The following is a 57,671-nucleotide window of genomic DNA, read 5'->3' as shown; positions in this document are numbered from 1 at the left end:
ACCCTTCCCTTACAATTGGGTGTACCTCACATGAAGAAAAACTGCTACAAGTATGTGCAAACCCTATAATGGTAACTTGGAAATTGCGAGCTGCCGCTATGCTGTAGCAAAGCTATCACAAGTCATTCATACCAGTAAGGGCAAATGACCGAGTTACAAAATAGAGTGCTTAAAGTTATATCTACGTCTATCTTTAGGAAGATAAAGTTATAACAATTAGTTAAGATAACTCACTTTATGCAACAGTGAATTTACTCTCTCTAAAAAATATTTGTATTGGCATAAACTCTTGCAAGATCGAACTCTGATTGTAGGAGTGGCATCAATACTGTAAGGGATAGTTCCAACCATGAAATTACGTAGGTTGAGTTGAGGAACGAAACCCAACATTGACAAGCATTTGTCGTGTTTCATATTGATAAGTAAATTTACCAGTCATCAGGTTGTTGGCAAAAATCTGCAAGATAGAAAAGATATAAACTTGCAGCTAAAAATAGCTTTCAAAGTTTTTTTGGAAAATGTGCGGACTCAGGTGTTAGTTTCTTTGGGGCTGTGGGTACTCTCATAACGGGAGGGTTGCTGATAGTTAAGTATTGACCACAGCAGATACGGAAAACATGGCTAGTGCAGGGGAAAAGTACTTAGTTGCTCGTCAAAAGCAGATTAATCGCCGAAAAAGGATTATAACTTGGATTTCTATTGTATCGTTTGCAGGTTCTGGGGTAGCTGCAGTAGTTCCCACATTGCAACAGGTTGTTCAAAGTGGAACACCACAAGCAGAATCACCAGACAATTCATTGAAACAACAGGCGCGGGGTTTTGAGTTAGTTTTACAACGAGAACCAGAAAACCAAGTGGCGCTGGAAGGTTTGATGTTGTTACGTATTAAGTTGAAGGACAATAAAGGCGCTATTCCACTATTGGAGAAGCTAGTAAAGTTGCGTCCCGAACGGCAAGAATACAAAGTCCTATTGGAGCAGTTGAAGACGAACGCGGGTCAGCAGAAACAGCAAACTAGTAAGTAGTCTAAGCCTATTTGATACTCATTCATTAGGTAATTTGATAGAAAAGTCTCTAAAAAACTTTTTGTATAAGTAATAAGTTGTTACAATAAGCGGTCGAACAATGTTCAATGATAAGTCTATTTTGATAACGGGTGGTACGGGCTCATTTGGCAAGCAACTAGTCAAAACTTTGCTAAATCGATACCAACCTCGGAAAATAATCGTTTACTCACGGGATGAACTGAAACAGTATGAGATGGCACAGGAGTTCAACTCGCCCGTAATGCGTTACTTTATTGGTGATGTACGCGATCGCGATCGCCTGCGTTTGGCTTTTCGGGGTGTGGATTGTGTCGTCCATGCTGCTGCCCTCAAGCAGATTCCTGCGGCTGAATACAATCCCATGGAATGTATAAAGACAAATATTCACGGCGCAAATAACGTCATAGATGTAGCAATTGAGCAGGAAGTCGAGAAAGTCATTGCCCTATCAACAGATAAAGCAGTCAATCCGATTAATCTTTATGGAGCGACCAAGCTAGCTGCCGATAAACTCTTTGTCGCTGCTAATAATATTGTTGGAGAACTCAGAACTCGATTTTCTGTCGTGCGCTATGGTAATGTCGTCGGGTCTAGAGGGTCAGTGGTTCCGCTGTTTCAAAAATTGATTCGGGAAAAAGCACTAGAGATACCCGTTACCGATCCGCGAATGACTCGCTTTTGGATTACACTCCCACAAGCGGTAGAAATGGTGCTAAAGAGTTTTGAAAGGATGCAAGGGGGAGAAATCTATATACCCAAACTTCCCTCAATGAAAATGATAGACCTTGCTGAAGCCCTAGCGCCGGGAGTGCCAATAAAGATTGTTGGTATTAGACCGGGGGAAAAACTGCATGAAGCCATGTTTTCTGCTGAATCTTCTCACTTAGCAATAGAGTTTGAAGATCACTACGTCATTAAACCGACTATTCAGTATAGCCAAGTTTTAGATTATACTTGTAATGCTTTAGGTGAAAAAGGAACTCCTGCACCTGAAGGGTTTGAGTATAGTTCCGACACAAATACAGAATGGCTGACAGGTTTCCAACTGCTAGATATGTTGAAGCAATGAGTCACTATATTCCCTACGGGCGACAAAGTATAAGTCAAGAAGATATCGATGCTGTTGTTAAAGTTTTGCGATCGGACTGGATTACGCAAGGACCAACTATAGAACGGTTTGAGCAAGCTGTCGCCGACTATTGTGGTGCAAAATATGCCGTAGCAGTATCCAGTGCAACAGCAGCATTACACATTGCTTGTCTTTCTATGGGTTTAGAACAAGGGGATATTTTATGGACATCACCAAACACATTTGTGGCTTCAGCAAACTGTGGGTTATACTGTGGTGCCAAGGTTGATTTTGTAGATATCAATCCCCGTACCTACAACCTCAATGTAAGTGAGTTAGAGCGGAAGTTGGCTTGGGCTGAGAAGCAAGGGTGCTTGCCCAAAGTCTTAGTACCCGTGCATTTTGCAGGACAATCCTGTGAAATGGAACAAATTTCTGCTTTGTCACAACGCTACGGTTTCAAAATCATCGAAGATGCTTCTCATGCTATTGGGGGAAGTTATCAAAGACAACCTATTGGCTGTTGCCAATTTTCTGATGTAACAGTTTTTAGTTTTCATCCAGTTAAAATCATTACAACTGGTGAAGGCGGTATGGTGCTGACAAATCAGGAGGATTTGTATCAGAAGCTAATCGGGCTTCGGAGTCACGGCATCACCCGAAATGTAGATTTAATGCAAGGGGAACCTCACGGTTCTTGGTACTACGAGCAGTTGGATTTGGGCTTTAACTATCGCATGACTGACATCCAAGCAGCCTTGGGCATTAGCCAGTTGCAACGGTTAGACGAATTTATCAAACGTCGCTGTTTTTTGGCTGAGCGTTACAATCAAATGCTGCGAGGATTGCCGCTTGTATTGCCGTGGCAACATCCCGATACTGAGTCAAGCTGGCATTTATATGTGATTAGGCTCAAACTAAATAAGATTGCTAAAACTCACCACCAGGTCTTTGAAGAGCTTCGTAAAGCAGGTATCGGTGTAAATTTACACTATATTCCAGTTCATACTCAGCCTTACTACCAAAAATTAGGATTTAAGTGGGGAGATTATATACAAGCTGAGTATTACTATCAGGAGACAATTAGTATTCCCATATATTATGCTTTGACAGAAGAATTGCAAGATTTTGTAGGGAATATGATAAAAAGCTTGCTTCAATAGATAGGACTTATCAAATTAAGTATTGAATCATGGGAAAAGAAAGCAATGATATTAATGTTTTATGTATAGGTGCTGGAACAGAACAGCTACCAGCCATTGAGATTGCCCAACAAATGGGACTAAGAGTTATCGCAGTAGATGGCAACTCTAAAGCAATAGGATTACAAGTAGCAGATCGAGGCATAATTATGGATCTGCGAGATAAGAAGAAAGTTATTCAACTAGCACAAGAAGCCAACATTCGCTGTGTGTTGCCTGTTCCTTTAGGCGCAATTTTGACAACGGTTGGAGCCGTTAATGATGCACTAGGCTTAAGAGGAATTTCTGAAGATGCAGCCAAGAACTGCACGGACAAATTACTCACGCGTAAAATCTTAGCAGATGCTGGATTACCTACACCAAATTTTGCCCTGGCTACTGATGCAGAATCACTTTTAAAGGCAGCAGAACAAGTTGATTACCCAGTAGTTGTTAAACCTCGTTATGGTAGTGGAAGCCTAGGAGTATTTGCGGCTAGAGATAAAACTGAATTTTTACATTGGTTACCGTGGCATTTTGAGCAAAGACAAAAAAGCAAACAATTAGAACAATCGATAGTTGAAAGTTTTGTCATTGGTCAAGAAATAGGAGTAGATAGTTTTGTTAATGGCAACAATCATTCAATAATACTTATACGAGACAAGGAAATAACAGAACTTCCATTTCGATTACCTTATGCTTATCTAACTCCCACAAATCTTACTAATTTTGTTCATGCTAAAATTAACAAAATCATGACTACTGCTTGCAAAGCATTGGGATTGCAAGATTGTTTAGTTCATGCGGACATTATAGTTGATAAAACAGGTCAATTAGTCATTTTAGACATTTCTGGACGACCATCCGGTTTTAACATCAATGCAAAGATGATTCCTGCTGCGACAGGGATAAAAACTATCTACGAAGTCATTCAATTCTATCTTGGAGATAAAGCAGATTTCCGTTCCAAACATCATCAAGGATCTGTTTTGCGAATGCTTTCCGCACCAACAGGACGTTTTTTAGCAATTGAAGGAATAGAGAAAGTTCGTGAAATGCCAGGAATTGTTGCTGTTGAAACCTTTCTTGAACCAGATGATGTTATCCAAGAACGTCGAACTGGCGCACTAGGTTATCGCGTTGGTTACCTCTTAACCCATGCTCAAACAAGAGAAGAAGCAGATCGCCTTTGGTACACAGCAGCTAATGAAATTAAATTTTACGTAGAGGAATAGTAAATTATGAGCCAAATGTATTCTAAACTCACTCTATCGCAAATTAATGCTGAAAATAAGTCTTTTGCTACAAAGGAACTGAAGCAGCATAAATTATATTATCCAAATGAATATGTAGTGCGTTTTCTTTCAAGTCTTAAGACGGATAAAACCGCTCTTAAAGAAGGTCTAGATATTGGATTTGGCTCCGGGCAGCATTTAAATTTACTTATGGATTTTGGTTATAGAGCTAGTGGAGTAGAACTTGTTCCCGAAGCAGGGGATCTCGTGAGGGAATTATACGGAGAAAATCCACTTCTTGGTGATATTATTATTGATGATTTTCGTAATGTAAATTTTTGTAAAAACAAATTCGATGTTATTATTTGCTGGGGAACTTTGTTTCTCTATCCACTTGAAGAAATTTCTAATATTTTAAAGCTAATATTTAACACTTTACGTCCTAATGGAAGGATTTGTGTTAATTTTCGTACTAAAGATAACTGGTTTTATGGGTTGGGAAACCAATTAGAAAATGAGCATTTTTTCTTGGATGAACGAGCTGGTGCATATGCAGGATCTCATTACACATTTCTTGATGAAAAAAATGTCAGGGAACTAATTCATGAAGCAGGATTTCAATTAGAAAATTTAGAACGATGGGATTGGTGTAAAAACAATATGAAGGAAAAGCATAGTTGGTGGATAGTTTGGGGAAAGCGTCTTGATTAATTTTCAGTAGAGGTAATAGACTGCATTTATCTTAAGAAGCTTAAAGCTTTTGATATTCTCAATCTTTTAATTATAAAGTTAACATTTATTGTTAGAGGAATGGGTGTCTATTCCAAAAAAATGATTTTCAAAATACATCTGGGATAGAAAATTATCTGCAGTTAGAGATTTAGTCAAAACATTTGGAATTAGTTACTGAAGAAGCATTGAATTTTGACGATTATGAAGGCTAGAAAACTTTAAAAATGATGGCAAAAAAATACTCAAATCTGGAAGATTTTTTTGGCATTTTCTTTCAAGTTTTTATAGTTTTCTTTGCAATCAAAGTATTAACAAAATTAATCAACAATTCAAGCGGCAAGCATACTACAGTTTTGATAAAGGATAATATCGTGCCTAATTTTATGATTGGGAAAATTCAAGTAGGAAGTGATGCTCCTCCTTTAGTTGTAGCAGAAATTGGTGCCAACCATGATGGCGATGTTAAAAAAGCAGAATTATTGCTTCATCAAATAGCGGCAACGGGAGCAAAAGCTGTTAAATTCCAAACCTATACACCAGAAGAACTGATATCTGACTATGAACGAGTTATCAGTTGGGGATCTTCAGGAAAAGAACGTAAGGAACGTATAGGCGATTTATTTCAACGCCTAACTTTACCGCGTGAGGCTCATGCGGATCTTTTCCAACTCGCTCGTGAGTTAGGATTGGAAATTTTTTCAACTCCTTTTAGTGAGGAAGGGGTGGATTTCTTGATGGGACTAGATGTACCCTGCTTTAAAGTTGCTGCTTCTGATGTAAATCATCTACCAATGCTACGTCGTATTGCCCAAACAGGAAAGCCTGTTTTGCTATCACTCGGTAAGTGTACTTTGGCAGAAGCTGATACTGCCATAACAACTTTATTTGAAAATGGTTGTAGTAATTTATGCATCATGCATTGTGTTGCCCAATATCCCGCACCGATAGAGGAGATGAACCTACGAGTCATCCCTACCCTTGCTACTCTTTATCCCGAATGTGTAATTGGGTTTTCTGACCATAGTTTGGAAATGACAGCATCAATTGCTGCAGTTACCTTAGGTGCTAGGGTAGTAGAAAAACACGTTACGCTTAATCAGGATGATGTTGGACCAGATCATTGGTTTAGTCTGGATATGGCGCAACTGAAACAGCTAATTTGTGTAACAAAAGATACTTATACTGCTCTAGGTCATCCTCGAAAGCGTATTCTTGCTTGTGAAGAAACGGAGCGCAAAACCTCAATACGTTCTTTGGTATTGCGTCATAAGGTAGTAGCAGGTCATCGTTTACAAATTGAAGATATCAAAGTTGTCCGCCCTGGTGGAGGAATTGCGCCACAATTTCTAGATGCTGTCTTAGGAATGAAAGTTACTGTCGATTTAGCAGAAAATACTGTGTTGCAATGGAAAATGTTCAAATGAATCGAGTTGTAGCTGGAATTCAGGCTCGTATGGGTTCTACTCGTCTTCCTGGTAAATCACTTATGGATCTTGGTGGAAAACCAATTGTTCATTGGGTAATAGACAGAGTAAAAAGAGCCAGCCAAATAGATGAAGTTTGGATTTTGACTACAACAAATCCTGAAGATGACGCTCTCGTAGAAGCCGTTGAGAGAAAAGCTAGTGTACTGCGGGGAGACCCTCAAGACGTTCGCTCTCGCTACGAACAACTCATTCAAAAAACTGAAGCTTCTTTGATTTTTAGGATTACAGCAGATTGTCCTTTGGTTGATTGGACTTTATTGGATAGTTTAGTTGAGATAAAACAACGAAAAAATACAGACTACAGCCATATTCTGGCTCAGCCTTATTATTCAACGAGTTATCCTAATGGATTTAATGCTGAATTGTTCACAAAAGGTGCTTTCAATAAGATGACCCAGTTAGGCAAGACTGCTGCAGATAAAGAACACGTAACACTGCCAGTAGATAATTTTCCAGAAAAGTTTAAAATTGCCCGACTGGCTCCAGTTCAAGAGTTATCACGACCTCATTGGAAACTGAGTGTAGATACTAATAAAGAACTGAATTTAGTTCGTTTAATTGTAGGCTGTCTCGGTACCAATGCTGAAAATGCCTGTGCAAAGGATATTGTAGCTGTTCTAGATGCACACCCTGAGTGGCAACGTGATTATGAGGAAAACCTTAAATGAGCTTTTCAGTTGTGCTACAAGCTGCTGGTGGCAGTGCAATAGGAGTTGGTCACCTGTCTCGAACAGCAACTCTGGCTAATGCTTTAAGTAAGACGGAATTTTGGGAAAAAGTAGTGTTGTTGTGGGAAACCACTCCAGAGCTTGCTGCACGCTTTCGACCTGCTAAATGTGAGGTCATGGTTGTTCCTGATTCTCAAGCTGCACTCACTGAGCGATCGCGTATTTGTCAACAGAAAGGGGTTTGTGTTTTGGTAACTGATTTACTGAACGTGCAACCTGAAGATGTGGTAACAGCGAAAAGCCAAGGATATCAAGGTTTTGTCCACATAAATGATAGTGGAATAGGACGCTTTGTTGCTGATATGTTAATTGATGCCGATGCGTTTAAATCCCCAGAAGACTTACCAATTTCTTTTACAGGGGTGGGATTGATAGGAGCCCCGTACCTAATTATCCGCGAATCAATCGCTCAATTACGTCCTCTTGCACCTTGGCAAGGAGAAAGAGTGAGTAAAGTACTAATCACTTTGGGTGGAGCCGATCCTGAAAATCTTACTCTCCAACTAGTTCGTAGTTTATTGCATCAAGACATCAATTCATCCTTCTGTGTTACTACTGTCATAGGTCCGGCTTTTAATCCATCACAAGTTAGTCAATTGGAGCTTATTGCTAACATCAATAAAGATTTAAGAATATTAAAATCTCCCAATTCTCTAGCACAGCTAATGCTAGATCATGACCTAATTGTTACTTTAGGAGGCATCACTTCATACGAAGCAATGTGTTTGGGAAAACCTTGTGCGGTAGTTGCCTGGGGTCCCATGAAATATTATGTAGAACAGCTTAGTTTGATAGGTTTATTGAAGGATTTAGGTGAAGTTAAAAATGCGGCAATGCACCTCTTTAAATTCATTCAAAATATTGATTTACTTCATAAAATAGCAAGAGCGGGATGGCAAAATGTTGATGGTAAAGGAGTAGATCGAATTGTAGATAAAATCTCTAAACTAGCAGAGCAAATTGCTTCTAAAAATAAACAATAAATTAAACATTAAATAATTATTTTAAATATTATTATTTAAAATAATTGCTTTTAATGTTGTAAAAATATGAAACAAACACAGAAAATTAATCCGAAGACATCAAAAGACTTAATAGGTCACACAACTAACACTAAATAGTACTATCATGCTAACACTCAAAGAAACTCTCTCTAATCAAAATAACCTTTACCATCTCTGTTTAAACAGCCATTTCCAAACCCACGAATTTTTTTTCGGAAATGCTTTTTATGGAAATGATTTTATTTTAAAACAATATGCAGGATTGCCAGAAACTTATCCTTTAAAAGCTGTAATACCACATGGTGTGTATCTTGGTGATTCCATCTGGGAAGCAGAAATTTATTCTCCCCTGCCTGTAATATTTGCTTACCCTTCTTACCATGAAAAAACATATATTAATTTAATTCAAAAAAATACAATAAATAAAGTAGTTATTCCATCAGCGTCTCCATTTTTATATTTAGTTGAATTATTAAAAGAGTATCCAAAACCTGAAAGAAAGGGAACAATTTTTTTCCCAGCGCACTCTACTCATCATGTTATAGTACAAGCTGATTGGGAGAGGCTTGCAGAAGAATTACTCAATCTGAGTGAGGAATATCAACCAGTTACAGTTTCTATTTATTGGAAAGATTTTGAACTTGGAAGACATATTCCCTTTCAGAAGCGAGGAATGCGAATAGTTTCTGCTGGTCATATGTTTGATAAAAATTTTTTACTTCGCTTTTATCATCTCTGTTCTACACACCGTTATTCAGCTAGTAACGAAATAGGCTCAAATCTGTTTTTTTCTATAAAAGCAGGTTGCTCTTACTTTTATATGGATAAATTTCAATATTACTATACCGCTGAAAGTGAAGAGATTTTAAAACGTGATGTACATCCGACAATAAGCGGTAGAGATGAAGTGTTGAAATCACTGTTCAAGAATCCCAAACCATGCATGACAATCGAACAACTGAAAACAGTAGACTCCTATCTAGGGGCTGAGTATTTGAAATCTCCTGAAGAATTGCGTCAGCAGCTTCTTTATGCAGAAGAATTATTTAAAAAAATAGAGAGTTCAAAACAGCTTTTCTCTGTAAATGGTAGCAGCAATAAATTCTATCCCAAAATTATTGTCGATGGTGTCTGCTTTCAGCTAGCTCAAACTAGTATTACTAAAACTTGGAAATACCTGCTTCAAGAATGGGCAAATTGTGAATTTGCTAAATATCTCACTGTAATTGACCGAGATGGAACTGCCCCTAAAATACCTGGTATTAAATATTACAATTTACCTGACTGTGATTACGATAATACTAATACTGAGCGGCAAATGCTGCAGCAGATCTGCGATGAAGAAGGAGCAGATGTATTTATTTCTACTTACTACACCACTCCGATAACAACTCCTTGGGTGTTAATGGTTTATGATATGATACCAGAGATGATGGGATGGGATTTAAATCATCCTATCTGGAAAGAAAAGCATTACAGTATTCAACACGCAACAGCCTATATAGCTTTTTCAAAAAATACTGCAGATGACTTACTTAAAATTTTCCCCAGTATTCTATTAGAAAATGTAATAATTGCTGAAAATGGTATTGATTTGACCAGATTTTCAGTAGCTTTTCAAGAAGAAATCAATAGTTTTAAAACGAAATACGGAATTTCTAAGCCTTACTTTCTTGTGGAGGCAAGTGGTAGTGATTACAAGAATAACCTTTTGTTCTTCCAAGCTTTTGGGCAGCTTGTTAGTAGTTCTGGATTTGAAATTGTATGCACTGGTAACAACTCGGTATTAGAACCTAAGTTTAGAACATACACTTCAGGTAGTATTGTTCACATATTGGCTCTGGAAGATAAAGAGTTAAAAGTTGCTTATTCTGGTGCTCTGGCACTGGTTCATTTATCAAAGAACGAAGCCTTAAATTTACCTGTACTAGAGGCAATAGCTTGTGGTTGTCCGGTAATTGCTGGTAACAATTCTTCAGCAATAGAAGTCGTAGGAGACGCAGCAATATATGTAAATATTGATGATGTAAATGACTTGATAAATGCTCTTTGTGATATCCAAAAGCCTGGAGTTCGTCGTTCATTAATTGCTGCAGGTTTAAAACAAGCTAAAAATTTCTCTCTGTCAAAAATGGCAAAAACAGTAAGTTCTACCTTGATAAATGCTACACTCTTGCCTTTAAAGCTTAAGGAAATAAATCTCATTATTTTCCCAGATTGGTGCCAATCAGAGGATGCAATCAGTTTGGATTTAGAACGAGTGATTCAATCACTGATGACTCATCCTGATTGTTCTCATATAACCCTACTTATAGACACTAGTAATATTTCTATTGATGATGCAGAATTGTTGTTATCTAGTGTAACTATGAATTTTCTAATGCAAGATTTAGATGTTACTGAAGAACTAGAATTTTCTCTTATAGGAGAATTATCTGCAATTCAATGGAATGCTCTCCAGGCTCATATTCAAGGGAGAATCATTTTGGAAAATGATAATGAAGATGCGATCGCGCAACGAGGAGCAGACAAAATTCCGGCATATAACTTAAATTAACTTGAGTCTTCATTAATACCGTAGTCGGGTGGGCATTGCCCACCCCATTACTTTTCACGTAAGAACCAGGGATTTAGACCGAAGTACTAGTTTAGACATAGCTATTTCTAGTCGATCCACTGTATTGGTTAAACTGAAATTAGATAATGCTTTTTGCTGTCCCTGTCGAGTCATTGTCTCCCATTCTTCAGGATGTTTGAGTAAGTAACACAGCCCATCCGCAAGGTCGAGGGAATTCTCAGACTCAAAAATTAACCCTGTTTTACCATGTTCTACTGCCTCTGGCGAACCTCCCGTGTTGCTAGCAATAATAGTCAAACCTGCGGACATTGCCTCGACTAAGCTAATACTGAAAGGTTCTTGAAACCGGGAAGGTAACACCAAAACATTTTGCGTGCGGTACAGTTCCTTGAGTTCTTGACGTGAAAGAACTCCAGCAAATCGAATTTGATTTTGCAAACCTTCCGACTCAACAAATTGCTTCACTTCCTCTGCAAACTCAGGTATTAAAGTACCTCCTGCAAAAGTTGCTGAAAACTCAACACCTTCGGCTTGTAGCAAACAAAGAGCTTCTATAAGAACATCAGCACCTTTGTAAGGCATCAGTAAACTGGCATATACGATGTTTAGGCGATCGCGAGGAGGAAGTTCTGCCTGATAGAAGTCAGCAACAGCAGCGCCTGGATAAATAGTTTGAGCAGTCTCAACTGGATAGCCCTTTTGCTGTAACCCGTCTCGAATCCAATTGCTACAAGTAACGTACTCGTGTAACGGAGTTTTGGGAGCAACAGCAGGTATATAACCAGGATGTTCATTCATGATGTAATGAGCCACTGGTACGTTATCTGCTAAAACCTTTTCCAAAAGTTCCACTCCCAAAAAATCAATGTTACCCGATAGACAAACATCTGGTTGAAACTCTTTTAACACCAAAGCTAAGGTCTTGCGGTTATTAAAAGTTCTGATTGCCATTTCCTCAATAGACAACCTTTGGGGTCCAATATTCGTCCATTCTCCCCATAACTCCAAACAGCGTCGGATTTCGGGTTCTGACTCCAAAGTTGTGCAGTTAGAATGATATTCTTCCGTATTACCCGTCAACACCAGGACATCGTGACCGCGAAGATGTAACTGTCGCGCACAGTCTGCTATTTGACGCTCATATCCCCCAATGACTTGTGGGGGATAAAGATTTGTAATAATTAAAATTCTCAGCTTATTCAAAACTACCAACCTTATATAAATTAAATGCTTTCAATATAGTTTGCCCACATCTGCTTGTAAGCTCTCTCCATCTCCCGAGTAAATTGCTTGCTATTCCACAAAGGCGCTGTTTGCCTTGACTGTCGCAATTTCCATGAAATTTGCTGTCTTAATACGGGGTCTTTACCCAAGCGAACGCCCCATTCTACATATTCTTCATCAGTCCAGGCAATGCCTTCTTGAATACCAGCATTTACCATCATGGTGTAACTATTGCGGGCAGCAAATTGGTTTCCAACTTTTGTGACTAAAGGAATACCCATCCACAGAGTTTCTAAAGTTGTGGTAGCACCGTTATAGGGGTAAGTATCCAGCACGATATCAGCGATACCCAAATTAGCGCGATGAACTGCTTCTAAAGCAACTTCAGGGAGAAATCTCAGCCTCGCGCAATCTACCCCTTCTTCCTCTGCAATTCTTTCAAAAAAGGCTTTGATTGATTCTTGGTTAGCGGAACCCTTAATTAAAAAGTAGCTATTGGCCACTTCTTTCAAAATTCGCATTTGCAAGCGCACTGTGTCAGGATGGCGCTTGTATCCTCCCTGAGAACTGAGATAAACTACAGCATCGCTAGGAATATCCAACTCATCACGGCGTAATGTAGGTACACCTACTTCAAATCCATCCACAGCAATGTATGTTTGGGGTAAGCGCCAAATTTTTTCACTGTAGTAATCACCAGCTTCTTCTGGTAGAACATAGGGGTCAGCAATAAAGTAATCAATTGTAGGTACCCCTGATGCATCCCAACCCAACCAACTGACTTGCACTGGAGCAAGTTTTAACGCCATGACCTCGCAACAAATATTTAGTGTTAGGCTATCAAGATCCACTAGAATATCAATTTCATCTTGATAAATTCTTTCTGCAATTTCAAAAGTATCTATTCCTAGCTTATGCGCTTTATCAACATTATTAATATACCATTCATGTAATAAATCATCAGTGGTTTGCTGAGAACTGACTTGATAGGAGTTGGCAGCAACAAAATAACCATAAATTTGATATTGCTCTCGGTTATGATATTGAAATAACCATCGTGCCAACCAACCCACGGAATGCCTTCTCATCGATTGAGACAAGTAGCCAATTTTTAAAGGTCTAGTCGTATTAGGAATGCTGGGAGCTACGTGCGATCGCTGGCGATATCGCTCTACATATTCTTTTCCATAATTTTCAATATTAAATTGGCACAATTGAGCTATTTGATTGTGAATTTGTCTATTAGTATGCGCTAAGTCTTGAAAGTAAGGGAAAAAATAAGTTGAGTTATATAATCTTACAACTGTAGCTTTGTCCAGCAGTGTAGGTTTTTCTTCTAAGAGTTTCTCTATAAGAGACTCCTGTTCCTTTAATACCAAACAAGCTTCTTCCCAGCGCCCACCTGCATGCATTAACCCACGCAGTATCAAATTATTAGCAAATACTCTATCTGCAAGTGTCTTTGTCAGGGCATAGCATCTTCTCGCCATTTCTATGCCTTCGTCGTAATTACCAATATTTTGATAGAGGCTAGAAAGATGCCGTAATAATTCTGGATTGGAAGGATTTACACGAAGACATAACTCTGCTAGGCGAGTTGCTTGTATTGGTTGTTGTAGCGAAGAGGCAATTTTTATTGCTGCGAAAAGCAGTACGAATAAACAATCAGGTAAATTCTTAATAAAGGGTATACAGGCTTCTGCAAATTTTACAGTTAAATCGTGAATTGGAGCAGAATCTATCACTCCTTCCAGAATTTGCAGTAACCACTGAGCATCAACATCTGAAGGTTGTTGCGAACCCAGAAGTTCAATGATTCCCAAAGAAGCTAACTCATCTCCAGTAAAAGTGTCCAGTTTAATTGCTAATTGAATTAGGTGCAAAAGATTATTTAAATCCGTGGGCTGAAATTCCTGTATTTGATGCCTAATTATCCAAGCAGTTGAATAATCTTCTTGCTCCAAACACCGTTCGGCTTCTGCTTGTAGTACCTGCAAGAGTTCTACATTACACTCATCGGTTTGTTCTGGTGTATCCTCCATTATTGCCATTAACCAAGTTGCTTGTGCTTCTGTTTCTTGCCCTTGCAACAACAACGTTAATCCTAAGTACCAATAGTGTAGTTTTTGTTCTGGGTCAATGGTGATTGCTTGTTCATAGAGGCTTGTAGCCTTGTAATAGTCCTTCTGAATTAAGCATTGATAAGCTTGCTGAGAAGAAAGAGTATAATTAACAACAGAGTCATGAAAAATCATAAAATAAAGCTTAATAAATACTGTAATAAATTAACCTTGAAATCATATCTTGAACCATCTTCTTATAGCAAAAATTAAAGCCCAAAAAGCTTATCTTTTCGTAGGTGATCGCTACCCACCAGCCCTTATTAAGAAGGTGCAAGATGTCAGTTAACAAAAATTGAGTGAGTAGTTCACCCTACTCACTCTTGCTGTAAATTTATTCCCAATACATTTCCATATGTTTTAATGGGATTGCGTCGCTACTGCCTACTTAACTATTTTCATACTAGCAGGACAGCCACCAGTTGCGTTACCGTCGCCTACAGGATCACCCGTAGCCGGAGGGTTTAGAGCTGGAGAAAGAGCCTCACACATACTGGCTCTAGTAAGTGATTCTGCAACACCATCTACGGTTTGGACTTCTGTAAACACAACACCAGCATAGGATTTTAGTTTAGCAGCCCGTGCCCTACCTTTGTTAGTGACCAAGGACCCTATCGTCGTAGCGTTCCCAGTAATATCAAAGATGTAGTTTTCACTTTGACTCTTAATACCAAGTGCCAAGTTGATAAGTTGTGTGGTGAATTTATTACTGTTTTCCAAATAGTATGCCTGTTGTGCCCGGTTCATAGCACCAACGTTTTGCTTTGCTTCTGACTGTCTGGCTTTGTTAACTTGGTTGAGGAGTGAAGGCAATGCAATAGCGGCTAACACACCAATAATAATGACTACGACTAATAGTTCAATGAGTGTAAAACCTTCTTCTCTTTTATTTTTGCGACCGTGAAGGTGTTGTAGGAATTTGACTTGCAATTCTGGCTGAAGCATAGGGGTTCTCCTGAAAATTGGGGGTTCTTAAAGTTGATTCCTTTCTTCTACAAAGAACTTACCCATATCCGATCGCTTTCATATCACTATGCACCAAAATTTTCTTTTATGTGTCAAGTTAAAAGCTCTAACATAACACAACCAAGTGTCTCTAGCCATAGTAGTAGCTGCTGTAGGATGTGAAAGGCTTCCTCTTCATCGGTAGGTTTTAGCAAAAAAGGATAAAAGATCAAGGATGAACAATAGATTGATATATAGAAGTCCCTCAATTTCTTGGTGGGGTTTACTTTATACAACCTACTGAATCCTTCATACTTCATGTTTGATTGATGCTTCCTACTGTCCAAAACAGTTTGCAAGCTTATTCAACCTTCAGTTTTCCCAATTTTCTAAGTTACTAACGTCTGGCTAATAAATTTTTCTTATGGCGATGCACGATTCTAGAAGTTACGGCAGTAAGGACTTTGCGATCGCCGCACCCCTACCTCGCTGGTGTGAGAACCGTTATAAGCCCGTGCTCCCGCTTCTATACCAACTATCGGAAAAAACTGGGCTTTCGTGCCACGAAGACAATTTGTTATGTTATACTAAGTCGTAGTCGTTATGAGTTTATATATTGTCATGACCAACCCAACAGTAGAAAACGTAGTCATTATTGGTTCTGGTCCTGCTGGCTACACCGCAGCTATCTATGCCGGACGCGCAAACCTCAAACCTGTTGTTTTTGAGGGCTTCCAAGCAGGGGGATTGCCTGGTGGTCAATTGATGACAACGACTGAAGTCGAAAACTTTCCTGGATTTCCTCAAGGCATTACCGGACCCGAGTTGATGGATCGGATGAAAGCTCAAGCGGAACGCTGGGGGGCTGAGTTATATACAGAAGATGTTATTGAAGTTGATTTAAGCCACCGTCCTTTTACAGTCCGCTCTGAAGAAAGAGAATTTAAAACCCACAGTATTATCATTGCTACTGGCGCAACTGCAAAACGGCTGGGGCTACCCTGTGAAGCCCAGTTTTGGAGCCGGGGGATTTCTGCTTGTGCCATCTGCGACGGTGCTACACCTATTTTCCACGGGGCTGAATTAGCTGTGGTGGGTGGGGGTGACTCCGCTGCGGAAGAAGCTATTTACTTAACTAAATACGGCTCTAAAGTGAATTTGCTGGTACGTTCTGACAAGATGCGGGCTTCTAAAGCTAATTATGACCAAGGAGATAAGTTTCTCTTCTATCGGTCAATTCCTGAATTTAAAGAATATATTTTAATAGACCAATACCGATATCATGTGATGCAGTACGTGAAAACTGCTGAGGGGAAATGGCTGTTAACTGAATATGAATTAGAAAACTCTATCTTAAAAAGCGAGTCGATTGAATTTGAAATTGCGTTGAGCGATATTTACGACCAAGTAAATTTTGCAGACAATAATGAAGATGAATGATTGGAGTTTTTGGCTCCAAATTCATCTCAGTGTTGCGATTCGTATAAGGTTGGATAAGTAAGTCGGCGTGAATAAACAGAAATACATTACAAAATGTAAATGTATCTGAAACCCTTACTAATGACTAAGGACAAATCACTAAGGACGACCCTTACCAGTAACGTTTTTTCTTACCGACCTACTTACAGCATCGCGATTCTTTGAAAACTCCGATCGCTTGGGTCAAGAAAGTTGAGCCTCTCGCCGAGTCTTGAGATATTCAAACACGGACTTATCGCCGATATCTGGAGGAATGGCTTGCACAACCTTCCGCACGGCAAAGACCACGAATAAAGTTGCCCAAATACCTAATAAAACTTTTTCCCCCTGAATTGGTAACACCCCAAATAAATGTCCTAGCAGGAGCAATGGCACTATTGGTGTTAGTATTTTAGTCTCAAAACGATTAAAGCAAAAAGCTTCTTTAAAATAAATTCCTGTCAACGCTGCAAAGGTAAAGCCAACACCCAGTAAAGTCAATGGTTGAACGTAAACAGTCACTGCTAAAGGATCGAGACTGTAGAGTGTTACTACGATCGCGGCGACGCTACCAATGACCCAAAAAAGTTGCAAAAGTCGGTGTAGCGCCGCCATATATATATGTATTGTGAGCAAGCTAACACCTAAAGCAAGGCTAAAACAGGCATATAAAGGTGTTAGTGCTTTGAAACTTTCCAAATTATTGTTAAGCAAAACCAAAGCGCTGCCTAAAGCAAAGCTGAGTGCGGCTACCATCAGCCCAGCACGGTAGATAATGACACCAGTGCGATCGCTCTGAGTAATTGTAAATTCCCCAAACTGACCTTGATAAACTTCTGGCGTAGATAACGTTTGCTGAGTCATAGAAAAACGGTGAGTAATGATGAGTGAGGAGTCAGCATGATTAAGGTTCATACTTCCTATGTTAAGAGCAAAGCCACTACTCAGGCTTACTGTCGGTTCGCTGACTCAACAAAAACTTTTACCGCATCGCCTAAGTGCATCTGCAACTGTGACTGGGCATTTCCCTGGTTGATGGAAATTTCTACCCAGCCGTGGCTACCAACTAACGCGATGGCATCCCCAACCTTTACATCACTGTAAGTTTCGCATTGGGGAATGGTCAACCCAGCTAATGTGACATACCAATTTTTGCCCTTCACGTCACTCTCTGGAATGTTGGTTACCAAGTTACCGAAGCGGTCTATGTATTGAATGCAACCTGCGATCTGAGTTTCTGTTACGGTGCATCTGGCAATGTCCAATTGCGTTAAAGTATTTGGGTCAATTGGATTTCCTAGCTCTTGAATGGGGACACCAAGAGTAAGATAAGCTGCTATTGGTGCAAAGATATCCCTACCGTGGAAAGTACTGCTAGGTTGAGGGGTTCTCCAGTACTTGGAGTGTGTTAGTTCTACTGCTGCAATAACTGGGCTTTGACTGAGGACTCCGCTAAATATACCGTTATCCGGTCCTACCAAATAACCTTGGGCAAATTCTACTGCGATCGCCCGTCTTGTGCTGCCCACACCCGGATCTACCACGGCTAGATGCACTGTCCCGTTTGGAAAATAGGTGTAAGCATCCATGAGGCAGAATCGAGCCGCCGCAATATTTTGTGGTGGAATCTCATGTGTCAAGTCTACTATCGTAAGTTTTGGGTTGATTTGGGCAATGACTCCTTTCATTACGCCAACATAAACATCACGAGTTCCAAAATCGGTTAGCAAAGTGAGCATGAGGATGTAAAGTTTCCGACGACTGGATATTGCCCCTCAATAACATATATTAAGTTTGTTTTTTCTGTAGCAAAAGTTACGTTTTTCTGTTATGTTAGGAAAGTCAGACATTTGATGGAGAAATTCAAGAGGCAAATTGTTAAAATGACCAGGAATAGATTGGAAGCTGTCAAACAAGCACGAGAAGCACACAAATTAAATATTCAAAGAACTTTAGAGCATCGCTTAAAAATAGCTAGAGAAAAAGGCGATGAAAATCTAATTCGCCAGTTAGAAGCTGAAATGAAATATTTCAGTTAATTAAAAATTTTTATTGTTCTAGTTCATAGTTTTGTTGTGTGTTGCCCGCTTTGGCGGGTTTTCGTGTTTTTACAACATTTTTTAGATACATTAAGCACAACAGTAGTAAGTGTACAATGCCTTGCACCCTTACTACTGTTGTCAATATTTTATTTGAACTGACGCTCTACCCTCTGTCTTCTGCTTTTTAGCTAGACTTGAGACTAAGTGAGTATAAAAGCAGATTGACTTTCAAATATCTCAAATAGGCTATCTAGTTGGGTCAGTTCAAAAATTATTTTGATCGCGGGTGGAACAGAGCAAAGACTTAAGCGCCGTCCCAAACGCTGAGCTAACTTTAAAGCAGAGACTAATGCCAGGACTCCAGCACTGTCCATAGATTCTACTTTCTCTAAATCTAGAAGCAAGACAGAACACTCATATTGTGTTAGTGCTGTTGTCAGTTGACGTTCAAATTCTAATGCATTTGCACTATTAAGAGAACCATCTGGTCTAATGACTGTTATGTTTGGATTGACAAGCACGCTTTGCATAATTTAGCCCTAATGAGTCAACTTATCAAAGTCTTTCAAAATCTGTTAGTAGGGGCGGTTTTTTCTGTCAACCTTTCATATTTGATGGCTGCGTCTTTAAACCCGACCATATCTGGTTAATGCTTTGCTTAGTTATAAGTAATAACGACTAACCACAAACTACTAACTATTAACAGCCTTTATGAAAACTGTGTAACTTGTAGGCGCAATAGTTTAGTAAGCACCTGTTTTGTCCAGAACAACCTTTACCGTTTTTAGCAAAATCTTCAGATCCAACAAGAGAGACCAGTTCTCAATGTAGGAAATATCCAATTTTACTGCATCTTCAAAGTTATCGATGTTGGAACGACCGGAAACTTGCCACAATCCTGTGATTCCAGGTAAGACTTCTTGTCTGAGAAAATGTTTGGGTTGGAATTTTTCTACATCTCTAATAGGTAGAGGACGTGGACCTACCAAACTCATTTCTCCTAACACAACGTTGAACAATTGTGGTAACTCATCCAAACTGTAACGGCGTAAAAACTTGCCAATTCGGGTAATACGAGGGTCATTTTTAACTTTAAAGAGAACCCCATCTTTAACTTCGTTCTTTGCTTCTAGGGCAGCTTGTAACTTTTCCGCGTTGACAACCATTGTACGGAATTTCCATATCTTGAATTTCTGTCCGTGCAGACCAATTCTGTCCTGTTTGAAGAAGATTGGTCCTGGAGAATCAAGCTGAATGAGTATGGCAATGGTCAGGTACAGAGGTGAAAACAGGAGTATTAAAATAACTGAGCAGCAAAGGTCGAAACATCTTTTTACCCAGAAATCACTACCAGTGATAAGTGGTGCGGGAATGGTCACAAAGGGAACTTCGCCAATCATCCAAAAGTAAGATTTGGCAGGGAGAACTCCAGCCTCTGCTGGAATAATTCGGAGAGTGATACCAGCAGTGTAGAAATGCCAGCAGACGTACAGACGTTTTTTAATTGAATCCCAAGAGACAAAGGCTTCTTCAACACCTAAACTGCGAAGATATTCAAATGTTGCATCACGGTTGCTTCTGTCCAAGCAACTTGGGTCAGCAACTCCAACTAAGTTGTAACAATCTTCTTTCTGTACAAGACGAATATTCTTCTCTTTTTCCTCTGTATCGGTAATTAGAAAGACTCTATGACGGACAACTCCTCTTCTACGTAGGTGATTGGTGGTAACATCAGCAACTAAACGACCAGCACAAAGAAATGTTACTGAAAATACCCAAAATAGTAAGAAAGTTGACCGGGAAACATAGGAATTTGGTTCGTAAAGAAAGGCAATGAGTAGGAGAAATACTTCTGCTAGAGAAATTGCCTTGATCAGACGGGCATAATTCCGGCGTTTATATCCGGATTGGTATAGCCCTTGGGCAGCAATGATACCTATTTCAACAATGAGAGTCAGTATTACGAAAGAAGGTTTCTCTGTCCAAGGAGAGTTCAATGGAGTGCCATAAAATACTGCCAACTGCCAAGCCACAGCTAGCAATACAGCATCTAGCATTACAAGCGTTAAGACTCGCAGAAATTTACTTGCAAACCCTCTTTGTATGCTTGCGCGTTTAGCTGACCTCAAATCTGGTTTAAATCCGACAACTGACAATTTATAAGTCATTGTGACTGCACCTGTTACATCTCTAATGTTTTTTGTACTTTTTGTTTGGTAGATAAAAGTTCGTCGAAATTAGTTCAAAATGGTTTTGTTCATGGTTAGTGGTTAGTGGTTATGGTTATTGGTTGATTATTTAACTACTAACTACTACCTATTAACTACTAACTGCCTTAATTTGAATAATCAGGCGAACTCGACTTCAATGGGGTATTAAGCGGTTTTAATATGCAAAACTGTATTTATCTCTTTGGAGCTTGGTCAAAGGCTCTTGCCATTGCGTTCCAAGCTAACTTGCGTTTTAGGTTGGAATCAAGTGGTAAGGGACGCACTGGTTGCCCATCGGAACGGGGATTGAAGGATGACAGCCAGGTGTATCGATCGCTCAATCCCCATGTCAGTACCGCAATGACTGCTTTTTCATCTAGCACCACTGAAAGATAGTCTTCATATTTACTAGCGACCATGCGATCGCGAACTGTAGGATCTGCTGGCAACTGTTTGTCTATCACATCTAGTTCAGTTACGAGAATTTTCAAACCCAGACTTGCTACATCAGAGAGAAAAGCTCGCAGTTTTTTAGGGTTGAAGGCACTTTCATGAGCCATGAGGTGAGATTGGATACCCAAGCCGTGAATCGGCACACCTCTTTTCTTCAAACGTTCTAGAAGTTTTAAAGTTGCTATTCTTTTAGCTGCATGCTTGGGGATATCATACTCTAATCCAGCATCGTTATACACTAACATTGCTTTGGGGTCAGCCTCAGCCGCCACCTGAAAGGCAAGTTCAATATAATCTGAACCTAAAAAGTCTAACCACGGAGAGTTCTGCAAACCATCAGATCTACCTACTTCTGGTTCAATCGCTTCATTAACCACATCCCACGAATGCATTCGACCTGCATAGTGCTTGCAAACAGCTGTGATATGCTCTATTAAAATTTTTTCAGCATTTTGGCGGTTAACGAACTCTTTGAACCATCCCGGCAAAGCATGGTTCCATACTAGTGTATGTCCACGAAATAGCATACCATGAGTTCGAGCAAATTCAGCTAACCAATCTGCTCTGGCAAAGTTAAATTTATCAGGAGCCGGACGTAGTTCATGCCATTTGAGAGCGTTTTCCGGCACTATCATCCCACAATCGCGAACAAAACTAGCCTGAAAACCCGTGTTGGATTGAAAAAATTCTGGCTCAACAGCTGCTCCATAAATAATTCCTTTAGCCGCTGCACGCTGCTTGAGGGCAGCTTGTCCAACCACTTTAAAGTCTCTTTTTGGATTGTAAAGAGCTTGAACTTGATAGTTCATGTGAGCGGTTCCTGCTTTCACAGCAATTGCCCCTGCCAGCCCTGACAATCCAAGGAGTACAAAATGACGCCTGCTTAGTGGAAATTTTGGAATCATGTAAAGCGCGAAGATAAACGTTTAATGTTTTTTACTGTAAACCCCGCTGGCTCCCATCCTTTAAAACTCGTTCAAACAAGGTAAATCAGTAGGGGTTGTTATGCTGAAGTGAGATTCCCCTTGAGTAAGTCTATAAATTTCTGGCGCATGAGCCGGTAGAAAAATAATAAATTCCCTCCTAAATATCGTCTCCAAAGGCGACGTGGTTCGGTGATTAGCCTTGTCAACCACTCAAATCCAGAATCCGTTAGCCATTGTGGACCGCGATAAACAGTATTTGTATAAAAATCAAGGCAAGCACCAAGAGGTAAGAAAACTTTGGCATCCACTCGCTCGAAGTTATCTACAATCCAACGTTCCTGTAATGGCATTCCAAAACCTATGTACAGGATTCCTGGCTTAAACTCGTTAATCTTCTGAATCACGGCATCGTTTTCAGAACCAAACTTATTAAAATAGCCATGATGTCCTTGTACTTTTAAGTTTGGTGCAAGGGCAGTTAACTTAGCGATCGCCTTATCCACTACACCCGGTTTACTAGCCAGCAGAAATAAGGAAACATTATTTCTTTCACAAGCTAAAGCCAAACTTTCTATATAGTCGGGACAAGTCATGCGATGTTTGGCTTCCACAGAATAGCCAAAAAGTTTTGATGCTAGAAGCACACCAAACCCATCGCAGAAAACCAAATCAGCATTGTTCAAGAAGTGGCGGTACCAGGGAAGGTCATAAGCAAAATTTATTGCCCGGATATTAACATTACCTACAATTTTTTTCTGTTGAGTTTTCGCGGCTTCTACAACATATGAAATCAATTCACAAGCCGTAAGCTTGTGAAACCGGGTTTTTAGTATTGTTACTTCTTCAAATTCTGGGGTAGTTACACTCATGGTTGACCTCTCTAGGCGAATCAGAAACGTTGAATTTTAAATTTGTACCTAAAAGCGGCTTCTCACAATCCTGAATCAAGGGTTTCACAATCTAAAATCGCGCTACTTGTAATGGTGGAGAATACTCCAAGGGCAGTGGCTTTTAAATCTAAATCCCAACTGTATAACCGTATTTGTTCAATAGACAGCTGGGATTCAGCCAAGTATATCCCGATCGTCTGAATGGAGTTTTTCTCGCAGTTCTCCCACCTGTAAATTCCCTAGAGGCAATTGTTGGCTGTTTCTAGTAAATACTAGGTTCGATCGAACAATGGCATCCTCAAATCGATTTTTGGATTGAGCAATGCCTTCATCTAACTTGGCAATCCTCTCAACTTGCCAAGACAGTTCCACTGGAGGGAATTAGATTGAAAGAGCATTAGAGTCCGCCTCCATGCTTCAACCTGACACAACTATCAGTTATGATGCATTTTTGACATTAGAGCCAGTATGCGACCCCGACGAGCGCCATTGTGTCAAGGTTTTTATCTAAAACAGTTACTTAGTAATAACCTCGATTTGATAATCACGAAAATCTTTTCTCTTAAGTCACTAGAAAATCAGTATATATCGATACCGTTGTTTGTGAATTTTTGTTTTTCATCATTTAATACACCAATGAATGAAATACTGTATTAATTTGTCTTCGATATGTGAGCATAACCTAATTGTAATCTCATTGCAATTAAATTTTGCATCAAGCTTTTTAATTACAACTTCACAATATCTTTGAAAAATTGAGTATGAATAAATGCTATTTTAATTGTTTTTTTGTTTGTATAGACTGTTCCTAATTCCAATTATATACCCATAGTAATAAAAGTGATAAAAGTAATAAAAGTAATATTTATAGAATAGCTTTAACTAAGTTTGAGCCAATAACCAGGGCTATTGTTTTCTTCTTGTTTATGGTAAAAATAAATTGTCAGTCTTGTCACTATAGGGTGAAATAATTATTCAAATCTAAACATGACACCCTGGGAAAATAATGAAAAATCAAATTTAGATAAAAATAGGAATTGTGTTTTCTCGTAGAAGTTTGTTAAAATAACCCTTATACCGATTAGCTTCTCGTACTGTTATCTATTTATGTCGGCTAATTTGAATATCTATGCAAGGGTGGTAGTTCTTGCAACTGCCCATACAAACAAAACAAAGTTGGGCTGTGTTTAGCATGGTCATTTCAAGATATGCTAGCAAAACAATATTTCCTATTAATATTACCTCAGCTATATTACTTATCTCACTAATGCCACTTATCTTATATATCACACTTAACTCACCTAAAATGTGTTGTGTATTTCACCTGATGCTATAACTGTAGCGTGCTTCCTGGTTTCATCAGTTATACAGAGATGCACATCAGGATTTTAGTTGACAGTCCCCTCGGGGAGTTGACAGTTTTTTAGAAGATTGATAACATTTGCTATGCGTAGCCTTGTTATGTTCTGGCAAACAAACAAGCACTTAAAAGTCAATGTTTTTTCTACAAAAGAAGTATTACTTCCTTTTTTTATCTCACCTGAAAGCCTACTTTGATTTTTCGTGGTGAGCCAGTCACTCGAGCGGGTCTGCACAGCCAAAAAGTAAAATACCCCTTGAGGAAAAACCCAAGGGGAAAATTAACAGAGGTAGCTAGGATTTAGCTTAATGGTTTTGGGCTCCGCTCTTGGTGAAGCCCAACGTCATATGGCTTGTCAAGTAACCAGGGATTCGTGTAAAGCTGAAAACGCTGTTGGAGAATAAGATACAAGAATGGAACAGCATCAAACAAATATCTCTTCCAGAGTCGTCTAGGTTCGCATGAGAGCCTGTAAAGCCACTCCAAGCCTACCTTGCTCATCCATTTAGGTGCTCTCTCTACAACTCCCGCCTCAAAATTGATAGTTGCACCAATAGCAAAAAATGTTTTGATATTCTTGAGTTGATTTCTGTATTTAACAATCCACATTTCCTGCTTAGGAGCACCCACACCTACAGCTAAAACTGTAGCTCCTGATGAGTTAATCATCGAAACAATCTTTTGACACTCTTCTTCATTTTTCTCAAAACCAAAGCTGGGTGAATAAGTTGCAACGACCATATTTCGACCAACTTTTGAATTGATTTTTTGCTGAGCTTTGTGTGCTACATTTCCAAATCCACCTAGTAAGAATATCTTGATTTTTTCATCATTTTTGTAATAATGATAAAAAGCGGGAAACAAATCGGAACCAGGTATTTTTTCCTTGATAGAATTTCCCAAGAATTTAGAGGCATACATCAATATCTGGCTATCACAAACTCTATAGTCTGCCTCTTGATAAATACGATAGAACTCCCGATCGCTCTGTAACTTTATCAGGTGATCTACGTTAGGAGTAAACACAACACCACCGAATCGAAGTTTTTCTAATAACTCCACTAATGTGATGTTATGTATGCTTACATTAAGCAAGTAAACTTGTTTCTGAACCACTGGGAAGATTGAAAAATAAAGGATTATTTTGCTTAAAGGAAGAAACTGAACTTAGGGAACAACACAGTTGAGTAAAAGATAATTGAGAACATAAGAACCCGGTTACTAGCCAGGGGAGTTCTGAATTATATTGGGTTGTAAGGTGGAAATTTTACTTTGTAAATCGTCGGAATTAGCGTTTTTTTAACTAAGTATGTCAGTGAAATTAAAAGCATTTCTGTTAAGGAATGAAAAAAGACTATAACTCTTAAAAATGACCTTAACTTGTTAACTTTATTTGCACCGACCTACTTACTTATTTATTGACTGCCGTAATAAATCCCCCTACCATTAGTACCAATAAAAACTAGACCGAACTCCTGTCTGCTCGCTTCCATAGTATTTGGATTATTGCCAATAGGTTTAGTGCGATCGCCTATTTTCTTCCATGTTTTTCCCCTATCTAAAGAACGGAAGATACCCCCGCCCATGTTATCGATTTCCCCGTATAAATAGAGTGCAGGAACACGACTTCCAGGCTGAGGTTTACCCAGAGCAAATAGATATGCTCGTTTTACCCCTTGAATACGGGAAAAAGTTTGACCGGCATTAGTTGAGTGGTACAGTCCTTGATTGTCCATACTGAGCCACAATTCACCTTTCACGCCAGGAACTGATTTCAAAGAGTGCCAATCCGCGTGGGGAATGGATGCAGAGATGATCTCAAAAGATGCGCCTCCATCAGTGCTACGGTAAAGCTTGCCATTGGCATAGTAATAAAACGTATTGCCATCTACTTTGTCTGCTACAAGAGGTTGCAACCAATTCCAAGGTCCTGTGAAACCGTTAGGCAATCCAGAAACCTGTTCCCAAGAATTGCCACCATCAGTTGTCCGCAAGGGTTGACCTTCACTGACTGTGACGATCGTGAGATTTGGGTTAGTTGCAGACATAGCTACCCGTGTCGGTATAGTGTCTTTTGGAAAAGAGCCAAACTGCTTCCATGTCAAACCTCCATCAAGGGAAGTGGCTCCCGAGTAAGTATTGTTGTATCTATTTCCACCAACTCGTACCATTGCTTTTGGATTTGTTTCAGAATAGGCGATGCTGTAAGTATCCTGAAATGCCGGACCTTTGCCACCAAAATTTCTGGATGGGTAAGCATCTAGTCCTTGGTTGTGATAGAAACCGTCTACATCTGCTACCCCACTCAGTAACAAAGGACCGGAGGGAGGTGATACCAAAGTGAAAGTGACAACTTCTTCATGTCCTTGCTGATAATTTGTCCAGGTAACTGGTTTGGCATTGATATTGTCTGTCCGCCAAATACCGTACCAATCAGTCAACCAAGCTCTACCAGCAACTTTGGCGTCAAATTCAATTGCAGCCACTGAACCGTGAGACACCATATCATCATTCCACCAAGGAACTGTATTGTTGGCTTGACGTTTCTGTTCTTTCCAGGTTATTCCTCCATCTAATGAATGATAAATTTGCGTGTTCTTGGGAACAAATGTGGCAACCAGGATTTCTTTGGCACTAGTAGGATTAATACTAATGGCATTGAAAGCTAGTTTGCTATTGAAGGGTGTGATGTTAGTCCAAGCGCCGTTAGTATACTGACTCACACCAGAACTGTGGGTGACATACAAAACATCTTCTGAAGCGATCGCAATGCGATGGACTTTTGATGGGCTATTTGCTAACTTAGTCCATGTAATACCAGTATCAGTTGATTTATAGATTCCATCTTCATAGGCAACAGCATAAACTGTGCCAGATTCAAATTTGCTAAAGACGATAGCAGTAATACCAATACCCTGTTTTAACTTTCCAGGAAAAGATTGTACTTTTGCCCAAGTCTTACCACCATCCAAAGACTTCCAAAGCCCATCTAATCGCGAACCAAAAAAGAGCACTTGAGAATTAAATGGATTAACAACCAGTCTTTCTCCCGCCCATCGAATATCTTCATTTCCGCCCATTTTCAAGTCCAGATTCAGCTTCGTCCAAGTTTTACCCTTATCTGTAGATTTGAAGATAGTGCCTTTATACTGCCACCAGTCGCTAGTATACTTGCCCCCGGCAATATAGACTACATTTGGGTTATTAGGATCGAGTGCTAAAGCTTCTCCCCCATAATAATTGTTTTGAGCAAGTGAAAATTGTTCGGTCAGTGGTATCCAACTCTTGGATGCAGAATTCCAACGATAAAAACCACCAACGTCAGTTTTGATATACACCAAATCGCGTTCCTGCGGGTGTGTGTAAATACCAGTCACATAACCACCACCGCCCAAAGATACATTTGTAGTACCTAAAAGCGCGTCTTGTTTGTAAGCTTTGGAATCAGCTATACTGACTTTTGGAGATATGAGGTTGCCGACAACGGTGTGGGTTTTAAGTTGTTGAAGCGACACCGCAACCATTAAGGTTATGGCTGCGAGAATGCCTACTTGAGCTAATCTGCGATTTTGCCAAATTCGGAAACGCATTTTCAGAACAATAAGAAACTGTATAGTTAACTTCCATTGCTTTTATGAGCAACCACTCTCAAGATTGTGCTTCCATAGTTTGCTCTTGAAGAATGCGCTGTCTTTGTAGTGCTCCTGTTATTTTTCGAGCTAATTCCTCAATCCGTTTACACAAAGGTACAGGTAGAAGCCAAATCATATAAGCAGCTGCCCCAGTGATTAATGTACGTCGAGGTTCTTCTATCAAGATGCGCCAGTAGGTAAATATGGCTTGGTGCCACAATTGTAGAGATTCTGTACCTGCATGTAAAGTCACTGCTCGACGAGCTAAATACCTGAAATGGTAAGCCATAGCAGGCTTCTCCCACTGTACGACCTGTTCTGGAGCATAAGAACGAACTTTTTCAATCAACTTTTTCCAAGACTCCAACTTTTTATGAAGGTTAGCTGATAATCCGCTAGAATTTACCCGATAAAGCGTTAAAGCTTGAGCAATTCCCTCAATCTTCCAATTGGTTAGAATTGCTATTCGCAGCCAGCATTCAACATCTTCCGACTCACGGAAGTGTTCATCAAAATAAAACTCTTCTATTGAACCATAAAGATTATCTAGAAATTTAATTTCCTCAAAGACTTGTCGCCGAAATACAGCTGCTGAACCATTCCCAATCGGGGTACGGCATAGTAAATCTAATGGAGTGATATCCTTCAGCTTGGACATCTGATACATACCCCAAGGATTGCCTTTTTCGTCAATAAATGCAGAACGGCTAAAACTCACACCTATTTCCGGACAAGATTCTAAATGAGCGATATGTTTTTCTATTTTGTTTGATAACCACAAATCATCTGCATCTAAAAAAGCCAAATATTCACCACGAGCATGACGGATACCCGTGTTTCGCGCTCCAGCTAATCCTCGATTCTTCTGACGAATTATCTGAATTCTAGAATCTGTAAATTGTTGACATATTTCTACGCTTTTGTCTGGAGATTCATCATCGATAATTAATATTTCCAGGTTTTTGTAACTCTGCTCTAGCACGGATTGTATGGTAGATTTTATAAATTTTTCAGCCCCATACATTGGAATAATAACAGAAACTAATTTTGGAAAATCTATAACCATTTTAAGTCGCCAAAGAGAATTTGTTTACAAAACTTGAATTAAGTGATACTCGGGAGAATACTGTTCCTTAAATAAATCGGTTGCTGAAAACAAAAAACACTGTTGCGTCTCATCGACTAAGCTGATTTTGCAAAACTGGATACTTTCGGATAGCCTTTTTAATTTGAGAGACAAATACCTCTATGCGAGAATAAAGAACTTGTGGTATTAGCCAGAGTAAATAAGCAGCTATCAAGGTTAAGAGAGTGCGTCGAGGTTGCTCAACAAGAATACGCCAGTCTGTCTTAATAGCGCGATGTATCATCTGAATAGCTAATAAATTGTCTTTCCGACGTACTGCACTTCTAGCTAAATATCGTAGACTGTAAGCTCTGACAAGATTTTCTGATTTAGAGATTATTTGTGGAGCATAAGAACGGATTTTTTCAATCAATTTTTCTGTGTAATCCAATTGCTTTAACAGATTTGCAGAAAGCCCTCCTGAATTCACGCGATAAAGTGTTAATCTTTCGGGTATACCTTCTATAAGCCATTTCGTTTGGATAGCAATACGAATCCAGCATTCAATGTCTTCTGCTTGACGAAATTGCTCATCAAAATAGAAAATTTCAACAGTACCGTAAAGGTTATCTTCATATTGAATTTCTTCTAATACTTTGCGGCGAATCACTGCAGATGACCCATTTCCAACTACATTTTCGCGCAATAAATCGGATAATTCGATTCCTTTGAGCTTGGGATTTTGATAGGTACCTAAAGAATGACCTAGTTCATTAATGAAAGCTGAACAACTATAGCTAATTCCGACTTTAGGATTATTTTCTAAATGTTCAATGTGCTTTTCTATTTTTTGTGCCAACCATAAATCATCTCCATCTAAAAAAGCTATATAGTCTCCTGTAGCATGGCGAATTCCAGTGTTTCTAGCTCCTGCTAAACCGCGATTTTTCTGGCAAATAATTTTAATTCTAGAATCGGTAAACTGCTGGCAAATTCCTAAACTCCCATCTGGTGAATCATCGTTTACAACAATAATTTCTAAATTTTTGTATGTTTGAGACAAAACCGATTGAATAGTATCACCTATGTATTTTTCAACTCCATATACTGGAATAATGACAGAAACTGTTTTCATATCCATTAACTAATTCAACCGTCTAATTTTCAAGTATCCAAACATCAAGTAAATCTAAAATTTGTCTATCCCGTTGAATATCAAATTTTCTAGCAAAGTGAAAATCTCCTCCAATTAATCTTGAGTAATCTTCAGTATCAAGTATATTGGGATGACCCAAACGGCTATGACTCCAATTAACATAGCGCTTACTATTGTTACAAATATTAAATAATTGACTATTTAGTAAAATAGTTTGCAAAAAAGATTCTTCAGGAAGACAAGTCCGTTTGTAGTAATCTACTAAATCGGGATTTTTGCGACAAAAATCATAGATATATTGAACGCACTTGTAGGAAATTGTGTGGTAATAACCTCCCGTATAACATTGAAATTTTTCATTAAACGGAGAGGGAAGATGAAGGACTCCTAAAGATAACCCGTAGGAAGAATTTATCCTGATAAAAGACTGAGAATTATTAATTATCGTTCTAGGAATCTTTATTACAGCCCTTTGCCAGCGTGACAATAATTTGTCCGATCGCCAGTATTTATAAAGATAGCGTTCCCTAGATTCCTGACTACTTAATGGATTCTTTACAGAAGACATATTATAGTATTCTAAAAAGCAATCATATTGAGTTTCAGCTAAAAATTTCTCTATCTTAGGTAGTGGTTGAGTAGGATAATCTTGACCGGAAATGTTAACAAGCCAATCAAATTCAAATTGCTTGTGAAAAAGCCAATCAATTGCATCCAAGTATCCTTTTAAAATAGAAAAATCTCCTCGGCTCCTGTCACAATCGACAATTTCTATATTTGAGAAGCTACGGAACTGTTCCACGTCTAATGGACTGCAATTAAAGTTATGGCTAAGTAATATATAAGACTGGGGACTCGATTTTTTGATAATTTGAACTAACCTAGTTATTTGTTCTGGATTAGTATGAGATTGAATAAAATACAAAACTTTCACAATAGCTCCTCTCTCTTCCTCAATATTGAATTTAAAGAAATGATTAAATAGGGCTTTCTTTGCGATGAGACTGCATTGAAGGCATTGATACTTGTACAAACTGCTTTTTAAAAGCACCAGCCACAGCCATAAACGGCAGAAAAGACAAAGTGCTAAGAACTTTTAAAGATAAACAGCACTTAAGTGCTTCTCGAATTTGATTTCTCGCAGTTGCTATATCACCTCTACTTAAGGCTCTACGAGCAATTAGCAATCCCCAAAGGGCAGACTTTTCACGAGCTTTCATTGAGAAATCTCGAATAAGTTCTTTGGGTAAATATGACTGAGAAATTTCAATTGATTTACGCAATTCAACAAGGTTTTGACCGGTCTTAAAAGAGGTGCGACTGTCTGCATTAGAATGTTCGCGATAATATGCTAGCGTTTGAGGCTCGTACCACACGGGGTAAAATGCTGCTATTCTTTTCCACATTTCCCAGTCGTTACAGTGGGGTAATTCTGGATAGAAGCCGCCCAACCTTTCATAAACACTACGTTTAACGACGATAGCTGGAGGTTGTAGCTGCTGTTCTACAGCAATACGTTCTAACCATTTAGAGATAATACCTGGAGCCTCTTTTTGAAGCCGGGATAAGTAGCGCTGGTTATTGTTTTCATCTACATGAGCATAACGACAAAACGCTGCTCCAATAGCTGTTTCTTGCTCGAAAGCTTTTTCCAGGTGGTTGTAAAATCCCGGCAAGACCAGATCGTCATCATGTAGAATGTGAACTAAATGACCGCGAGCTCGCCTGAGACAGGTATTTAGGTTACCAACTAAGCCTAAGTTGTAAGGTTGTTTAAAAAAAGAAACTCGATTTTTGCCTACTTTCTCAACAATTCTTTGTACCTCGTCAGAAATCGAACAATTATCAATAACCTCTATCTGCATTTCATCAGGACTATAGGCTTGTTGAAGAACGCTGTGCAGCGTTTGCTCTAGGTATTCTGTACGATTGTAAGTTGGAATCATAACAGACCACTTTGGTCTGTGAATACCCTGGAGAACTGGCTCGATTGTTGGTGTTGATTCTTTAAAAAAGACATGTGATTGCACGTTCAGGCTCCATGTTTTTCTCTCATGAAAATCTTTGCAATTGAGGTTTTAGATACACTATTAAAAAATCTCAATGGCAGATGCTTAGCCTGTTTTTGCGTATGAAAAAAGCTCTTGTATGAAACTCTTGTACCTATTTATCGAAGCAAGACAGAGGTCAAAGGGCAGAGGGAGAAAATGTGAGATTTTATACAAAATAAAGTCTTTTACACTCTGCCAGATGGAATACATCTATTTTAAGTGGTTTAATCCAAGCAATTCTCCTAGTATGTAAATTTTTAAACAAGCTTTATGAAATTTATATAATAGCTAGGTAATTAACTTTTAGTAAATACGCGTCTAGTTGCCCATAAAGTAAAAACAGGAATAGCCAATAGGTGAATAATCAGAACTGTCGAGGCTACCCATAATACTCCCCATTGAACCGTAAGTAGTAAACTAAGCCCAAACAACACTGTAAAAATTATGTTCCAATAAACAGTCGTCTGACCTTTGTCTACAGCAATCAGGAGTATAGATGCTGCTTCTGCAAATGGTCGTGGAATAGCTGAAAGGCAAACTAGAATTAATATTGGAACTGCTTCTACCCACTTTTGACCGAAAATAATTGGTACATAAAAGTTAGATAACGCTGACTGTAGAAGTACAAGTGGAATCACAATCGAAGCAATTGTTTTTAAACTTTGAAAATATTTTTTCTGCATTTCCTGAATGTTTTCTCTTGCCGTACATAAGTAGGGATATAAAGATGCAACAAAGGCATTGATCACATTTAAGCTAATGCCAATCCCTGCATTAAAAGCAAAATAATAAATTCCTAGTTCCTTGATTCCTAAAAAAGCTCCAACCAGTAAATAATCCAAATTAGCTCGAAGCTTGTTTAAAAGTTCAATAATCAAAATATTTTTTCCAAATAAAGCGATTTCTTGCCAGCGATCGAGAGTGAATGATTTTTTAGGACGCCAACTATTATTCTTTCTATTGATAAATACCCAAACGAAAGTTGATAATACAAAAGGTATCATAACTGCCCAAATTCCCATTCCTAACAGGGCTAAAACGACAGTCATAACATTACCAATCATTCCCTGTAAAGCATTACAGGTAGCAATAACATCTAATCTATTTTCACGTTGAACAAGTGCAGATTGAACCTCAAAAAGTGGTATTAGCAAATAGGATAAACCTATGACAGAAATGGGCAAAATAAGATTTTTATCATGATAAACTAATGAAAGAATAATAGCAACAACACATTGAATGACAAACAGTATGCTACAGAGAATCCAACTTAACCAATAACCTGTATTGCATAAAGCTTGCAGATCCTCCTCCTCAGCTTGAATTAATTTAGCTCCAATTCCAGATTTTTGGACAAAAACGGATGCAAAATCGTAAGTTGTCATGACCACTGCTAATAAACCGTAATCATAAGCAGTGAGTACTCGAGCTAATACGACTGTTGAGCCCAAACGAAAAACACGGTTTATCAGCTCGGCTCCACCAAGCCAACCCATGTTGCGAACAAATTTATTAGATAATTTTTGCTTGAGCTGATTAAATATTTTCTGGCTGTATTCAATAACATAATTAGGACTGGAGTTAGGAATCGCTTCTATAGGAGCCCGATCGCTACCGTGTAGGAACCTATCTTTCGATTCGGGAATTTTTGTGCCTTGTTTGAAGGCAATACCCAACATGACTAAACCAGGCCAATAAACATACGCAAGAGCATCTACGTTTTCACCAAACGTGAAAAAAAGAAGAACTAAAAAGATGCTTAAGCCTACTTTAGCTATTCGCTCATCTTGAGCTTTCACTAATAAAGTTATTAAGCTTATGGCAAAGGCAATGCTAATAGCAACTGTACCTATAAGTCCATTAATGTATAAAAGACCAAACCATGTGTGATGAGAACCTATTGGCATTTCTGCTGTGAGTTTTGGCCCTTTAGCTGGAGTAATGCCATGACCCCAAACAGGCGCATCATTCCACCATTGCTGCAATGCCAAACGTCCCAAGACTTCCCTAACTCTTGAAGACTGCGCTCTGGCACTGGTGAAGGCGTCTTTCAAGTCTTGAAATAATTCAATGAGATATTGACTGAATATGGTTGAAAATAAACTTGCTAACCCAGTGATAATCTGTATGTAAGGACGGGTAAAGTTGATGGCATACCAAGTTAAGACTGGGATGGTAGGAAGACTTATTATCGCCAGTCGAGAAACTGAAACAAAAATCATGGCGATCGCTCCAATCATACCTATATATCGCCATAATTTATTTGATTCTCGACTTGCAAGTACCAAGTACACATTTCCTACCAGTCCAAGAGCAGGTGCCCAAGGTGTAAACAGTGATAACCGTATTTGACCACCATTTTCCGGGTCTACTATATGTAAATATACGTCATAGTATAATTTTCCTCCACCAGATATGGACTTCAAGGGAGAGGTATAAAGAGGGCTGGGTAAATTGATTATACTTGCTGCATAACAGATAGGTATTAAAACCAGGCTTTGCAAACAAACAATGCAAATAGCTCTGTAAATAAGTTGGGGTCTAATTTTCAGACAGCCAATTAGAGGAAATAAAGCGACAAGCCCCCAACCTCTCGCCCAGTTAATTGAAGTAAAAATAGTTTGTTGAAGCCCTAAATTCCAATCTTGGTGATTGACAATTAAGGTAAATTCTACAACCAAGACAGCAATAATCCATATCCACACTGCAGGTGGAATAACAATTTTATCCTCTTGTGGTGTTTCCTTTGTTTGAAACCAAAGCTTTTTCACCAAATATAGTGTAAGAATCCAGGGAATAAAAGGTACAAACGTATACTGTAAGCCACAAAAATAGATGACGTATGTTCCTATTATTGAGTACCAAACGACTCTTTCAGGGAAATTTTCAGGTTTCATTGCTATTGGTTTCGATATTTTAACTGCGTTCTTTCACAGAATAATTAACAAAATTCTGTTGGGCTCGTCGTCCCATTGCTAGGATTCCACTACTTAAGAAAATAGAACTGACTAACGTACCCATCAAAACCATTTCCTTTGTAGGACCAGCAGGTTCTTCTGGCAAACTAGGTTTTGACATAATTTGAATTTGAGGATAAGAAGCGGAAATACTTGATTTAGCAAGATCTAATCGAGCAATAGTAGATGAAAAAACTGCTTCGGAAACTTGTACATCGCGCTTTAAATCTTCAATAACTGCTTGTCGTTGTGATAAGCCTTTTAGCCTCATTTCTAACTCGGTGATTTCTCGGTCTAATGCCTTGACTTGCGCTTGTAAACCCTGAGTTTCTACAGTAGCTGTCACCAGTTGTTCTGAAAAATTAGTCCGCTTAGATCCACTTGTATCGGTGTTACCAAAATTGAGCTTATCTATAGTCTCTATACTAAACGGACGATTTAAAAGTGATGAAGCTCTTTTCACAAGAGCTGCTTCAGCCGAATCAACCTCCGTTTGTTGAGTAACCACTATCGGATGATTTGGTAAAAATTTTGCCGTCAAAGTAATCAATTTACCTTTTGCATCGTTATAACTTTGTAAATATTTTTGAAAGAGTGTATCTGCTTGAAGGGTAAATGCATCTGATGCTTCTTGAGAAGATAAACCTAAATTAGTTGACAGCTCTATTAAACGAGCTTTAGACAGTTGCTCTTGAGCGACTAACTCAGCACGTTGTCTGCGTAGTGTTTCAATGTTGACTGCTAAATTGCTGAGTTGTTCATCTGAACTCATACCGGACTTAGCTTTATAATTGGAAAGACGTTCTTGAGATTTTTTGAGTTTTCTTCTTAAATCCTCAATACCGCTTTGTAAACGTGTATTTTGTTGATAAACCTCTTCTCTCCTGAGCTGATTGAGCTTGTTTTCTAATGCTTGATATAACGCCTGAGACTTTTTTTGAGCTTCTTCTGGAGAAGACCCTTTTAGTGAAAACTGCATCAGGGTTGTGTTATCGACAATCTTAATTTTAGGCTTACCAAATTCTGGCAACGGCATATTTGCAGCCATAGCTGCTGCCTTTAATACCTGTTCGCTACTAGCAATAGCTTTATAATTTTCTCTGGGGTCATAGGTAGTTGCGGAATAGGCAGAGCTGTCTTGGGAAGTCGCTTGACCAATATTGGGCAGGTTAATGTTAGCATTCGTGGCTTGTCCGGGAATATTAATAGACCACTCACTCACGTATGATGTTTTTGCTTTCACCACATAAAATAAAGCTGCCGCCCAAACCACTGCGTTAGCAAAAATGATGGTTAAGAAGTAGTTCGCCCAAATTCTTTTTAACAATGCAGACCTTCTATGAGCATCCGAAGCACTTGGATACTCAGAACGCGCTATCTTGTCACTATTCTTAAACCAGATAAATGGATTCATAGTCGATATTATTACCCGATTGCAAAACTGACAGAATGTAAGCTGTAAAGACAGAAATATTGCAGCTGTGGTTTAGCTTCTTTGAGGGTTAGAGTAAATGGGAAAATTTGGAAGATAGTAGCTTTACCGTTTCTTAATAGCTGTGTTGTAGCAGTAGGATGAATTGGGTCTAAGGGTTGCTTGTCTGTATTAATCAAATACACTTTGGGCATAAAGTCCCTCCTTATGGCTTGCGCCACGTTCCGCTGTATCTGGAGAAGACCCGGTTACTAACAAAAATTTAATCAGCCAAACTGCACTACAGTGATACACTTACGCACTTAACTGCAGCCAGTCACACCTTCTATGTAATCTGATACCAGCTATGGTAGATACGCCACTTAACAAGAAGGTTACGTTAAACGTACTTAGTTTTACTTAAACTATAGCAGTCTTACTTTGCACTTTCACAATAATATCATGTCTGGTTAAATACTGAAATAATGAAAAAAATTAATGAAATTACTACCAAAAATCTTTATTTTTCGTGTCTTTCTCAGTGAAGCGACTGACAGATATATTCAAAACTTATAATATACTTACTTCAAAATGTTATATCCGTAAGATTTTCATTTTTCTTCAAATTTTGTACATACAGTAGGGGCGCGGCGGTCTTGCGCCCTGACAACTGTGAATTGTACAGCCTAATGGCTTATGACTTTGGTTTATAAGTTGAAGCAACTTGCAACTCTTTGAGCTGCTTTGCATCTACGGTTGAAGGTGCATCTGTTAAAACACAACGTGCTTGTTGAGTTTTTGGAAAAGCAATAACATCTCGAATTGACTCTTCACCAGATAACAACATAACTAAGCGATCCAGACCATAGGCAATCCCTCCGTGGGGTGGAGTTCCATACTCAAACGCCTCCAGCAGAAAGCCAAATTTATTCTGTGCTTCTTCTGGGGACAACCCTACCGCCTCAAAGACTTGCTCCTGAATTTCCCGTTGATAAATTCGCAGACTCCCACCACCAACTTCAAAACCGTTGAACACTAAATCGTATGCTTGTGCCCTTGCAGTTTTGATGTCACTTAAATCATCAGGATTTGGTGCGGTAAATGGGTGGTGTAGTGCTTCCAGACGCTTTTCTTCAGCATTCCATTCAAACATGGGGAAGTCTGTGAGCCAAAGCAAGTTAATTTTTTCTGGATCTATCAATCCGAATTCTCTAGCAACAACTTGTCGCAGCCTGTCTAAAGTTTTATTTACAGTAGCAGTGTCACCAGCACCAAAGAGTAGTAAATGTCCCGGCTTTGCATCTGTAAGACGTAAAATTTCTTGCTTTTGTTCCTCTGTCAGGTTCGTTTTAATCGCGTTAATGGTGTCAATGTCACCATCATCTCTTACCCGAATGTATGCCAAACCCTGAGCACCTGCATCCGCAGCTTCTTTAAAGACATCGCCACCTGGTTTGATCCGAACATTAGAGATAGTGTCCCCGTTTGGAATAGGAAGAATTTTGACAATTCCACCATTGGCAACAGCTTCCCTAAAGACTTTAAAACCACAGTCTTTTAGGATATGGGAGACATTCACGAGCTCTAAATTATAACGCGTGTCTGGTTTATCACTACCGTAGCGTTCCATCGCCTCTGCATAAGTTAGACGCGGGAAAGGGCGTTGTATCTCAACATTCTTAACGGTTTTGAATATGTGACAAACCAATTTTTCGTTGAGTTCGATAATTTCCTCTTGGGACATGAAGCTCATTTCCATGTCCAATTGAGTAAAGTCCGGTTGTCTGTCGGCACGTAAGTCTTCATCTCGGAAGCAACGAGCAATTTGATAGTATCTGTCAAATCCAGAAACCATCAGTAACTGTTTGAAGAGTTGGGGTGATTGTGGTAAAGCAAACCATTCGCCGGGGTTGACGCGACTGGGCACAAGGTAATCACGGGCACCTTCCGGAGTGGAACGAGTCAGGACAGGAGTTTCAATTTCTACAAAACCTTCCACATCTTCTAAGTAACGGCGGATAGCTTTTACAACCTGATGTCGCAGCTGCAAGTTATTTGCCATGCGATCGCGTCGCAAGTCCAAATAACGATATTTCAGCCGTAAGTCCTCCCGCACCGGATCGGCGTCTGCGGTTGAAACTTGAAATGGAAGCTGTTTGCGGACAGGATTCAGCAGTTTGATATTGTCGGCGTAAATTTCAATTTCGCCTGTAGGTATGCGAGAATTCAGAGATTCTTCAGGACGTTGTGTTACCCTGCCTGTAATTTCAACAACGTATTCGTTTCGCAGGGCGTTCGCCGGTTCGTAGGAGTCTGGAGTGCGCTGCGGATCGCTCACAATTTGGACTAAGCCAGAGCGTGGAATAAAGCTTTTGAAAAAGCTGGATTTAAGGATGCCATTCAAGTTCGTCAGATGCCAGATGATGCAACTTGGGACCCTGCAGATATACGTTATAACACCATTCGATGGATTAACACCGTCGATGGATATTTTGCCCTAGGACCATCTCGTGTCAATCCTCTGACTGGAGAAATTCTGGATGCCGATATTCTTGTTGATGGAAGCTTTGTGCGAGCACTTAAGGGCGAATATCGCAAAATCGTACAACCCAACCAAACACAAACTCGGACTACCTTATCAGCATTAATGCAGAACAACCTGCTTTGCAACAGTAACTTCGGGGCGAAAAAGAACGATAGTCTCAACCAAAATGGGGAAACAAGGGGATTAACTAGCCACTTATCAAAACTTGCAGGAGAGTTCGATCTCTGCTACGGAATGGAAGCAGCCAACCAATTTGCTTTTGGTTCTATGGCAATGTCGCTTTTACAAGACATACCACCAAGTAGCGAGCAGGTGAAAAACTATATCCATCAATATCTACGTCTGATTATTGCCCATGAAGTTGGGCATACCTTGGGGTTAAGGCATAATTTCCGTGGAAGTACTCTGCTTCCCCCAGAGCAATTGAACAATACTGAAATTACTCGCAGCAAGGGTCTTATTTCCTCAGTAATGGACTACATTCCACCGAACATTGCACCAAAAGGCACCAAACAGGGAGATTATTTGCCCGGTATGGTAGGACCTTATGATGAATGGGCTATTCAGTATGGTTACACACCCATTCCAGGAGCAACTCCCACTGCAGAAAAGCCCTTTTTAGAAAAGATTGCCAGTCAATCTTACCAATCCGAATTAAGTTATTCCACAGATGAAGATGTTTTTGACCTCGATCCAACCGCTAATGCATGGGACAACAGCAGTAACGTACTGCTTTATTCCCAGGGACAATTGGATAATGCACGGTTAATGTGGGATCGCCTTAACAAGAGTTACCCTAGCATCGGTGAAAGTTTTAGTGATGTAAAGGAACGATTTGGCACAGTATTTAGTAACTATTTCCAAAATATTTACTATGCCTCAAAATACATCGGCGGTCAGTCTTTCTACCGCGTTCATGCAGGCAATCCCCAAGGGCAATTACCATTTCAACCCGTTCCCGTCCAACAGCAACGGCAAGCGCTGGAAATTCTGCAAAAATATGTCTTTGCTGAGGACGCTTTGATTTTTCCACCCGAACTTCTGAATAAATTAGCACCGTCTCGCTGGCGTCACTGGGGAAGTGCTCCCCGAACTGGTCGCTTGGATTACCCAATTCACGATTTGGTTCTGTTTATGCAAGGTTCGGTGTTATTGGATTTGCTCTCAGGCGATCGCCTCTCCCGTCTCAAAGACATTGAACTTAAGAGTTCACCCGAGCAATCTCTCACCTTACCAGAACTGTTTAATACTTTGCAAGATGGTATTTGGAGTGAGGTGCTCAAACCCAACGGAAAACCCCTGAAAATTTCTAGTTTGCGCCGGGGCTTGCAGCGGCAGTATCTAGACATTTTAATGAGTATGGTGTTACGCAAAGAGAATGTTCCAGAAGACGCTCGCACTCTCGCTTGGTATAAATTGCGACAACTTCATGAAAAGCTGGATGGGGCAAATTCAAATGATGATTATACTAAAGCTCATTTGCTAGAAACACGGGATAGAATCAACAAAGCTTTAAATGCTCAGTTACAGGCAAATTAGGTAGTTAGTGGTTAGTGGTTAGTGGTTAGTGGTTAATTGCTACTAACTACTATGTGGGTGGGTAAGAAGTTACAGTTCAATACTTGCCCTTACTGTGAGATATACATAGTTAATAATTGTAACAATTTAAACAATTACGTAATCGCTCGGTTTGAGATTGGGATTTTAAACAAGCATAATCAAATCGATCGCTCTAGACATTTGTCTGAATGAAGGGAACTTTTTATTTACCAATAAATAAAAATGGAAATATTGCGCTTGGTTGTAACAGGAGCAGTCGGTGCTGGTAAGTCAACTTTTATTCGTTCTGTCAGTGAAATTGAAGTCGTAGATACAGATGCCCGTGCAACTGATGAAACAGCATTACTCAAGAAAACAACGACAGTTGCTTTTGATTTTGGTAGGCTGCAATTTGGTTCGGATATGGCATTACACCTTTACGGCACGCCCGGTCAGTCCCGCTTTAATTTTATGTGGGATATGTTAATTCGCGACGCTCATGCCTACATATTACTAGTCGCAGCCCACCGACCTGGTGATTTTCGTCAAGCTCGTACTATTCTCCAATTTATGAATCAACGGGTGCAGATACCTATGATTGTTGGGTTAACTCATACTGACTTGGAGGAAGCTTGGTCTGAGGATGATGTATCTATTGCACTTGGTTTCAGAGATAGGAACTGCCGTCCCCCAATTGTTAAAGTTGACGCAACTCAAAGAGCGTCCGTTGGTGAGGCAGTGATTTTTTTAGTACAGCATTTGATGGAAAAGTGCGTGGTTTAAAAAGATTTTTCATCAATTAAATAAAGAAAAACTAAGTAAGAGAAATTATGGGTATTGCAGGGAATTTAGCAGATTTTTCCTTACCAGAACTTTTTCAATTTTTAGAGCAAGGACACAAGACAGGACGGCTGACAGTTGAGGTTTTTGTTGACGAGAATAACAGCCAGACAATGCGAGTTCATCACCTGTGGCTGCATCAAGGTCGCGTCATAGCCGCTTCCAATCGCTTGGATCAACAAGGATTGATGTTAGCGATCGCGCAACGGGGGTGGATCACTGAACGTGTTGTCTCTAGGGTGACTCAAATTTGCCCTATCAATACGCCAATGGGTTTGTGCCTTAAATCTCAAGGATTGCTGCAAGCCGAACAACTGAAACTGCTATTTAACAGCCAAGTGATGCGGCAAGTCTGTGAATTATTTCAAATTAAAGATGGGCTGTTTACATTTCGTCCGACTCATTCCACAGAAACCCTACCCTTCGGGGAAATGACCGGTCTTAGCGTTCCGGCAACTGAGACAACTCTTATGGGTTTGCGGGTATTAAAAGACTGGAGTGCTTTAGCAGATAAGCTGCCAGATCCCACTTCCGCTTTATCAAGTCTGATTGCAAAACAGCCCGATATGCGGCTTGATAGTCAAGAATGGCAAGTTTGGGAATTTGTCAATGGTCATATGTCCCTACAAAAAATTGCCAGTCATTTGAGAATACCTGTAGAAGTTGTGCAGCAGATTGCTTTCCGACTGATTGTTGTAGGTCTAGCCCAAGAACAATTTATGGCTGCTTTCAATCCCTCATTGACTTTAGAAGAGTCTCCTCCCACAGTCTCTTTACCAGAACCAACTCCAGAACCTGTCGAGCAAAAGCCACCTGTCACTCAGTCTTTCCTAAAAAGTTTAATGAGTTTTTTACGGACGAAGGTTGCATGATATACCAACACTGCCTGAGTACAGCTCAGTGTTGGCTTCTGAATCTCAATTAAATTTCAATTCCTTAAAGCACGTAAGAAACGTTGCAAACCCTTAAACACATTGGGCTTTTTCGCTGGTGGTGTACCTGGGGTTCCAGGTGAGGAACCTTGTTTGGCAAGGATGAGATCGACATCGTCACCGGATGGTTTTTGCGGAAGTTCGGCAATCTTTTGATAGTTACCACCGTTTTCTACCCAAATTTCCCATTGTCCCGGATAACAGCGAAAGACTACTGTTTCGTCATCTACTGGGCGGAGATAGTAGCACAGTTCAATAGTTTTGATAAAGCGATCGCGCAACTGTCGGGCTGCATAACCAATACCCACCGCTCCTAAATCTTCCAAACGGGGATTCAAGATGACGATGGGGCAGTCGCCCACCAATTGAGCCATCTTTTCTACCTCACCTACCTCTACAGCAGTCGGGGCGACGAGAAAGAAAATTTCGTCTTCCGGCTCAATTTTTTTTTCTAATGACAACTTGCCAGTGCCAATATCAAAAATCTTAAACGGTACATCTACCCATTCCCTACTAGCAAGGGCTGCGCCACCCGCGTCGGGAAAGAAAACCTTAAGCTTGGAACCGTATTCTTCAAAAGCTGGCAGAAATTCTTGCGCTACGGGCATTGGTTTGAGTTCTGGAAATAAAAACTCAACTTGTATGCGCTTGCATCCATCTGCCAATGCTGCTTTGGTCGCCTCACGTGATTGGGCGATCGCATCTTCAAGAGTTTTTGGAAGTTCAGCCATGCTAAATGATTTTGGATTTTAGATTTTAAATCTTGTTTTAACAAGCGACTATTAATTTTACACCTCGTGTGGTGCGTTAGCGACATTCTAACGCACCACTCCTAACCATATTAAATTTTAGATTCCATATTCTAGATTTCTACGTTTTGTTGTTGCTATAACCTATACAAAAATTCATGTTTATGATTTTAAATTGTGTTTGGATTACCAGACACTGTGATACAGAAAGGGCTGAAAGCAATTTTTCACTGCTTGTTTTTATCACAGAGAGTGCGATCGCTCTTGTCAACATCTGGGTTATTTTTCAAGCTATTTTTCAAATAGTCATGCGCCCAATTGCAACCACGCTTAAGAAGTTCATCTCGATCCAAACTCAAAACTAATACTCCATCTTCACTTGCAGTCGCAATAGACTTGCCATCTGGACTGAAACTCAAATCAATCGAAGGATTAAAACCAAAAACTTCATAATCTTTAAACCAAACACCATTAAGATTATACAGCTTTAAACGACCTTCAGAATAGTTTGTATTTAAAACAGCTAGTAACTTGCTATCATTACTAAAACTAAAGGGGAAATGAGAACTTGAACTTCCTTCAATAGTTTTGATTTCTCCACCGTTAATATTCCATAATTTGATAGTATTATTGGTAGTAATAGAAAGAATCATATTACCATCTGGACTGAAGCTAACGCTTTTTACTGATTCAGTATGTGGCAAAAGCCGAAGAAGGGTTCCATCTCTCTTCCAAAGTAGAACATTGTTGTCCTCACCAGCAGAAGCAATGATTTGACCATTTGGGCTGAAACTAACACTGTTGAGTCTACTATTATGTTCAAGAGGTTTTAATAAAAAGCCATTGTTGTCCCAAAGTTCAACAGTGTTGTCATCACTAGTAGAGGCAATAATTTGACCATCGGGACTGACACTAACACTATTAGCTTTATAATTCTGAGCTTTTAAGGCTCTACTGGAGTATGTTGGAAATTTACCGATACTTTCCCTATTCCAGATTTTAACAGTATTGTCCTCACTAATTGAAGCAAAGGTATTCCAGTTTTGGCTGAAACTAATATTGTTCCTTTGGTTGCTTAGACCTCTGAAAGTTGCCAGAATTCTTCCGTCATCAATATTCCATAGCTTCCGTGCATCTTCTTTTAACGCAACAGCAAGTGTTTTGGTATCCGGACTAAAACTGAATGGAATTTCATTCCTGCTTTGGAATGCTTTGATTAGCTTGCCGTTACTTTTCCACACTTTAACTGTATGGGTAAATTTAGAATAATTATTACTATATGCTTTACTATAAAAAGCAATCTGTTTACTATCAGAGCTAATATTGATTATTATAGAGTAAGTATATGAAGTTTCCTTACTGCCTTTTTGAAGAGTTTTGAATAGCTTACCATCACGACTCCAAAGTAGCACCATGTTGTCATTACCAACAGATATAAAAAATTCTCCATTTGGGCTAAATTTAATACTTTTGACTCCACTAGTATGTTCGCGAAGAGTTTTAATTATGGTACCATTCTTACGCCAAAGCTGAATTTTTCTATCGTCACTAGTAGAGGCAATAGTCTCTTCAGACGGACTAAAAGTTAGGTCATTGATAGTATCATTATGCTTGTTAAAAATTCTTAGTAACTTACCATCAATATTCCAAAGTTTAACTGTTTTGTCTTGATTGATAGAAGCAATAATTTTACCATCAGGGCTGAAACGTATTTCTTGAATTCCATAGTCGTTGATGGTTGTGAATTCTCGACCATCCCGGTACCAAAGCTTTACCGCACTGTTTACACCGTTATCTCCCTGACTGACAGAAGCAATAATCTTACTATCTGGACTAAAAACAACACTTGTAACCGTATGACTGTGTCCAGTCAACGTTTTGATTAGAGTACCCTCACGACTCCAAACTTTTACTACATTGTCATCACCATTAGTAGCAATAATTTGGCTATCCGGGCTGAAAGTAAAAGTAATATTACTTACACTAGTAGTATGCCCTTCCAAGGTCTTAATAAAGGAGCCATCGCTGCTTTTCCAGAGGATGACTTTATTATCTTCTTCTATTGCAGCAATAATCTTACCATCAGGGCTAAATTGAACTTTCGGGAATCCATCACTAGATTCAGCTAAGTTTTTGATAAAAGTACCGTTACTCCTCCAAAGCTGAACAGTTTTATAATCTGTAGAAGCAATAATTTTACCATCAGGACTTAAAGCCATATCGGCGACATTACCAGTTTGCCCTCTCAAAGTCATTTTTTGACCATTTGAATTCCAAATTTGGATAATACGATCTGAACTCTCAGTGGCAATAGTTTTGCTATCAGGACTGAAATTCAAGAATGAACCATCTCCATCAATAGTTCTGATAAAATTTCCATCTTGACTCCAAAGTCGCACTTGATTGCTATAACTAGCAGCAATAATTTTGCTATCAGGACTGAACTTCACTTTATAAGTTGTATCGCTATCATCTTTTGGAAGCCTAAAAGCCTTGCTGTCGATACTCCAAAGTTTAACTGTTTTGTCCTTACTAGCTGAAGCTAATAACTTACCATCATGGCTAAAACTTAGGTAAGTGATACTGTCTTTGTGAGAACCAAGCTCCTTTGAAAATGAAGAACTGCCGTCAGTTTTTATTATATTTACTATATTATTTGAGTAGTGTAAGACTAATGCTAATAATTTTTCATCAGGACTTAAATCTGTGACATCTACTATAGAAGAATTATTACTCCTAATATCTTTAAGTAATATGCCGTTTAGGTCGTAAATTTTTATTGTTCCATCTTTATTTGTTATAATTAGATTTTTTCCATTCAGGCTAAAGCGTATATTAATAGCACCATAGTTATCAATATTTTTAATCAGTTTACCGTTGCTCCTCCATAATTTTACAGTATCATCATTATCAGCCGATGCTATAAAATTGCCGTCAGGGCTAAAGCTGACACTCGTGATGTTAGTGGTATGTCCGTCCAATTGATTAAATTTTTCTCCACTGGAAAGGCTCCACATCTTCACAGTTGTGCCATCGCTAACTGCTAAAATTTTGCCATTGGGACTGAAGCTGACACTTGTTACATTAACCGCGATCGCATTGAAAGTTCTCATTAATCTGCCATCTTTAACCTTCCAGATTTTGACAGTTTTATCTTTACTTGCTGTTGCTAACAACCGACCATTGGGACTAAAACTGACGCTTGTAATCGTACTTGTATGCCCTTTTATTGTTTGAAGCTGTTGGCCAGAGATACTCCAAATTTTAACAGTTTTGTCTTCACTAACAGTAGCTAATAACTTATCATTAGGACTAAAACTCACACTGGTGACAGTTGCCTGATGTCCTTTTAAATGATTAACTTCTCTGGTTGTATAATATGCCTGATTGAAATTTGCTATCACATTAAGCTGAGTTCCAGGTAGTGCTCCAAGTGAGAATTGTTGCAGTGTTTTCACTGCTTTTAAGTGAGAAACCAAAGTTTCAAGCTGACTATCTTTTGCTGAAGATGAGCTTAGGTTGTTAAGGTATAAATTTAGTCCGGTGATTGTTGCAGTGACAGCAAATCCCCCAATCGCGACTACCAATCCTGCTAGAGTAAATGTTGCTCGACGTGCATCACGTAGTTGTTTTTGCGTAACTTGAAGCAAACGTGCTTCAGTCAGTTTGCGTTGTTCTCTTTCCTTCTCTAATTCTGCAATCAATCGTTCTGATTGTTGCTGTCGAACAAAGGGAACTAGGTAATCATGCACGAGTTGATAGCGATCGCTAGGAACTGCTGGGACTTTAAAAACTAAACCTGATTTCACTAAAATCAGTAAAACCAAATCGAGTGTTTCAGCTTTGACTTCTAACTCCAATTCCAAATCAGCACGAGTTTTTAGGGGACGAGTGTTGTTTTCATCTGTTAGCAAATACAACACCAATTTAGTCATTTGCTCGTTTTCTACACCGCAATCTTTAACAACTTCTTCTAAAAATCGCCCGACTAACTCTTCCTTGGGACCATGTTCTTGATACTGTGCTAGCGTAGTGATTTTCTCCGTTTGTATTTGCATTCCTACAACTTGCAACTCTATCGGGCGTATTTCTCCAAAATCTCCTGCTAAATCTTCCACTAATGCATCAATTAGTGATAGCTCTAATGACAATTTTGTTGTATAAGTAAAGCTTTGAATTAATGCTTTGGCATCTTTCCGAGAAAAGTTGCCTAAGTAATAAAGTATATCTTTGTCAAGAATATTGTTGTTAATAACTTCTAAGTTTGTGAGACGATCGTTACACTCTAGCAGATAATATAAATAGTCTTCTCTCAAGGAGAGAATGACTCGAACATGAGGAACATCCAAGCAGTCTCGTAAAAAGTTATAAAATATTAGCCTTTGTTTTGGATCTTTATAAACGAAGAAAAATTCTTCAAATTGGTCGAAGATTAAAACGGTTAGGAGTTCGGCATCTGCATTTGTATGTAATTGGTTAAGGATAGCATTAACCCCGTCAATACTACTTACAGTAGTTTGTCTGTCTGCAAGCGCCTCAGCTAAACGATCGCCTAGTTCTCTTATCCAATCTGGGTAAACTTGCTGTAAAACAGGCACAACATCACGAGTGCCGATCGCTTTATGTTTCAATATTGGTATTAAGCCAGCTTGCAAGATTGAACTTTTGCCCACACCAGACTGACCGTAAATAATCGTGAGTTTGCGATCTGGACTTCCCATGCGTTCTACGAGACGTTTGATATCTTGTTCTCGTCCTGTAGCAGCAATTTCTTGGGCTACTGTCTCTTGCTGTTCCACCAGCGCTAAAGAGGGGTTTGTCACTGGTTGCTTTGGCTGCAACCTTCCCGCACCAGTAAAAGCGCGGAAACCATACTTTTGCTCGCTCGTTCGCTGTTCTTGTTTAATATGAAATGCTTTGAGATATTCGCCTTGTTCAAAGCAACAGTCGCGTAACTCGCATAAAATGAGAATGTAAAGTTCTGGATCGTACTGTGATTTGGTTTGTGTTCTGGCAGTTTCTAGGGTAGCTATGGCTTCTGTTTTCTCTCCAAGAGCTACCTGTGCTCTCGCCAAAGCAAACAAATACCAACCTTGATGAGATGATTGCTCCCATTCTAAATCGGCTTTTGTCTCAGATGATACAGAATTTTCGGCAGCAGATACAGCTCTATTTAGAATTGTCAGTGCTTGCCGTGCCACTGCTAGAGCTTCTTTCCATGCTGATTTAGCAAGTGATACTTCTGCTAGAAAACCATAAGCCCTTGCTAATCTAAATTCATGCGGATAAATTTGATGCAAAGTTATTGCTCTATGAGCAACGACTTCTAATTCATCCCAGCACTGCATACGTTGCAATACTGCTCCCAAGCCATTGATAAAATTAGCTACCAAATCCTCACGATTAGCTTGCTCAAAGACAGTTATACACTCTTGAAAATAATCTTTAGCCAGAGCACGAGCGCGATCGCTTTCGGTATGGTTGAGCACGGCGTAAGTACGCCACCATAAACCCATGCAGTAAACTAAACAGGCGCGTCGCTCTAGCAACTGCTGAGTGCTCAAACGTAAATCCTCAGTAGAGGAAATGAGAAAATGAGGGATTGGTTGGATTAAATTCTCTGTTTCTTCCCATCTTCCCATCTCCCCATCTCCCCATCTCTCCATCCCCCCAGCTTGTTGCAAAAGTGCCAAGCTACGCTCGTAATGTAGTCGAGATTGCTCCATTGAACCACGAACATCTCGACCTAAGACAAACTCTAAACTCGCTTCAATTTCTGGATGTAACGTGACGCCGCGATTGTACAATTCCGCCCGTGCTAACTCCAACTCTGTCCGTCGTGGGGAACCAATTTCCAAATTTAATGCGGTATTATCAAGATACCTCCCTGCACCCACTTCTAAAACTTTGGCAAACACTTCATCAGCTGTTTGCTGAATACATTGAATCAAATCTTCTGTAGGGGTAGCAAACTCGACAGTCGTTGTCCAACTGTGAAGATCGGGCGCTAAACGAATCAGCTTTTGCAGTATTTCATCTGTTACCCATAACACAACAGGGAAGGAAAAATTCTTCCGAAACTCTTCCCTGACTTGGTTCGCACCTTTCAGTATAGAATCAATTGCCCTCACTGAATCTAAGCCATAGACTATGACAGCTTCAGGATGCTTGTCTTCCACTTGTGCTTGAATCGTTGTGTATAGAGTTGCGATCGATGTATCTAGACTTATCTCTTGGATTTTTACATGACAGGACGTTTGTAATTTTTGTGTTAAGCGCTGGCGAAAATTAGCAGAATTACAGTTTGCCAAAACTAGCGAAAATTCTCCTTGGGAACTTTCTATAGCCCAAATTAACTCTTGTAAAGAATTTTCGTTAAAAACTGCAATATCTTGAATTTGCCCCTGCTGATTCATAATATTTATTAGTCATTTGTCATCTGTTATTTGTCAATAAATACCACTAACCACTAACCATTAACAACTAACAACCTCTTAAAATTCTGCTGCTTCTGCTAAAATTGGATTGATATCAAACCAAGAACCCTCGCGATCGCAATATTCGTACACAAAGCGACTGTGAACTAAACTGCGATAATCTTCATCTCCCCGCACTTTCTTGTGCTGTGATACTTCACGCAGTAATTCCCACTCATTATCTGAAATCGCCAACTTCATTTGATTGCTGCGTGCTCTGATAACATTTTCTAAAATATCTTTTGATAGAGGAAGTCGGCGTTCTTTTTTTATCCAGTCGTAAAGTAACATGAGTAGTTCGCGAACGTGACCGCCACTAATACAACACAATCTTTCTAATGTTCTTGGACTGTCAAAAACATCTTTCATTAAATCAAAACGGTACTCTTCTGGCACATACGGAAAGGCTCTAGCTAGTACCATCTGCTTGAGCAGATACATTCCCTCATTAGAAACAGTACCATTCCGTTGTAACACAGGTACCATTGGCAGTACCTTGGGGTTAACCATAAATCGCTGAGTTAATCTTTCAATGTCATTGGAAAACCTCAACGATAAAGGCATAGTGTAAACAACGTGACATTTCAGTTGACGTAACTGTTCGCCTCGGTCTACAAAAAGATATTCTGGTTGCGATCGTCCCCACGGTTTTTGAGAACTCTCCACACGGTCAAGATTATCGACAATCACCACCAGTCCGTTTTTACCCCGTTGCTTTAGTTTTTCGATGGCGGGTTGCAACAGTTCTTCGTTAATTGAGTCTAAAATTCCTTTAGTACGCGGTCCGAGATATTCTCTTAACTTATTGCGGAGTTCTGGGCTGTCTTTTGCCTTAGCTGTAATTTTGGCAATACCCAGTGATGCTTCAGCAGAGACTTCCAATTCTAGCTGAAATAGTTTAGCAATACCCAGGAGCAAACTTTTCAAACCTCTAGGCTCATTGAGTTGCAGTTTTTCCTGACTCTCAAGACTTTCACTGACTCGACGGGCGATTGCCAACATAATATCAGAGATATCCACATCACCCAATTCCAAGTCTTGACTGGACTCGAAATAAACTACATAAAAACCTTTTTCCTCTAATTCTGCTTTTAACCGCAACAGTTCTGTAGACTTACCGCAACCGATGTGTCCTGTAAATAGTTCGCACGTCGGCTCATCTGGAGAAAAAAACGTAATATTTTCCTTTAATTCTTCAATTATCCTGCCACCCCGTACCGACGAAAAATCAATATAATATTGCCTATCTAAAGGATTGCTCACTGCCAAGGTTTTGCTTGGGTTGCAAGCCTGGTAAAACTTCTGCAAATCCAATGCCATAAACTACCACGCATTAGGGTTGATCTATTCTAGCTACATCAGCCCTAGTACGTATTCCAAAAAAATATATCAGCAATAGAAGTACACAACCTTCAATTATACACTTTAGCCATGCAAATTGAATGTGTGACAGCTTAATAACTTTTCAATGTCTGGCTGAAGATAACCCTGGTGTTAATCTTTCCAAAACTTGTTTTAACACCATCGCCACCCAATCTACATCAGCTTCCGTTGTTTCGCGTCCGAGTGTCATGCGGATAGCGCCTAAGGCTGCCTTTTCTGAATAACCCATTGCTAAGAGTATGGGGCTGGGGCTAAGTTTTCCGCTATGACAGGCTGCACCAGCACTGATGGCAATACCAGCTAAATTCATTTGCCGTACTAGAGTTTTTCCACTGAGTTTTTCTCCATCGGCATACTCCAGGCAAAAACTAACATGGTGGGGCAAGCGGTTTGTGCGATCGCCTGTAGGGATTAAACCGGGAATGTCTGTGAGGTGGGCGAACAAGCGATCGCGTAACTGAATTAGCCGAGGAGTTTCTGTTGGCATTTCTTTGGCTGCCAATTCTGCTGCTACTCCAAATCCAGCGATGGCGTGGACTGCTTGCGTACCGGAACGAAGCCGCTTTTCTTGTCCCCCACCTCCTAGCAAAGGTACTAACTCCACACCCGGACGCACGTATAATGCTCCAGCACCTTGAGGTCCATAAATTTTATGACTGGAGATACTCAATAAATCTACGGGTAAATTTTCTACATTTATAGGTAGGCGTCCTGCTACTTGCACCGCATCTGTATGGAACAAAGCACCTGCACTGCGGGCAATATTTCCCAATTCCTCAATGGGTTGTGTTGTGCCCACTTCACTTTGACCGTAAACAACCGAAACCAATACGGTATTCTCCTGTAGTGCTGCCTTCAAATCTAAAGGATTGACTCTTCCTTTACCATCGACTCTCAAACGAGTGACTTGCCAACCCCATAACTCTAGCAAACGTACTGGTTCAGCAATGGCGGAATGCTCAATACTAGAGATAATAATGTGTTGCGGTTTAGCGTATAGACGGGCAACTCCCATAATTGCAAGATTATCTGATTCAGTACCCCCAGAAGTAAAAATAATAGATTCCGCATCAAGGGCGTTTATCAAACCAGCAACCTGCGTTCTTGCTTGTTCCACAACTGTTGCTGCCCGTTGTCCCCATTCATGCAAGCTGGAGGGATTACCCCACTGTTGGGTGAGGACTGCTTGCATGGCAGCTATAGCTTCTGGACGAGTAGGAGTTGTTGCGCTGTAGTCAAGGTAAATTTGCATAACTTCATTAAGTGACAACACAGATTGGGAAGCAAGTCGTTTTTATTTTGAGCTTAAAGAGTTCATTTGCCCAATTATTACCACCTCCAGGTATCTGTTTGTAAGCGTGTAGGTGGATCTTTAGCAACAGATTTAACGCATAGGTTATCTGTAAGGCATAGAGAGTTGTCCGAAAATAAGTACAAGTTAGGCAAGCGTTGGCATGAGGACAGGAGCCTGCGACTACAGGCAGAACACAAGTTCTAGAAGAGTGTAGCCAGGATGTTTAGTTATTAGGGCATAGTGCCAAGATTTGAGGTACAGGCAATTTGTCGAGCATTATCTGCTTAATATCAAGCTATTGCTGATTTAATGAATTCTCACATTTCTGCGTTGCAATTACTCAAAGCGATCGCCACAAAACCAAATTAACTTCCGCAATACCCGTCTTGTCATTCCATTAGTTTCCAACAATACTAGTAAAGTATGAAGGATGAAGTATAAAGTGAATCTATCAATAAATTGGGGTGCTTTTATCTGTCTATCAACCTAATTTTCATATTTTATCCTTTGCCCTTCATACTTTATCCTTTATCATTTATCCTTCTTTTGCCAATATTAAAACAGGGTGAACATCATGTTTTTTCCCTCCTCTTTTTACCATGAATTTTATCCTGATTTCTCTAATTTTTCACAAACAAAAATTTAAAGTTTACAGAAATACTGCTGTTTTATTATTGCTGTTAATAGTTGGGTTTCTACTCGTTCATAGTTTTAACCCATCACCAAAAGAAACACTTCTTCAACCGCTTCCTCAAGACCCTGCTGTTCAAGCTTATTTTAACCAAAATCCAATATCTTCCTACAAAGATCCTTACAGGCACTTCACTCGTAAAGGAGATAACCTCGAACAGAAAATCATTGATGTCATTAACCAAGCGCAGAGCACCGCAGACATCGCTGTGATGGAATTGAGGCTTCCAAAAGTTGTGGAAGCATTAACCCTTGCCCACAATCGCGGCGTCAAAGTTAGGGTTTTGATTGACAGTAAATATAATAAGACATTAGCTGAATATACACCAGCAGAAATTCCACGGATGAATGAACATGACAGGCGAACATATGAAGAATTGAAGCTTTACCCTTCTGATGCTTTGGCTGCATTGCGTTCAAGTGGAATTGAAATAAAAGATGATACCTCTGTTGCTGCACCTAAAGGCAGCGGGCTCATGCATCACAAATTTATTGTTGTGGATGGAAAAACTACTGTCATATCTAGCGGCAATTTGACGACATCAGAATTACATGGTGATTTTTCAAAGTTAGATAGTCGCGGCAATCCTAATAACATGGTTGTTATTCCTGCTAATAGACAAATAGCAGGGGTTTTTACGGAAGAATTCAACTATATGTGGCAGGGATTGTTTAAATCCCATAAACCTAAAAGGCTCCCCGTAACTATTCCAGTGGGGAATGGAACGATCGCAATCAACTTTTCCCCAAACCGCAAAAAAGATGATATTGCAACCACAAGTAATGGAATAATTGCTTCCTATTTAAGGCAATCTCAAAAGAGCGTGCATATTGCCATGTTTGTCTATTCAGACCAACATATTAGCGATACTCTTGGTCAAATTCGCGATCGCGGCGTTGAAGATATCAAAGTTCTGGTAGACCCAGATTTTATCAGACAACCGTACTCGAAAGCATATGATGCAATGGGTGTTTGCCCTCGCCGCAGTAAAAGAAATTTCTCTATCAACGTGAAACCTTGGAATCGTCCGATAACCACTGTTGGCTTTCCCACAGCACCAATAGGCGATCGGGGAGTGCATAGTAAAATGGCAGTTTTAGATGGGATATTGGTCATCACTGGCAGTCATAATTGGTCTAATGCTGGCAATTACATGAATGATGAGACGTTGATGTTTATACAAAATTCTACTGTTGCAGCACATTATGAAAGAGAATTTAGTCGGCTTTATCAAACAGCAGAGTTGGGGTTGAAAACTTTACCATCTGCACGAAAGTGTCGAGTTAATGGTTAGTTGTGAGTTGTTAGTAGCTATATTATTTATTTATCAATGTACCACTATCCACTAACTACTATCTACTATTAACATCTCTCTGCCAAAAGGATAGTTATTTTTGATCTCTGCTTTGAGAAAGAGGAAAATCTGTCTCTTAACTTTTTAGGATGAAGCCAAAGTTGGAAATTAGGAGAGAATTATGAAAGTTGATGAATTAGCACAAGACCTAAAACAACAATTGCCTCAAGAAGCTCAGCAGATTTTCGTTGCGGCTTTCAACGCTGCTCAAAGCGACGGTATTAGCGAAGACGGTGCCCGTCGAGTTGCTTGGAACAGTGTCCGCAATCAATACGCTCAAGACAAAGATGGTAAATGGTACGCGAAGGGTGACGTGACTGCTATACACAATAAAGCTGTCACCAGTGGTGGAAATTAAGGTTGTTTCACACAGAAGTTGAATTTTGGGCGGTTTGTCTTAGGTGCAAGCCGCCTTTTGCTTGTTATCTGGGTCAAGCTCAAGAGGTTGGTACAAATAAAGTTAACTTTGTGAAGGTGGTGGGCTACCAATTGAAGTTGGTGGGCGGTGCCCACCCTACAAATTGAAGTTAGTGGGTAGTGCCCAGCCTACAGATTGAAGTTGGTGGGTAGTGCCCAGCCTACGAATTGAGGACTTTACGAGAATGCGAACTGTATGAAGGAAAAAATTGGGACTCATGGTTGATGGCAATTGAACATGAGAAATCAGTAAACTGGGATAAGTTGCCCTGCTGGGATTCACTGTCCGATGACTCAACAATCTAGAATCTGTATCCTTGGTGGAGGCTTTGGTGGTCTCTACACTGCATTGCGCCTGAGCGAGTTGCCTTGGGAAAATTCACAAAAGCCGGAAATTGTTCGGGTAGATCAAAGCGATCGCTTCTTGTTTTCACCTCTTCTTTACGAACTTCTGACAGGGGAATTGCAAACCTGGGAGATTGCCCCACCATTTGAAGAACTTTTACAAGGGACAAGTGTACGTTTTTGTCAAAGTGTTGTGTCGGGGATTGATATAGACCGGCGACGCGTACACCTACAGGATGGACCGGAATTCTCCTATGACCGATTGTTGTTGGCATTGGGTGGCGAAACACCTCTGGATATAGTACCGGGAGCAACATCTTATGCTTACCCATTCCGCAGTCTTACAGATGTATACCGTTTAGAAGAACGCTTGCGAGTGTTGGAGGAATCAGAGGCTGATAAAATCAGGATAGCAATTGTTGGTGCTGGATACAGTGGAGTGGAGTTAGCTTGCAAACTAGCAGATAGACTTGGGGAAAGAGGAAGATTTCGACTGATTGAACTGAGCGACCAAATTTTACGAACTTCGCCAGAATTTAACAGAGAAGCAGCAACTAAAGCCTTGGAAGCACGAAACGTTTTTCTCGATTTAGAAACTAAGCTAGACTCCATTGGACAAGATAGCATCTCGCTAGAGTATAAAAATCAGATTGACACAATTCCTGTAGACTTGGTGATTTGGACGGTGGGAACGAGAGTATCACCTGTGGTGAGAAGTTTACCCCTCAAACAAAACCAACGGGGTCAAATCAGTGTGACATCGACTCTCCAAGTGGAAGACCATTCCGAAATTTTTGCCGTGGGAGATTTAGCCGATTGCCGCGATGCAGAAGGTCAGCAAATTCCAGCAACAGCCCAAGCTGCTTTCCAGCAAGCTGACTACGCTGCTTGGAATATCTGGGCAACTTTAACCAATCGTCCTTTGCTTCCCTTCCGCTATCAATACTTAGGTGAGATGATGGCATTGGGTATAGACAATGCGACACTCACTGGTTTGGGCGTGAAATTGAATGGACCATTGGCATATGTTGCCCGACGCCTTGCCTATCTCTATCGATTGCCAACCTTAGATCACAAACTTAAAGTTGGTTTTAACTGGCTCGCCCGTCCTATTATAGAAACACTTATAAAATAGCAATCAGCTTCTCAGCAGTCAGCGCTGATCGCTGATTGCTGATAACTAGTAGCTGTAAGCTTATTATGGAAAGACCGAAAGTTATCTTTTTAGATGCTGTTGGCACTCTCTTCGGCGTTAAAGGGAGTGTGGGCGAAGTTTACGGTCAAATAGCCCAAGAGTTTGGCGTCCAAGTTTCCTCTGAAACGTTGAATAAAACATTTATCCAAAGCTTTAAAGCTGCCCCACCACCTATATTTCCTGATGCTGAACCGCAAGATATTCCTCAGTACGAGTTTGAGTGGTGGCTTCGCATCGCCCGAAATACCTTTGAAAAAGCAGGTGTTTTAGAAAAATTTACAGACTTTTCTACTTTTTTCAGCGAACTTTACATCCACTTTGGAACTGCGGACCCGTGGTTTGTTTATCCTGATGTCCTGTCAGCTTTAGTAAACTGGCGACGTCAGGGTATTGAATTAGGTATACTGTCTAATTTTGATTCCCGAATTTATTCAGTTTTACAAGATTTGGAACTCCGAGAGTTTTTCGGGTCTATCACCATTTCTACCCAAGCGGGTGCTGCTAAACCAGACCCTAAAATTTTTGCTACTGCTTTAGAAAAACATAACTGCTCACCTCAAGCCGCATGGCATATTGGGGACAGTATCACAGAGGACTATCATGGGGCTAAAACCGCTGGTATGAGAGGTATTTGGATAAATCGGAAGAGATAGTGGTTAGTAGTAGGGTGGGCAGTGCCCACCAACATCAACCTGTGGCATAGGTTTATCTACGCCTAATATCGGGCGAATAACCATTCGCCCCTACCTAGGCCTAATATCGGGCGAATAACCATTCGCCCCTACAAGCCTTTACACCAGCTGTCTTGCTTCATCTTCAAGTAAGCGAACAAGATTTTGATCGCCGTTTTCTCTGGCAACTTGCAAGCGATATTCTAAATTGCGACGGATATTCATCAGATGAGCTTTGGCTAACTCATCAGCACCATTTTTGACGCAGCCAGTTTTTAC

40 protein-coding genes and 3 pseudogenes (1 of these 43 cut by a window edge) are annotated in these 57,671 nt (G+C 39.8%); 18 read left to right on the top strand and 25 right to left on the bottom strand.

Going from position 1 to position 57,671, the window contains the following annotated elements; translation table 11 throughout:
• Positions 1 to 617 precede the first annotated feature (617 nt).
• The 9 genes from ACYRY3_RS31370 (at position 618) to ACYRY3_RS31330 (ending at position 11,039) form a co-directional block, all read left to right on the top strand.
• Positions 618 to 1,025 carry a tetratricopeptide repeat protein gene (locus ACYRY3_RS31370; RefSeq protein WP_460205619.1) on the top strand — a complete coding sequence of 136 codons (408 nt, stop codon included), beginning with the start codon at positions 618 to 620 and terminating at the stop codon, positions 1,023 to 1,025.
• Positions 1,026 to 1,125: 100 nt separating this feature from the next.
• Positions 1,126 to 2,115: a UDP-N-acetylglucosamine 4,6-dehydratase (inverting) gene (gene pseB / locus ACYRY3_RS31365; protein ID WP_460205573.1), complete on the top strand. Its 990-nt coding sequence runs from the start codon at positions 1,126 to 1,128 to the stop codon at positions 2,113 to 2,115.
• Positions 2,073 to 3,278 (top strand): UDP-4-amino-4,6-dideoxy-N-acetyl-beta-L-altrosamine transaminase, encoded by a 1,206-nt coding sequence (pseC, locus tag ACYRY3_RS31360; protein WP_460205572.1) that lies wholly within the window; start codon positions 2,073 to 2,075, stop codon positions 3,276 to 3,278. The genes pseB and pseC overlap by 43 nt, the downstream gene beginning before the upstream one ends.
• A gap of 29 nt (positions 3,279 to 3,307) precedes the next feature.
• Positions 3,308 to 4,531, top strand: a complete 1,224-nt coding sequence (locus tag ACYRY3_RS31355; protein WP_460205571.1) for an ATP-grasp domain-containing protein — start codon at positions 3,308 to 3,310, stop codon at positions 4,529 to 4,531.
• Positions 4,532 to 4,537: 6 nt separating this feature from the next.
• Positions 4,538 to 5,242, top strand: a complete 705-nt coding sequence (locus tag ACYRY3_RS31350; protein ID WP_460205570.1) for a class I SAM-dependent methyltransferase — start codon at positions 4,538 to 4,540, stop codon at positions 5,240 to 5,242.
• Between the two features lie 392 nt (positions 5,243 to 5,634).
• Positions 5,635 to 6,687 (top strand): N-acetylneuraminate synthase family protein, encoded by a 1,053-nt coding sequence (locus ACYRY3_RS31345; protein WP_460205569.1) that lies wholly within the window; start codon positions 5,635 to 5,637, stop codon positions 6,685 to 6,687.
• Positions 6,669 to 7,418 (top strand): cytidylyltransferase domain-containing protein, encoded by a 750-nt coding sequence (locus tag ACYRY3_RS31340; protein WP_460205568.1) that lies wholly within the window; start codon positions 6,669 to 6,671, stop codon positions 7,416 to 7,418. The genes ACYRY3_RS31345 and ACYRY3_RS31340 overlap by 19 nt, the downstream gene beginning before the upstream one ends.
• Positions 7,415 to 8,461 (top strand): hypothetical protein, encoded by a 1,047-nt coding sequence (locus ACYRY3_RS31335; RefSeq protein ID WP_460205567.1) that lies wholly within the window; start codon positions 7,415 to 7,417, stop codon positions 8,459 to 8,461. The genes ACYRY3_RS31340 and ACYRY3_RS31335 overlap by 4 nt, the downstream gene beginning before the upstream one ends.
• A gap of 145 nt (positions 8,462 to 8,606) precedes the next feature.
• On the top strand, positions 8,607 to 11,039 hold the full coding sequence (locus ACYRY3_RS31330) for a glycosyltransferase (protein ID WP_460205566.1): 2,433 nt from the start codon (positions 8,607 to 8,609) through the stop codon (positions 11,037 to 11,039).
• 54 nt (positions 11,040 to 11,093) lie between these two features.
• Here the strand turns inward: ACYRY3_RS31330 and ACYRY3_RS31325 are convergent, their stop codons facing one another.
• The 3 genes from ACYRY3_RS31325 to ACYRY3_RS31315 all read right to left on the bottom strand — a co-directional run bounded on the left by ACYRY3_RS31325 (position 11,094) and on the right by ACYRY3_RS31315 (position 15,349).
• Complete coding sequence (locus tag ACYRY3_RS31325) at positions 11,094 to 12,263, bottom strand: glycosyltransferase family 4 protein (RefSeq protein WP_460205565.1); 1,170 nt, start codon at positions 12,261 to 12,263, stop codon at positions 11,094 to 11,096.
• A 20-nt stretch (positions 12,264 to 12,283) separates the two neighbouring features.
• Positions 12,284 to 14,539 carry an O-linked N-acetylglucosamine transferase, SPINDLY family protein gene (locus ACYRY3_RS31320; RefSeq protein ID WP_460205564.1) on the bottom strand — a complete coding sequence of 752 codons (2,256 nt, stop codon included), beginning with the start codon at positions 14,537 to 14,539 and terminating at the stop codon, positions 12,284 to 12,286.
• A gap of 249 nt (positions 14,540 to 14,788) precedes the next feature.
• Positions 14,789 to 15,349 carry a type IV pilin-like G/H family protein gene (locus tag ACYRY3_RS31315; RefSeq protein ID WP_460205563.1) on the bottom strand — a complete coding sequence of 187 codons (561 nt, stop codon included), beginning with the start codon at positions 15,347 to 15,349 and terminating at the stop codon, positions 14,789 to 14,791.
• 621 nt (positions 15,350 to 15,970) lie between these two features.
• Between ACYRY3_RS31315 and ACYRY3_RS31310 the strand changes: the two are divergent.
• Positions 15,971 to 16,558: pseudogene (locus tag ACYRY3_RS31310) on the top strand (FAD-dependent oxidoreductase); the annotation flags it as partial.
• Between the two features lie 453 nt (positions 16,559 to 17,011).
• Here the strand turns inward: ACYRY3_RS31310 and ACYRY3_RS31305 are convergent.
• Together ACYRY3_RS31305 and ACYRY3_RS31300 are read right to left on the bottom strand one after the other, a co-directional pair.
• On the bottom strand, positions 17,012 to 17,671 hold the full coding sequence (locus ACYRY3_RS31305; RefSeq protein ID WP_460205618.1) for a DUF2301 domain-containing membrane protein: 660 nt from the start codon (positions 17,669 to 17,671) through the stop codon (positions 17,012 to 17,014).
• An 86-nt stretch (positions 17,672 to 17,757) separates the two neighbouring features.
• Positions 17,758 to 18,546 carry an SAM hydrolase/SAM-dependent halogenase family protein gene (locus ACYRY3_RS31300; protein WP_460205562.1) on the bottom strand — a complete coding sequence of 263 codons (789 nt, stop codon included), beginning with the start codon at positions 18,544 to 18,546 and terminating at the stop codon, positions 17,758 to 17,760.
• Positions 18,547 to 18,690: 144 nt separating this feature from the next.
• Between ACYRY3_RS31300 and pirA (ACYRY3_RS31295) the strand changes: the two genes are divergently transcribed.
• Complete coding sequence (gene pirA, locus ACYRY3_RS31295) at positions 18,691 to 18,846, top strand: arginine synthesis PII-interacting regulator PirA (protein ID WP_460205561.1); 156 nt, start codon at positions 18,691 to 18,693, stop codon at positions 18,844 to 18,846.
• A 203-nt stretch (positions 18,847 to 19,049) separates the two neighbouring features.
• On the opposite strand, the gene ACYRY3_RS31290 is transcribed toward pirA (ACYRY3_RS31295), so the two are convergent.
• The 15 genes and pseudogenes from ACYRY3_RS31290 to aspS all read right to left on the bottom strand — a co-directional run.
• Positions 19,050 to 19,379, bottom strand: a complete 330-nt coding sequence (locus ACYRY3_RS31290) for an STAS domain-containing protein (RefSeq protein ID WP_460205560.1) — start codon at positions 19,377 to 19,379, stop codon at positions 19,050 to 19,052.
• 213 nt (positions 19,380 to 19,592) lie between these two features.
• Positions 19,593 to 21,017 carry a sugar transferase gene (locus tag ACYRY3_RS31285; RefSeq protein ID WP_460205559.1) on the bottom strand — a complete coding sequence of 475 codons (1,425 nt, stop codon included), beginning with the start codon at positions 21,015 to 21,017 and terminating at the stop codon, positions 19,593 to 19,595.
• Positions 21,018 to 21,253: 236 nt separating this feature from the next.
• Positions 21,254 to 22,417 carry an endo-1,4-beta-xylanase gene (locus ACYRY3_RS31280; protein WP_460205558.1) on the bottom strand — a complete coding sequence of 388 codons (1,164 nt, stop codon included), beginning with the start codon at positions 22,415 to 22,417 and terminating at the stop codon, positions 21,254 to 21,256.
• A gap of 98 nt (positions 22,418 to 22,515) precedes the next feature.
• Entirely contained in the window at positions 22,516 to 23,307 is a 792-nt protein-coding gene (locus ACYRY3_RS31275) for a WecB/TagA/CpsF family glycosyltransferase (RefSeq protein WP_460205557.1), read from the bottom strand.
• 195 nt (positions 23,308 to 23,502) lie between these two features.
• On the bottom strand, positions 23,503 to 23,700 hold the full coding sequence (locus tag ACYRY3_RS31270; RefSeq protein WP_460205556.1) for a hypothetical protein: 198 nt from the start codon (positions 23,698 to 23,700) through the stop codon (positions 23,503 to 23,505).
• 1,288 nt (positions 23,701 to 24,988) lie between these two features.
• Positions 24,989 to 25,813 (bottom strand): WecB/TagA/CpsF family glycosyltransferase, encoded by an 825-nt coding sequence (locus tag ACYRY3_RS31265; RefSeq protein WP_460205617.1) that lies wholly within the window; start codon positions 25,811 to 25,813, stop codon positions 24,989 to 24,991.
• A gap of 290 nt (positions 25,814 to 26,103) precedes the next feature.
• Positions 26,104 to 28,278 (bottom strand): WD40/YVTN/BNR-like repeat-containing protein, encoded by a 2,175-nt coding sequence (locus ACYRY3_RS31260; protein ID WP_460205555.1) that lies wholly within the window; start codon positions 28,276 to 28,278, stop codon positions 26,104 to 26,106.
• Between the two features lie 58 nt (positions 28,279 to 28,336).
• Positions 28,337 to 29,386 (bottom strand): glycosyltransferase family 2 protein, encoded by a 1,050-nt coding sequence (locus ACYRY3_RS31255; RefSeq protein ID WP_460205554.1) that lies wholly within the window; start codon positions 29,384 to 29,386, stop codon positions 28,337 to 28,339.
• 109 nt (positions 29,387 to 29,495) lie between these two features.
• The gene (locus ACYRY3_RS31250) at positions 29,496 to 30,521 is read right to left on the bottom strand and encodes a glycosyltransferase family 2 protein (RefSeq protein WP_460205553.1); all 1,026 of its coding nucleotides are present in this window, start codon (positions 30,519 to 30,521) and stop codon (positions 29,496 to 29,498) included.
• A 22-nt stretch (positions 30,522 to 30,543) separates the two neighbouring features.
• Positions 30,544 to 31,476, bottom strand: coding sequence for a beta-1,6-N-acetylglucosaminyltransferase (locus ACYRY3_RS31245; RefSeq protein WP_460205552.1), 933 nt, complete (start codon positions 31,474 to 31,476; stop codon positions 30,544 to 30,546).
• Between the two features lie 43 nt (positions 31,477 to 31,519).
• On the bottom strand, positions 31,520 to 32,572 hold the full coding sequence (locus ACYRY3_RS31240; protein ID WP_460205551.1) for a glycosyltransferase family 2 protein: 1,053 nt from the start codon (positions 32,570 to 32,572) through the stop codon (positions 31,520 to 31,522).
• Positions 32,573 to 32,889: 317 nt separating this feature from the next.
• Positions 32,890 to 35,490 carry a lipopolysaccharide biosynthesis protein gene (locus ACYRY3_RS31235; protein ID WP_460205550.1) on the bottom strand — a complete coding sequence of 867 codons (2,601 nt, stop codon included), beginning with the start codon at positions 35,488 to 35,490 and terminating at the stop codon, positions 32,890 to 32,892.
• Positions 35,491 to 35,509: 19 nt separating this feature from the next.
• Positions 35,510 to 36,964, bottom strand: coding sequence for a GumC family protein (locus ACYRY3_RS31230; RefSeq protein ID WP_460205549.1), 1,455 nt, complete (start codon positions 36,962 to 36,964; stop codon positions 35,510 to 35,512).
• Between the two features lie 11 nt (positions 36,965 to 36,975).
• On the bottom strand, positions 36,976 to 37,176 hold the full coding sequence (locus ACYRY3_RS31225; RefSeq protein ID WP_460205548.1) for an RRXRR domain-containing protein: 201 nt from the start codon (positions 37,174 to 37,176) through the stop codon (positions 36,976 to 36,978).
• 479 nt (positions 37,177 to 37,655) lie between these two features.
• Positions 37,656 to 39,320: pseudogene (gene aspS, locus ACYRY3_RS31220) on the bottom strand (aspartate--tRNA ligase); the annotation flags it as partial.
• On the opposite strand from aspS, the pseudogene ACYRY3_RS31215 reads away from it, so the two are divergent.
• From ACYRY3_RS31215 to ACYRY3_RS31205, 3 genes and pseudogenes are all read left to right on the top strand, one after another.
• A pseudogene (locus ACYRY3_RS31215) lies at positions 39,321 to 41,045 on the top strand (zinc-dependent metalloprotease); the annotation flags it as partial.
• 243 nt (positions 41,046 to 41,288) lie between these two features.
• Positions 41,289 to 41,828, top strand: a complete 540-nt coding sequence (locus tag ACYRY3_RS31210) for a GTP-binding protein (RefSeq protein WP_460205547.1) — start codon at positions 41,289 to 41,291, stop codon at positions 41,826 to 41,828.
• A 47-nt stretch (positions 41,829 to 41,875) separates the two neighbouring features.
• Positions 41,876 to 42,757 carry a DUF4388 domain-containing protein gene (locus ACYRY3_RS31205; RefSeq protein WP_460205546.1) on the top strand — a complete coding sequence of 294 codons (882 nt, stop codon included), beginning with the start codon at positions 41,876 to 41,878 and terminating at the stop codon, positions 42,755 to 42,757.
• Between the two features lie 56 nt (positions 42,758 to 42,813).
• Here the strand turns inward: ACYRY3_RS31205 and ACYRY3_RS31200 are convergent, their stop codons facing one another.
• The 4 genes from ACYRY3_RS31200 to ACYRY3_RS31185 form a co-directional block, all read right to left on the bottom strand.
• Positions 42,814 to 43,548: a DUF1995 family protein gene (locus tag ACYRY3_RS31200; RefSeq protein ID WP_460205545.1), complete on the bottom strand. Its 735-nt coding sequence runs from the start codon at positions 43,546 to 43,548 to the stop codon at positions 42,814 to 42,816.
• 245 nt (positions 43,549 to 43,793) lie between these two features.
• Positions 43,794 to 49,982 (bottom strand): WD40 domain-containing protein, encoded by a 6,189-nt coding sequence (locus ACYRY3_RS31195; protein ID WP_460205544.1) that lies wholly within the window; start codon positions 49,980 to 49,982, stop codon positions 43,794 to 43,796.
• Positions 49,983 to 50,060: 78 nt separating this feature from the next.
• The gene (locus ACYRY3_RS31190; RefSeq protein WP_460205543.1) at positions 50,061 to 51,362 is read right to left on the bottom strand and encodes an ATP-binding protein; all 1,302 of its coding nucleotides are present in this window, start codon (positions 51,360 to 51,362) and stop codon (positions 50,061 to 50,063) included.
• Between the two features lie 145 nt (positions 51,363 to 51,507).
• Positions 51,508 to 52,677 carry a cysteine desulfurase family protein gene (locus tag ACYRY3_RS31185; RefSeq protein ID WP_460205542.1) on the bottom strand — a complete coding sequence of 390 codons (1,170 nt, stop codon included), beginning with the start codon at positions 52,675 to 52,677 and terminating at the stop codon, positions 51,508 to 51,510.
• 641 nt (positions 52,678 to 53,318) lie between these two features.
• Between ACYRY3_RS31185 and ACYRY3_RS31180 the strand changes: the two genes are divergently transcribed.
• The 4 genes from ACYRY3_RS31180 (at position 53,319) to ACYRY3_RS31165 (ending at position 57,374) form a co-directional block, all read left to right on the top strand.
• A complete protein-coding gene (locus ACYRY3_RS31180) occupies positions 53,319 to 54,704 on the top strand; it encodes a phospholipase D-like domain-containing protein (protein WP_460205541.1) in 1,386 nt (461 codons plus the stop codon).
• Positions 54,705 to 54,885: 181 nt separating this feature from the next.
• Complete coding sequence (locus ACYRY3_RS31175) at positions 54,886 to 55,122, top strand: ChaB family protein (RefSeq protein ID WP_460205540.1); 237 nt, start codon at positions 54,886 to 54,888, stop codon at positions 55,120 to 55,122.
• A 348-nt stretch (positions 55,123 to 55,470) separates the two neighbouring features.
• On the top strand, positions 55,471 to 56,661 hold the full coding sequence (locus ACYRY3_RS31170; protein WP_460205539.1) for an NAD(P)/FAD-dependent oxidoreductase: 1,191 nt from the start codon (positions 55,471 to 55,473) through the stop codon (positions 56,659 to 56,661).
• 65 nt (positions 56,662 to 56,726) lie between these two features.
• Complete coding sequence (locus tag ACYRY3_RS31165) at positions 56,727 to 57,374, top strand: HAD-IA family hydrolase (protein WP_460205538.1); 648 nt, start codon at positions 56,727 to 56,729, stop codon at positions 57,372 to 57,374.
• Positions 57,375 to 57,512: 138 nt separating this feature from the next.
• Here the strand turns inward: ACYRY3_RS31165 and pirA (ACYRY3_RS31160) are convergent, their stop codons facing one another.
• Positions 57,513 to 57,671, bottom strand: partial view of an arginine synthesis PII-interacting regulator PirA gene (pirA, locus tag ACYRY3_RS31160; RefSeq protein ID WP_460205537.1) — the final stretch only. 240 nt of this gene lie beyond the right edge of the window; only the last 159 of its 399 coding nucleotides appear in the window; its start codon lies beyond the right edge, outside the window; the stop codon is at positions 57,513 to 57,515.

Source organism: Scytonema sp. NUACC21, from assembly GCF_054684315.1.
Note: the sequence above shows the minus strand (reverse complement) of the source record. Positions and strands in the feature narration are given on the sequence as shown.

Excerpts from the sequence above, each read along its gene's own strand:
- ACYRY3_RS31285 (WP_460205559.1), bottom strand. The coding sequence starts at position 21,017 with ATGACTTATAAATTGTCAGTTGTCGGATTTAAACCAGATTTGAGGTCA.
- ACYRY3_RS31165 (WP_460205538.1), top strand. The coding sequence starts at position 56,727 with ATGGAAAGACCGAAAGTTATCTTTTTAGATGCTGTTGGCACTCTCTTC.
- ACYRY3_RS31190 (WP_460205543.1), bottom strand. The coding sequence starts at position 51,362 with ATGGCATTGGATTTGCAGAAGTTTTACCAGGCTTGCAACCCAAGCAAA.
- ACYRY3_RS31305 (WP_460205618.1), bottom strand. The coding sequence starts at position 17,671 with ATGACTCAGCAAACGTTATCTACGCCAGAAGTTTATCAAGGTCAGTTT.
- ACYRY3_RS31320 (WP_460205564.1), bottom strand. The coding sequence starts at position 14,539 with ATGATTTTTCATGACTCTGTTGTTAATTATACTCTTTCTTCTCAGCAA.
- ACYRY3_RS31250 (WP_460205553.1), bottom strand. The coding sequence starts at position 30,521 with ATGAAAACAGTTTCTGTCATTATTCCAGTATATGGAGTTGAAAAATAC.
- ACYRY3_RS31230 (WP_460205549.1), bottom strand. The coding sequence starts at position 36,964 with ATGAATCCATTTATCTGGTTTAAGAATAGTGACAAGATAGCGCGTTCT.
- ACYRY3_RS31225 (WP_460205548.1), bottom strand. The coding sequence starts at position 37,176 with ATGCCCAAAGTGTATTTGATTAATACAGACAAGCAACCCTTAGACCCA.
- ACYRY3_RS31260 (WP_460205555.1), bottom strand. The coding sequence starts at position 28,278 with ATGCGTTTCCGAATTTGGCAAAATCGCAGATTAGCTCAAGTAGGCATT.
- ACYRY3_RS31255 (WP_460205554.1), bottom strand. The coding sequence starts at position 29,386 with ATGGTTATAGATTTTCCAAAATTAGTTTCTGTTATTATTCCAATGTAT.
- pirA (WP_460205561.1), top strand. The coding sequence starts at position 18,691 with ATGACCAGGAATAGATTGGAAGCTGTCAAACAAGCACGAGAAGCACAC.
- pseB (WP_460205573.1), top strand. The coding sequence starts at position 1,126 with ATGTTCAATGATAAGTCTATTTTGATAACGGGTGGTACGGGCTCATTT.
- pseC (WP_460205572.1), top strand. The coding sequence starts at position 2,073 with ATGGCTGACAGGTTTCCAACTGCTAGATATGTTGAAGCAATGAGTCAC.
- ACYRY3_RS31340 (WP_460205568.1), top strand. The coding sequence starts at position 6,669 with ATGGAAAATGTTCAAATGAATCGAGTTGTAGCTGGAATTCAGGCTCGT.
- ACYRY3_RS31195 (WP_460205544.1), bottom strand. The coding sequence starts at position 49,982 with ATGAATCAGCAGGGGCAAATTCAAGATATTGCAGTTTTTAACGAAAAT.
- ACYRY3_RS31200 (WP_460205545.1), bottom strand. The coding sequence starts at position 43,548 with ATGGCTGAACTTCCAAAAACTCTTGAAGATGCGATCGCCCAATCACGT.
- ACYRY3_RS31275 (WP_460205557.1), bottom strand. The coding sequence starts at position 23,307 with ATGAGTGTAACTACCCCAGAATTTGAAGAAGTAACAATACTAAAAACC.
- ACYRY3_RS31355 (WP_460205571.1), top strand. The coding sequence starts at position 3,308 with ATGGGAAAAGAAAGCAATGATATTAATGTTTTATGTATAGGTGCTGGA.
- ACYRY3_RS31205 (WP_460205546.1), top strand. The coding sequence starts at position 41,876 with ATGGGTATTGCAGGGAATTTAGCAGATTTTTCCTTACCAGAACTTTTT.
- ACYRY3_RS31235 (WP_460205550.1), bottom strand. The coding sequence starts at position 35,490 with ATGAAACCTGAAAATTTCCCTGAAAGAGTCGTTTGGTACTCAATAATA.
- ACYRY3_RS31335 (WP_460205567.1), top strand. The coding sequence starts at position 7,415 with ATGAGCTTTTCAGTTGTGCTACAAGCTGCTGGTGGCAGTGCAATAGGA.
- ACYRY3_RS31170 (WP_460205539.1), top strand. The coding sequence starts at position 55,471 with ATGACTCAACAATCTAGAATCTGTATCCTTGGTGGAGGCTTTGGTGGT.
- ACYRY3_RS31330 (WP_460205566.1), top strand. The coding sequence starts at position 8,607 with ATGCTAACACTCAAAGAAACTCTCTCTAATCAAAATAACCTTTACCAT.
- ACYRY3_RS31315 (WP_460205563.1), bottom strand. The coding sequence starts at position 15,349 with ATGCTTCAGCCAGAATTGCAAGTCAAATTCCTACAACACCTTCACGGT.
- ACYRY3_RS31350 (WP_460205570.1), top strand. The coding sequence starts at position 4,538 with ATGAGCCAAATGTATTCTAAACTCACTCTATCGCAAATTAATGCTGAA.
- ACYRY3_RS31280 (WP_460205558.1), bottom strand. The coding sequence starts at position 22,417 with ATGATTCCAAAATTTCCACTAAGCAGGCGTCATTTTGTACTCCTTGGA.
- ACYRY3_RS31370 (WP_460205619.1), top strand. The coding sequence starts at position 618 with ATGGCTAGTGCAGGGGAAAAGTACTTAGTTGCTCGTCAAAAGCAGATT.
- ACYRY3_RS31210 (WP_460205547.1), top strand. The coding sequence starts at position 41,289 with ATGGAAATATTGCGCTTGGTTGTAACAGGAGCAGTCGGTGCTGGTAAG.
- ACYRY3_RS31180 (WP_460205541.1), top strand. The coding sequence starts at position 53,319 with ATGAATTTTATCCTGATTTCTCTAATTTTTCACAAACAAAAATTTAAA.
- ACYRY3_RS31185 (WP_460205542.1), bottom strand. The coding sequence starts at position 52,677 with ATGCAAATTTACCTTGACTACAGCGCAACAACTCCTACTCGTCCAGAA.
- ACYRY3_RS31290 (WP_460205560.1), bottom strand. The coding sequence starts at position 19,379 with ATGCAAAGCGTGCTTGTCAATCCAAACATAACAGTCATTAGACCAGAT.
- ACYRY3_RS31175 (WP_460205540.1), top strand. The coding sequence starts at position 54,886 with ATGAAAGTTGATGAATTAGCACAAGACCTAAAACAACAATTGCCTCAA.
- ACYRY3_RS31300 (WP_460205562.1), bottom strand. The coding sequence starts at position 18,546 with ATGCTCACTTTGCTAACCGATTTTGGAACTCGTGATGTTTATGTTGGC.